The organism is Nocardia sp. XZ_19_369 (assembly GCF_015355715.1).
Taxonomy (GTDB): Bacteria; Actinomycetota; Actinomycetes; order Mycobacteriales; family Mycobacteriaceae; genus Nocardia.
Window position 1 is genome coordinate 1 of the sequence record NZ_JACVED010000002.1, and the last position, 57,671, is coordinate 57,671.

The window sequence follows — 57,671 nt, forward strand, 5'->3', positions numbered from 1 at the left end:
TGAACCGGGTGCGGCAGCAGGTCATCCAGCTGTTGTCGGGGTATCAGGGTAAGGAACCGGTCGAGTCCGGCTCTCGTGGTGAGGCGGGTACTCCGTCGACCTCGCTGGTGCTGGACCAGTTCGGCCGTAACCTGACCCAGGCCGCGCTGGAGGGCAAGCTCGACCCGGTGATCGGGCGCTCGAAGGAGATCGAGCGGGTGATGCAGGTGTTGAGCCGGCGCACCAAGAACAATCCGGTGCTGATCGGTGAACCGGGTGTCGGTAAGACCGCCGTCGTCGAGGGCCTGGCCCAGGCCATTGTCAATGGTGAGGTCCCGGAGACGCTGAAGGACAAGCAGCTCTACACCCTCGACCTGGGGTCGTTGGTGGCGGGTAGCCGTTACCGTGGTGATTTCGAAGAGCGGCTGAAGAAGGTCCTCAAGGAGATCAACACTCGCGGTGACATCATCTTGTTCATCGACGAGCTCCACACCCTGGTGGGTGCGGGTGCCGCCGAGGGCGCGATCGACGCGGCGTCGATTTTGAAGCCGAAGCTGGCTCGTGGTGAGTTGCAGACCATCGGCGCGACCACCCTGGATGAGTACCGCAAGTACATCGAGAAGGACGCCGCGTTGGAGCGCCGGTTCCAGCCGGTGCAGGTCGGTGAACCGACCGTTGAGCACACCATCAACATCCTCAAGGGTCTGCGTGACCGCTACGAAGCCCACCATCGGGTGTCGATCACCGATGGTGCGCTGGTGGCCGCGGCGACGTTGGCTGATCGCTATATCAATGACCGGTTCTTGCCGGACAAGGCGATCGACCTGATCGATGAGGCGGGTGCGCGGATGCGGATTCGTCGGATGACCGCTCCGCCGGATTTGCGTGAGTTCGATGACAAGATCGCTGATGCGCGCCGGGAGAAGGAAAGCGCGATCGACGCCCAAGACTTCGAGAAGGCGGCGCGGCTGCGGGACAAGGAGAAGCAGCTCGTCGCCAAGCGTGCTGAGCGGGAGAAGCAGTGGCGTTCCGGTGATCTGGATGTGGTCGCTGAGGTCGATGATGAGCAGATCGCGGAGGTGCTGGCCAACTGGACCGGTATCCCGGTGTTCAAGCTGACCGAGGAGGAGACCACCCGGCTGCTGCGGATGGAAGATGAGCTGCACAAGCGGATCATCGGCCAGGAGGACGCGGTCAAGGCCGTGTCCAAGGCGATCCGCCGTACTCGTGCGGGGTTGAAGGATCCCAAGCGTCCGTCGGGGTCGTTCATCTTCGCCGGACCCTCGGGTGTGGGTAAGACCGAGTTGGCGAAGTCGCTGGCGAACTTCTTGTTCGGTGATGATGACGCGCTGATCCAGATCGACATGGGCGAGTTCCATGACCGGTTCACCGCATCCAGGCTGTTCGGTGCCCCTCCCGGTTACGTCGGGTATGAAGAAGGCGGGCAGCTGACCGAGAAGGTGCGGCGTAAGCCGTTCTCGGTGGTGTTGTTCGACGAGATCGAGAAAGCGCATCAGGAGATCTACAACACCCTGCTGCAGGTCCTCGAAGACGGTCGCCTCACCGACGGCCAAGGCCGGACGGTGGACTTCAAGAACACGGTGCTGATCTTCACCTCCAACCTCGGCACCTCCGATATCTCCAAGGCGGTCGGGCTCGGGTTCACTCAGTCCAATATCCAGGGTTCGAACTACGAGCGGATGAAGCTCAAGGTCAACGACGAGCTCAAGAAGCATTTCCGGCCCGAGTTCCTCAACCGCATCGACGATGTCATCGTCTTCCACCAGCTGACCACCGATCAGATCGTGCAGATGGTGGATTTGATGATCGGCCGAGTCGGTGTCCAGTTGAAGAACAAGGACATGTCGATGGAGCTGTCCGAGCAAGGCAAAGCCCTGCTGGCCAAGCGTGGCTTCGACCCCGTGCTCGGTGCCCGGCCCCTGCGCCGGACCATCCAACGCGAGATCGAAGACCAACTCTCGGAGAAGATCCTCTTCGGCGAGATCGGCCCCGGCCAAACCGTCTACGTCGACGTCGAAGGCTGGGACGGTGTCGCGGATCCGGACGGTGCGGAAGCGGCGACCTTCGTATTCCGAGTCAAAAACCAGGAGAAGTCACTGACCTGATTCCGCCGGAAGCTGCCGCGCACCACGAAACGTGTTGCGCGGCTTCGGCATGCCATTTGCCGGCGCGAATTCAGCGGGATCGGAAATTAATCTTGATACTTCTCCTTTTGGTAGGGCTCGTATCATTGCCCAGATCAGTTCAAAAACATATAGTTAAAGACATCGTTCCAACTAGTTCCACAGACGCTGGAGGTGTCTGGATTGAGCGCCATCAAAGAGACGTACGAATCACTGAACTTAGAACCGAAGCCGATCCGCCCGCATATCCTCGCCGCCGCGACCGTGGCATTCGGTGAGGATTACTACGCGGCACGGAAGGAGACGATCAACCTCTCCGGCTTCGTCCAACTCAACAAGTGGCCGATGCCCGGGTTCGAGCATCGCGTCGACGAAAGGGGTTACGCGGAGTTCGAGACCGAGCTGATCTCGGCCCCTGAGGTCGGTATCAAGGGCTACAGCTACGAGCTGGACGACCGCATCCAGGTGCTGTCCAACCCGTTCCTGCCCAACACCGGCCACGTCCGCCAGATCACGCCCGGCAAGAACTTCCCCGCGGAGTTCAACATTCGCCGGTTCGGCATCCTGGAGTCCAGCACGCTGCGGCTGGCACACCGCAACGTGATCGACATCTACGGTGTCGTCGACCATATCCCGCCGTTCAAGAAGCCACTGACCGGCCCGTATCTCGGCAAGCCGCGCGGTGACGGTCCGTTCGACGTGATCGTGGGGCCCAACGTGGTCCGCGGTACCACCCTGCCCGAGGCGTGGTACCCCGCCAACGACGAGAACGAGCCGGTGGGCATCACGCCGAGCATGTTCTTCATGCCAAGCGCCGGGCCGTGCATCTCCATGCTGGTCGACCCGTCGATGATCATGCAGGTGTCGTTGGAGGGCCAAGCCAAACTGGAGGTGGGCGGCAAGGAGGTGACCGTCGACCTGGCCGGCGACTACAAGCACGCGGCGGGCACGGAGATCCTGCTGTTCGGACCGGAGAAGCACGACGAGGGCTCCGGTGTGCTCGCACAGATCTCGCGCGTCGCGATCTCCGGCCACTGTGCCGAGCTCGGCGGACGCGTGATGCTCAGAGTGAGTTTCCCGCGCGTGTCCGGTGGCACCCTCGGCGAAGGCAGCGAAGACAGCCTGAGCCGCATCCGCTACCCGAGCGAGCTGCACATCGACACCGAGTTCGAGCTGGTCACCCCCGAGGTGACGCTGTATGCGACGAACCCGGTGCACGTGTTCGGCAAGCTGGCGAGCATGGAGGCCACCGGGACCCAGCTGCAGATGAACGGCACGGATACCGCGCTGGTCACCACGGCGGACGAGGTCAAGGCCAGGCTGACGGGTCTCAATCTGGTCATGCGTGATTCGTTTGTCGGCGAGCACGCCGCCGTCAACGTGTAGGTGGGCTCTTCCGAGCGGTCGTCGCTTGACGTCGGCCGCTCGGGCGAGTTCCCTAGAGTTATCAATAGCGAAAGCTCGGCCCTGCTGGTCCCTCACCGCGCAGTGCGGGAGGGACCAGCACCCGCGACCGGAGGCAGGCATTGTGGATCCGCTGACCCTTCTCATGCATCAGGTGATGCTCTCCGACCGGCCGAGGATGAACGCTTACGATCAGGCGCTGGAGCAGGCCGTCGAGCCCGGCTCGATCGTGATCGACGTGGGCGCCGGAACTTTGGCGCTGTCGCTACTGGCGCTGAAACACGGTGCCGAACATGTGTACGCGATCGAGGCGGACCCGGATGTGGCGGCGGTGGCCGAACGAATCATCGCGATAAACGACCTGAAGGATCAGCTCACCCTCATCCAGGGTGACGCGCGCGCGGTCCGGTTACCGCGCAAGGCCGACGTCATCGTCTCGGAGATGATGGGCAATCTCGGCCCGGAAGAGAACATGATGCGGGTGCTGGACAGTGTCGCTCGCAAAAACCTGAAGCCGGACGGCCGGATCATCCCGCGCGAGCTGACCACCACGCTCGCAGCGATCGAATTCGATGACGAAGGCTGGGGGATGTGGGGGCAGGATTTTCACGGCTTCCGGCTGGACGCCGTGCAGGAATTCGCCCGGCCACACGCCCAATTGCACTTCTTCCAGCGGGAACCGCGACTGCTCAGCGATGCCGTGCCGATCTCGGACCGCGTGACCCTGCCCATCGCCCGGCCCGGAAACTTGCACGCCATCATGGGGTTCTTCACCGCCGACTTCGTCGATGGCATCTCCCTGTCGAATTTTCCTTCCTACCTTGGATGTAACTGGGCAGTGTGGATCTGGCCGCTGCGGCACACCCCGGTGACCGACGGCGACGCCGTCCGGGCGACGGTGCACAGACCGTCCGGCTCCGCGCAATCCCGGGTGGTCACCGACTGGCGGCTGGACTGCACCATCGCTCGGGGAGGGGAGGGGTAATGCCGATTTCTGTCGGAACGGTGCGTGACATCCCGGTGCGGGCGCTGAAGCTGTGCGGCCTGACCTGGTCGGGGGATCTGCTCTGGTTCTCCGAAGGTGTGCTCAATCAGATCATCGCGATCGACCCGGCGACGGGCGCCGTCCAACACCGAATCCCCTGCGCGGCAGTCCGTTCGGACCTCACCACGATGGGTGGCCATTTGATCCAGGTCGTCGGTGACGACCGTGTATTGCGCGTAATCGACCCGGCGACAGGCGATACGGTCACCGAGTTGCCCAATCCCCGTCCGGGCGAAGCGTTGTCCGGACTCGAGGCGGCCCAGCACGGGGTGTGGCTCGGCTACGAGAATCGAAAGTCGATCGACCTGCGCACAACCGACGGGCTCAAGCTGGTCGACACCATTCCCGTGCACGCACCACCCGCCGGCGTCACCGTCTCCGACGACTACCTCGCCTACGCCGACTACCACGGCGCCATGATCAATCTCGTCGACCTCGAGACGCGTCGCGAGGTCGCTTCGTACAACGTCGCCGGCAACCCGACCGGACTGACCTGGGACGGCAGCCGGATCTGGTACTGCGACCACACCACCTTGCAACTGCGCGCGATCATGGTGCCCGGCATCAGTGCCCAATAGCCGGTGACACTTTCGTCGCGTCCAGCTCGCGTTGAAGGTCGGAGGGCAGCAACGGGTTCCGGAGCAGGTTCAGATAGCGTTCGGCGACAGGCTGATTCGCCGGTTTCGCGTCCAGCCACGCGCCGACCAGCCGTGCTCCCTCGATGTAGGTGACCGTGTAGGCCCGCCACAGCGGGTCGGTCAGGAAGCTCACCATGTGCTGGGCTCGGTCGCGCGGGAGCAGCAGCCACCGCTGGAGATAGTCGGTGACGCCGTCGACATCGGCGCCGCGGTCGTGCAGCATGATCGCCGCGTCCTGGCGAGCGGGCAACAGCCGCTGAACCAGTGTCCGCACTCGCTCGACGAGCGCGCCGTCACTGGTTATCCCCTCTGCGGCAAGGATTCTCGCCGTCCATTCGCCCCACCCCGTGCCGAGAACGGCCACGTGCGCGAGTTCAGCCGTACCCTCCGAGATGAGGCACTGCGGAGTGTTCACCAGCGAGATGAGCTGTTCGGCGTGCCCCTGCTCACGCACGAGCCCGGCCTCCTTGAGGCAATGATCGGTGTGGTGGCCCGGATACGACTCGTGGGTCACGAGTATCGGCAGGGCCGCGATCGCCCGCCCGGCCTCGTCGTTGAGCGCGACCTCCGAGCGAAAGCCGCCCAGATACCGGTTGAAGGCGTTCCAGGGCTTGCCGTGCACCACCTCGTAATCGACGCGCTCGCCGGCCGGTAAGCCGAACAGCGGTTGTGCGAGCACGCGCAATTCGTCGGAGACAGCTTGCACGGCTCGCTGCAAGCGGTCCGGTGGAATGCGATTGCGCTCGTAGTAGGCGTCGAGCCGCTCCTGCAAGCCGCCGCTGCCTGGTAACAACTCGGCGATCGCCTTGTGCGCGTTCGCATAGCACTCGGGATCGCCGATGGTGATGTCGACGTCGAAGTACTGACGAATCTCGTCCAGGAAGGGTATGTCCTTGCCGGACAGTCGCTTTGCCACACATTCCAGCGCCGTGAGTTGCGCGGACAGATACCGCTGCCGCGCGTCGGGCAGACCCGAGTCGGCGAGTTCGGCTCGCAGCCCGGCCGCGTGCCGAGCCAACTCGGTGGGACTAGCCGGCGGTTCCTCGTCGACGCGAGCCGAGAGCCGGGGATCGCCGAACCAGCAGTCCACGAAACCGTCGATCAGTTTGCCCAGGCGCAGCCCCAACAGCAGATACTCGCGGACCACCGGCTCGTAGGGCGGCTGGTCGGGATCGGGGACGTTCATTCGCCGGTATCGAGCCAGAGGTTGGACAGGTCGAACCAGCGATCGATAGTGGGCATGGCGATCGCATTACGCACCCGGGCGCCGCGGATGTGCGGGATGGTCGGTGCGTGCACCAGGATCGGCACGATGGCCGCGTCCCGCATCACCTGCAGATCCACCGCATGCCACGCCGCGTGCGCGTCGGCCGGATCGGTCGCCGAGAGCGCCTGCTCGATCATGCGATCGACCTCGGGGTTGCTGTAGCACCCGTAGTTGCCGGTGCCGCGAACCTCGTTGGTCTGCAACATCGGTTGCAGGAAGGCGCGCCCGTTGTTGCCGAACCAATCCGGGGTCCACGCCGGGGTCGACATGTCCCAGGCGCCTGCCCGCGCATTGGCCGGATCCCGGAGGAAGGGGTAGAAGTCGGCGTGGCCCAGCGCGATCAAACGCAGTGTGATGCCGATCTTCGCGAGGTCGGTGGCCAGTGCGTCGGCGACCTCGGGGTTCGCGTCCACATCGCGATGCGCGACCGTCAACGTCAGGCCATCCGGATAGCCTGCGGCGGTGAGGAGTTCGCGCGCCTTCGCCGGATCACCTCGATCACCCGGTGTCGCATAGAGATCGAAGTCATCGTAGCCGTAATTGCCCGGCGGAATGGCGGAGTGGGCGGGCCACATCACCGTGCCGACGCTCAACTTGTCGAAGATGTCGACCATCGTCGTTTTATCGATCGCGTAGGAGATCGCCTGGCGCACTTCGGCTTTGCCCATGGCTCCGTCGGCGTTCGGGCTGACCGTGTTGAACACGACGTACGGGTTCAGCGCGTAGCCGAGGTTGTTACCCGGGTCGGTGGGATTTTCGTCGTAGGCTTCGGTGACCGGGGACGCCCAGGACAGATCCGCGTGTCCGGCTCTGATCCGCTGCCCGACCTGCTCCGGTGTCGCCTTCTCCATGATGACCTCGATACCGTCCAGATACTGATGCCGCACCGGGTCGGTGTCCTGGCGCCACACCGGATTTCGTGCCATGCGCAGTTCCGCGCCGTGGCGGTAGTGGGTCAGTCGGTAAGGGCCCAGCGACCGGACGTTTCGACGGAACTCGGGACTGTCGGGGACGAAGTCGTCGTATTCCGCGGGAGCCGGTGACGCGAACATCATCGAGATGATGTGGATGAAGTCGAGTGCGGGCCGGACCAACTCGAACACCAGGGTCCGATCGTCGACCGCGGTGATCCCCGGGATATCGCGGGAGTTCTGGAACCGCGCCAGCTCGGCCGGCGTCGGATTCCGTTGCGGCACAGCGGCGGCGTAGTCATCGCAGTATTCGGCTACGCCCTTGATGGTGCTGGTGTAGTAGTGGATCGCACCGGCTCGGAGCACGGGGTTGCACATGCGCTTGAACCCACGGACGAAGTCCGCTGCGGTCACCTCGCGCGGCGGGGTGGTGTCCCAAAGGACCCCTGGGCGCAGGCGGACGGTATAGGTCAGGTGGTCGCGACTGAGACCGCCGTTGTCGATCGTCGGGATCTCCAGTGCGACATCGGGTACCGGCGTCACCTGGTTCCAGTCGCGCAGGTGCGCCACCGGACGGTAGGTGAACAGCTGGCGGGTGAACAGTCTGATGATCTGCCCGGACAGCATGTAATAGGAGCTCGCCGGGTCGACATGGTCCATGCTTCCCGGTCCGTACAGGCGCAAGGTGCCGCCGTACCGTGGCTGATCACCGCTCATTGCTGACCTCCTCGTTCGGACCGTGCCGAAAGATCCTCTAGATCACTATATGTAATAGAAGTATACTTTGGGGCGGATCGGAAAGGCGGTGTGGCAGTGCGGGAAACAACGACTCGAACTGCTGGCTCGACCGAGCAGCAAGCGCCCCGGCGCGGCGGCACGCTCACCATGGTCGGGGCCGGCGACGTCGACTATCTCGACCCCGCGCTGGCGTATCACACGGCGACCCGCGGCATCGTCCGTGGTTACACGCGGCAGCTGGTCGGCTATGTCGCGAGCCGCAACCGCGCGGCGGCCGGAAAGATCGTCGCGGACCTGGCGACCGAGGTGCCGACCGTGGCGAACGGCCGGATCAGCGCGGACGGCACGCGGTACCGGTTCACCCTCGCCGACGGCCTGCGCTGGAACACCCCGTGGGGCATCCGCCCGCTGGTCGCCGGCGATGTCGTCCGCGGGATCAAGCGACTGGCCCATCCGCTCGCGAGCAGTCCCGGCCTGGCCTACTACCTGAGCACGATCGACGGCATGACCGAGTTCCGGGACGCGGTGGCGGACGCGCCGCGTGACACCCTCGCGGAAACCATGGAGCACACCGAGATTCGCGGTGTGCGCGTGCGCGGGGACCGGGAGATCTGGTTCACCACTCGGTATCCCACCTCCGACTTCTTGAACATGCTCGCCTTGCCGTTCGCCACGCCCGCACCGGTCGAGTATCTGGATTTCGTCCCCGGCAGCCACGAGTTCAACCGCGTCCTTGCCTCGAACGGTCCTTACCGGGTGGTGAATTACGTTCCGGGAGAACGGATCGTGCTCGAGCGCAACCCCGCATGGGAACCGAAGTCCGATCGCCTGCGGGCCGCCTATGTGGACTCCATCGTCGTTCGCGAGGGGATGTCCGAGCGTGCGGCCCACGATCTGGTTGCCACCGGCGCGGCCGACATGCTGTGGGACATCCAACCGCTCACCGAGGAGCTCCCGCCGCTCCTGCACAGCCATGACCCACGTCTGGAGGTGTACCCCGCCGGATTGTTCAGTCCCTATCTGGTGATCAACTTCGCCAGCCCCGTCATGGCCCGTCGGGAGGTTCGAGTCGCGCTGCAGTACGCAGTGGACAAGGCCGCGGTGTCGCGAGTATGGGGTGGTCCGAGGCTCAACGACATCGCCGACCAGATCCTGCCCCCGCTCTGCACCGCGCACCGGGAATATCGTCCGTACGGAACCGAAGGCGGCCGCGGCGATCCGGAGCTGGCCGAGAAACTGCTCGCCGACGTCGGCCACCCGGACGGGCTCACGCTGCGGTTGGTCTTCCGCGACCGCGACATCCACCCCGAGACGGCCGAGGTGGTCAAGGCGGCGCTGGCCCGGGCCGGTATCCGCGTCGAGCTGGTCGGCGTCTCGATCAACGAACTCTTCACGGACTACTTCGCCACCTCGGTCACCCAAAAGAGTTGGGATATCGCCCTTACCGGCTGGGAGCCGGACTGGTACGGCAACAACGCCAGAACCTATCTGCAACCGCTGTTCGACAGCCGGGGCGTGGTCGAGCACGGTGACTGGGGTTCGAACTTCGGCCGCTATCGCAATGCGAAGGTCAACGAGTTGCTCGGCGCCGCACTCACTTCGGCCGACGAAGCACGATCCGGCGAACTGTTCCGCCGGATGGAGGCCGAGGTGCTGAACGACGCCGCTGTGGTGCCCATTCTCTTCGCGCACCAGTACTGGTTCCACGCAACGACCGTGCGGAACTGGCTGCCTTATCCGGTGCTCAACGGCGATCTGACCAACCTGTGGCTCGACGGAAAGTGACCCCTCACATGCTCGAATGACCCACGACGACACCCATCCACCGTTACGGTGAATCCGAACCACTACCGAAAGAGTTATCGAATCCCTTCACCGAACAGGAGACACCATGGTTGCGCCGCAGCCGATCCAACCCCCGTCCGTTGACCTCGGCATGCTCATCCGCCGTTCGCCGCACGACGTCTTCGAGGCCCTGGCCGACCCCTCGATCACGTCCAAATTCTGGTACACGAAGAGCAGTGGCCGGATGGCAGAGGGTGCCGAACTCACCTGGGAATGGGAGATGTACGGCGTGGCGCGCACGATTCGGGTTCAGAAGTTCGATCCCGACAGCAGTATCCAATTCACTTGGGACAATTACAATCCCGACCAGCCGACCACCGTCGAGTTCTCGTTCACACCGTATGAGAACGACTCCACGTATCTGCATATCACCGAGAGCGGGTACGGCGGCGATCTGCAAGCCCAGATCGACGGCGTCCGGGATTCGACGGCCGGATTCGCCTACCTGGTAGCCAGTTTGAAAGCGGCCCTCGAACACGACGTCACCCTCCGGCTGGTGCTGGACGAGAATCCACCGAACCTGCGGCGGTAATTCGCAGGTGAGGTAGTACGGGTAGCGGGTGACGTCGTGATGCGGTCGCGGCCATGGTGCCGGGGCCATATCAACTCGGGGCCGGGCAGCCGACCACGATCAGCTATAAAGCAGCATTGATGTGCAGAAGGATGAGCACCATGGAATTCACCTACACGACACGCATTGCGACGACACCCGCGCAGCTCTGGGCAGCATTGACCGAACCGGAATTCACCCGCCGATATTGGTTCGGCGTCGGAATGCAATCCGATTGGCGAGTGGGGTCGCCGGTGAAATGGCAGAACATGCCGGAGGAGGAGTTCCAGGATCTGGGTCAGGTCGTGCTGGCAGCGGACCCGCCTCGGCTGCTTTCCTATAGTTGGCACCTTCTGCAGCCGGCGCACGCCCAACTCTTCGGCTGGACGGACGAGGAATTCGCGAAGTACGCCAAGGAACCGCGCACCAGGGTCACCTTCGAACTCGAACCCGACGGTGACGGCAAGGTCCGGTTGACGGTGACCCACGACGGCTTCGAGCCCGGCAGCGTCATGTATCGGGCGATCAGCGGCCAACTCGAAGGCAGCGGTGGCTGGCCAGGGCTGATGAACAATCTCAAGGCTCTGCTGGAAACCGGAACGGTTCTCGCCACCGTGCCGTCGGCCGCCCATACCGCGCGCGGCGACGAATAGCTCGCGCGGCCCGATTCAGAAAGTGGCGAACCGATGACCACTATTGCTCGACAGCCGGCGATTACTCCCGGCGGTATGCCGCTACTCGGCCACGGGCTCGAGATGAAGCGACGTCCAGGCGAATTGCTGCTCTCCTTGCAGTCCGGCGATCCGGTGACCATGATCCGGCTCGGCCGCAGGCCGATGTACGTGATCAACGACGCCGACCTGATGCGGCAGGTCATGCGCGCACCGGAGATATTCACCAGGGGCGGCCCGATCACCGAACGGTTCCGCGTGATGTTCGGTAACGGCCTCGGGATCTCGGACGGCGATTTCCATCGGCGCCAGCGCCGCCTGCTGCAGCCGGCCTTCCACCGTAAGCGGATCGTCCATTACTCGTCGCTGATCAGCGGATTGACGGTGGCGACGATGGAGGCCTGGTCCGAGGGCGAAACCCTTCGGGTCGAGCGGGAGATGGACGAACTCGCCCTGGCGAATGTGACCCAGGTGATCTTCGCGCCGGGTACCGCGCTGGACCAGCGTCGATTCATGGACGCCACCGGAGCCGTGCTCGGCGGACTCTTCCGGAAGATGACCGACACCACCGGCCTGCTGACGAAGCTGCCGACCGCGGCGAATCGCCGATATCGGGAGTCGGAGGCGTATCTGCGGCGGACCATTCACGAGACGATCCGGGCGGGCCGGGCCGACGGCGTCGACCGCGGCGATCTCTTGTCGATGATGCTGCTCGCCCGCGACGACGACGGCACGCCGAGCATGAGCGATCAGCAGATACACGACGAGGTGCTGACCTTCTTCATCGCGGGCAGCAACACCATCAGCAATACCCTGGCCTGGGCCTTCCACGAGATCGCCACTCATCCGGAGGTCGAGCAGCGACTGCACGAGGAAGTGGACCGGGTGCTCGCCGGTCGGGCCGCCGAATACGACGATGTCGCTCAGCTGGAATACACCCGCCGGGTGCTCACCGAAACGCTGCGCCTGCGCACCCAAGGCTTCTTCCAGACCAGGACGACGACGCGGGACACCGAACTCGGCGGCTACCGCATACCGGCCGACGAGGTGGTGCTCTACAGCTTCTACGCGCTCAACCACAATCCCGAAATCTTTGCCGGGCCGAAGGTATTCGATCCGGACCGCTGGTTGCCCGAGCGAGTGACCGGCGCCCAGCGCAACGCGTTCATGCCGTTCGGGGCCGGCGTCCACGGCTGTATCGGAGAGTCGTTCTCCTGGGCCGAGTTGATTATCGTGCTCGCGACGATCGCTGCGCGCTGGCGGCTGGTATCCGTGCCGGGCCATCAGCCCAAGCCGAAACCGGCCGTCACGATGCCGGTGGACGCACTGCCGATGACGGTGCACCGCAGGGGCGTCGGCTAGATCTAACGGAGAAGTCCGGCCGGAATGCTCATCCGGCCGGACTTCTCCGTAAAACCTAGCGGCTACAGCTCGCCGGCAATATGATTTCCCCGCGCGGCGGGGTCGTCACTCAAATAGAATTCTCGGGAAGCCGCGACGTATTCATCCGTGGTGACGTAACCGTCGCCGTCGGCGTCCAATAGCGCGAATACCTTGCTCGTCTCCTGCTCGGACATTCCGCCTTTGAGCTGAGCCGCCATCATTTCCGGCATGGAAATTCGCCCGTCCTGATCCTTGTCCGCGGCCGCGAACACCGCCATGCTGAACGGTATCGCCGACGATTCGACGAATTGCCGGAATTCCGGATGGTCGCCCCACGCCAGCCATTCGTCGACGGTTACTTTCTTTATCCCGTCGGCATCCACCGACCCGGGCATATCCCGGAACATTCGGTGGGCTTGTCGATGAATTCTGTTCCACTCCGCCGATCGCGGCGGGAGATCGTATGTGTCGCACCACATCTGGGCCAGCGCGGTGACATCCAGTTCGTCCATGACGCCGTCCTGGTCGACATCGTATGCGCCGAACAACTTTCGGAGTTTACTTATTCTCAGTGCACTGGTCATCGCGTTATCTCCGTGTATTCGAACCGGATGCTGGAGTGCTGCCGATACTCGATCAGCTACCAAATGCTATCATCTTATATATCTATCTGACTACAGGAGGCTGGAGTGACGATCCCAGAGTCCGGATATCACTGCGATGTAGTGATCGTCGGCGGTGGCGCGGCGGGCTTGAGCGCCGCTCTGATGCTCGCCCGTGCGCGCTACACGGTAGTTGTCGTCGACAGCGGCGAGCCGCGCAACGCCACCGCCACGCACATGCACGGGTTCCTGACTCGGGACGGCATGCCGCCGGCGGACTTACTGGTAGCGGGTCGCGCCGAGGTACGCCAGTACGGCGTCGAATTCGTCACCGGCGTGGCGACGGCGGTATCGGCGTCGGACAAGGGTGTCAAGGTGGAGGTCGACGATGCCGGCACCGTGCACGGACGCCGGCTGCTCGTCGCGACCGGTCTCACCGATGATCTGCCCGAGCTCCCCGGACTCGCCGAGCGTTGGGGACGGGACGTGCTGAACTGCCCCTTCTGCCACGGCTGGGAGGTACGCGATCAGATCATCGGCGTGCTGTCCACCACCCCGATGTCCATGCACCAGGCCATGCTGTTCCGGCAGTGGTCGGCGCAGCTTCGCTTCCTGCCGCACACCGGGCCGGCGTTGAGCGATACCGAGGTCGAGGAGCTCACCGCTCGCGATATCGCGATCATCCCCGGCGAGGTGGCGGCCTTGCAGGTCGCTAATGATCGCTTGACCGGTGTTCGGTTGAGTACCGGTGAGGTCGTCGAGTTGCAGGCGCTCGTGTGTGGGCCGCGATTCTCCGCGCGTGGCGACCTGCTCGCTCCGCTCGGGCTGACCCCGACGGCACACCCGAGCGGGATCGGCGACTACATCGCCACCGACGCCGCTGGCCGCACCGAGGTGCCGGGCGTCTGGGCCGCGGGAAACGTCGCCGATCCGGCCAAACAGCTGATCGGAGCCGCGGCGATGGGTGCCGAGGTCGCGGTCGCGATGATCGATGATCTGATCTCGGAGGAATTGCGCGGCGCCGTCGAAGCCCGGCGAGCGGCTTCCAGCTCGAGGTAGCAGCCCCGCGGTTAGCAGACCCAGCGGTTAACAGGCTCAGCGGTTAACAGGCTCAGCGCCGGCGGCTTCGGCCACCGGCGCTGAGCTGTCCTCATGGAGCCGGTGCGAACGCCCGCCGACGCTCGATAACGACGGAAACGAATGCGGTGGCCAGCGCGAGTAGCGCGATGATCACGCCGACCCAGATGACATCGGCGATGTCCGCGCGAGAAATAACAACGCCGCCGATCGCCGGGCCGATCGCGTTGCCGATATTGAAGGCGGACATGACAATTGCGACGGCCAGGGTCGGCGCCGCCACCGCGAAACCGATCACGCGCGAGCTGAGCGCGGCGGTCATCGAGAACGCGCACACGCCGAGGATGGTGATCGCGGCGGCCGCCGCGATCCCATGGTGCACGACGGCCCGCAGCACCAGCAGCATGACGATCATCGCCACCAGACTGCCGATGACGTTCTTCATGGCGTTCAACTGCGCCAGCCGGCCACCGAGCGTATTGCCGACGAACAAGCCGATACCGAACAGGAACAGCACGATCGGCACCTGATGCACGCTGATACCGCTGGCGTCGATGAGTAGCGGCTGGACGTAGGCGTACACGGTGAACAGGGCCGTCTCGAACAGCACGATGGTGGTGAGGGCGACGAAGACCCGAACCTGGACCAGCGACCGCAGTTCGCGGGCGACCAGCGTGCCCAGCCCGACCGCGGGGCCGTGGTCGCGCGGCAACCTGGGCACGAACAATGCGACGAGTACGGCGCCGATGGCGCTCATCACGCCGATCAGCACGAAGATGACCTGCCAGCTGAACAGCGCGCCGACCAGGCTGCCGAGCGGTACGCCCGCCACATTCGCCAGCGTCATGCCGCCGAGGATCACCGCGATCGCCTGCGGCATCCGCCCGGGCCCGGCGAGGGCGACGGCCATCACCTGCGCGACGGTCAGCGCGGTCGCGCAGGCCATGGCCGCGATCAACCGCATCGCGAACATGAGACCGAAGACCGGGATCACCGTCAGTAGATCAGCGACGCAGAAGACGGTCACGGCGACCAGGAGCACGGTCTTGCGGTCCCGTCCGAGGGTCAGCACGGCCATCAGGGGGGCGCCGATCAGCATGCCGATCGCGAAGGCCGTGATCAGCTGACCGACCTGGGGCACGGAGACCCCGAGTGAGCCGGCGATCTGATCGACCAGCCCGGACACGATGAATTCCGAAGTGCCCAGCGCGAATACGCTGGCGCCGAGGACGTACACGCCGATCGGTAGGCGTTTGGAGGTGCGGGGTTCGGCGGTGGTGTGATCTTCCTGCGTTGTCGTTTTGAGCAGCCGCCGTCGGATCTCGGACACGCTCGATCACACTCCTTTTCATATAGTTGTGCCGACGACCTCAGGCTTACGGCACACGATGAGGTAGTAACCGATCTTTTCGCGACAGAGTTCGAACATTGTCGTTATTCCGGATTCGAAGTTATGGATCCGATCTTTCCCGTAGGCCGCGATCAGATCGGTCCGTTGTTCCGCGAATCGCTTCAAGAACGCGTCATAGAACGGGCGCGCGTTATCGCTGCAATCGAGTTCCTCGATCACCTCGAATCCGGCCGCGACGGCCGGCGCCACGGCCGCAGCCATGGTGGTGGGTGGGTCCGGCACGGTGTTCGCCCGGAGTACTTCCCGTTGGGCCGCCGTCACGTCCGCGATCAGGGGATATTCCGAGTAGATGAATCGGCTGCCCGGCCGGAGCACTCGGAATATCTCGCCGAGCCATTTGTGCTTGTCCGGCGAGTTGGGCACCGAATCGAAGGCGATGGCGGCGTCGAACTCGTCGCTCGGAAAGGGGAGTGCGGCGGCGTCGGCCCAGGTGACGGCGATTTTGTCGGACAGGCCTGCGCGCGCGACGTTGTCGGTCGCCTCCTGGACTTCCCAGCCACTCACCGTGATACCGGTGACCGATATGCCGAGTCGCCCGGCCAGATGAATGGCCGGTTCGGCCACACCGCAACCCACATCGAGGAGATGCTGGCCGGGGTGCAGGGGTAGTCGTTCGGCGATCATCCGGGTGAGGCGGGTCATGGCTTCGAGGAATGGCGTGGCGTCCTGGTCGTCGTCCCAGTAGCCGAGGTGCAGGTTGCCCCCGACGACCTGCACCAGTTCGCCGACCCCGTCGTAGTACTCGCCGACCTCATCGGTTGTGTCGACTGGTTTCTCGGCCATGATGATCTCCGCGTCTCTTGCCGGACCGCTGTTCGATTGAGGCCGCAGGGTTCGGTCGACTTCCGCGAAGGAGGCCCAGCCCGCCGTGTGGTGCCTACGGATTGAATACTACCGTAACCTATAGTAAGTCGTGATCTATCGCAGTGGATTGCTGCAACGCGGTTGGCGAATTCGATAGGGGCACTGGGTGATCCGGTAGCGCAACGCTCTACATGGCGACCGGGGGCGGGCCTGTACTCTCGAGGACCCGTCGGATGCTCGGCCACGGCCTGCGGGGAAACAGGCAGGTGGCCTGCGAGTCTCGTGGCGCTGGTCGGCCCGGAGCTACTCCGCGTTGGCTTTGAGGACGTCCAACTGCATTTTCCAGCCGCCCTTGTTTTCCTCGGCCCGCTTCGCCCGCTCATCGTCGGGCAGGGGCAGTGCGGCAAAGCCGCTCTCGATCACCCGCACGCGGGTACCGCCGTCGCGCTCGGCGAGCCGGAACTCCACCAGTGTGGAGTTGCCGTCGCCGGGCATCGCGCCGGGGAAGGCGGACGCCCACCGATAGGAGACGTAGTCCTGCGGCTGTACCGTCTCGACGCGGACGGGGAACCGGCCGTACTTCGGATCCTCGATCACCTCGAAATCGCCCTCCCGCCTACGACTTTGCCCGGATCTGTCACCGTCGCCGACCCACCAGCCCGGATCGGTCACCAGCTCCCACACCCGTGCGACGGATGCGTTGATGTCCACCTCGTGCTCGATCTTGTCGGCTGTGATCATCGGGAATCTCCTCTCCGGGCGGCAATACTGTGTGCGGCAGGATGTTCGCTGTGGCGATGGAGTGCAGTCCTAAGGTAGCGCGTTCGGTGCTCTGCCGATGTCGAATCGGTCTCGACGGCAGATCTGTGCTCAATGTTCCAGCGTCGGAGGGCTTTTGCGATGCCGACCGACCCCGCACGGGCGAGAACCGAGAAGGTTGTTCGTATCCTCGTGATGTCGACGGAGAGAGCATGCTGCGCGGGGGCCGACGTCATGACGGGACGACAACCCCCGTGCGGGTCTCGGATCTCGTGGCCGGTGCGACCTCTTACAGATGGCCTGCCAATTGAGCCCCTGCGGCTTGGAGATTATCGCTGCCGAAGAATTCACGAAGCGCCGCGTCGTGCTCGTCGGTAGTGATGTACCCGTCGCCGTCGCCGTCGAGCGCTTGAAACATCTTCAAGGCGTCGACCTGGCTGACACCGGAGATCGACTGCAAGGTCATCCACTCGCTCAATGACACGTTGCCGTCACCGTCGACATCGCCGAGTTCGAAGGTGAGCTGAGCCAGTGGAATCGCGACCTCGTCGACGAAACGGGGATCTTCGTGTGCCGCGATCCATTCCTCGGTGTTGATTACCTTGTCGCCGTTGGCATCCGCGTGGCCCTGCAGGTCCTGCCACAGTCGGTTGGCTCGCTTGATGGTGCTCCGCCATTTGTCGGAGCCGGGTGGAATGTGGAATGCGTCGCACCATCGGTTGATCAAAGCGTCGATATCCGACTGATCGATCTTGCCGTCTCTGTCGGCGTCGTAACGCTCGAAGTGCTTCGCGAATTTCTGCTGCTGGGCTTTCGTGACCATGGGATTCCCTATCTCATCCAGTCTGCCAGTGTGCGGACCTCTACTATCCCTACTTTACTGCCGGGTCGGCGGCTCTTCAAGAGGTAATTATAGTTTAGTGAAGTTAGTTCGGTCGGCTGGCGGCATCGAAAGTGAAGCGCGAGCATGTCCGAACACCGCGAGGGAATGACCGCGGCCGTCGGCGGTGGCCGTCAGGGTGCGCGGAGGCAGGTGTACTCCGTGCATGCGCGGCACGAGGCTGCGGCAGAGCCCGCGTCGGAGACCTGCACCGGCAAGTCGGTACGTGGACGCGCGGCCGGCCGCTGCTGCGAGAGGTGAATAAATGCTGGGTGTTTGCGAGAGTCTTCCTACCATCGAGCGAGCATGAAAACGACCGAAAGCACTGCCGTCACCACTCCGATCGTCAGTTTCACGAATACTTCGACGAAGAATGCTTTCGTTGCTTCGCCGATGAGAAGTCGCGCCGGTAGACCTACGTCCGCGGCGCGCTCGATGGCCAACGATCTGATGGATTCGATTCGCCAGCCCAACGTCGACAACGCCACCGCCGACACGAATGCCGCGAGCGCGCACAGCGCCAGCGATCGCTGATTCGGCGGAGCGGGAACCGATCCGTAGGCCTCGGTGAACGCATTCGCCGCCAACGACAGCACCACGGCACTGGCCAGGTAGAAGGCGCCCGGGTGGACCGAGCCGAGGCTGGCGCTGATCTTACGAATCATCCAGCACCCTCGCCGATTCCGCCTCGAACAATTCCACTTCATGCGCCAGCTCGCCCAGCGTCACCACGTCGCACCTGGCCTTCGCGGCCGCCTCCAGTTCGATCAGTTTTTCGGCTCGCCGGGTCAATGCGGTGCGGCTGTTGGCCGTCGGGTCGCGGCGCTTGGTGCCGCTACCGCTGCGTAGTTGTTCCGAAAGTTGCTGTAGTCCATTGATGCGCCGCCGTAATTCGGTCTGCGCGGCGAGCGAAATGGAAGTGACCTCGTTTCGGGCCATTTCCCGTCGTTGCCGATCCGAGCCGGCGAGCAGGTCACTCACCGTGTCGATCAGATCGGTGGTCCCGTAGCCCTCCCGGTCGACGTCGCCTTTGATGACAATGTCGCCGACGCCGTACCGGAGCAGGATATTCTTGGCGATCGCGCCTTTCAAGCGAGAGCCCGTCACCACGGCGCGGGGCAAGTCGGGCCTGTTACGAAGGATGTAGGACAAGACTTCGTAACCGGAATAGTCGTCCTCGTCGGTGAGGTTGAGATCGATCAGTGCGCAGTCCACCTCGGGATGTTGCAGTTCATCGATCGCGGCATCGACCCTGGTCACGTGCCGTACCTCGTGGCCGCGAAGTACGCGCTGTACCGCCCGAGCAAATTTGAGATTGTCCTCGAGTAACAATACGATCGCCATCTACGCCCTCCTGCAGATAGGCAGAACAACCAGAAGCGTTGCGCCGGGCGCGCGTTCGACGTCAACGGTGATCTGGCCGCCCAGGTCTGTAACAATTTCTCGTGCTCGGGCCAAGCCGAGCCCACGACCTTCGCCTTTCTTCGAAAACCCTAGTTGGAAAACACCTGCGACATCCTCGGGCTTGATTCCGGGGCCTTCGTCCGACACGGCGATGGAGACGGACCTGCCGGACACCGTCGCGCTCACCTGTACGCGCCCCTTGCAGTCCATTGCCTCGATGGCGTTGTAGAGCAAATTCTCGAACAGTGCCGTGACATCGCCCTTGACGCCACGGACGAGCACGCCGGCTATGTCATCGAGATCGAGTTCGATGATGCTGTCCGGAAACTCCAGACCGAGCCGATTTCGCAGTGCGGTCAGCACGCCGCGCACGCTGATGCGGGCGACCTTCTGGGCGCGATGAAGTTCGGCAGGCGCGCGGGCAAGCTCGGTGCAGCCTTCGGTGATGTCGTCGATCCACTGCTCGAGTTCGCCATCCAGTTTCACGCCGCGCAGCTCTAGTTCCTCGCGTATCGCATGCACGTCACGCAGAATCGGATCCACCGCTTTGCGTATTCGATGGGCGAAGTCGCCGTTGAGTCGTAGTCGCGTAGCCTCCGCCCTCGATTCGGCAGCCTCCTCCCGCCGCCTGCGGACTTCGGCTGCGAGTCGTGCGCTCGCCAGCACGGCCGACGACAAGACGGGAAGCGCATCGCGCTCGAGCTGGGTGAACGTATGCGGGGCAGGCACCCGGATCAAATGCAGTCCGAGGAACACCCCTTCGGCATGCAGCGGAATCATGCCCACCGTGTCCAGCGGCCCTTGGTGTGTGTCGAAGAGCTGCTTGAGCAGTCGGTGTGGACGGGACCTGGAATCGTGGAGGATCGGCTTGGTGTTCGATCTGAACCATTCGAGGGCGCGGCCGATGTCCAAGCCGGGCGGAACTCGCCAGCCGGTGCTGCGAAATACTTCGCTGAACTGCTCGCCCCGGCCCGCGAGCCACACACTCGATTCGGCCTGCGCATTGATCGCTTGCCGAACGAGTTCCACGCCCAGTGCGAGAGCAGCGCGCTCGTCCTCGCCGGTGCCCGACAACGTCAGTGCGCCCACCAGCCGGCGCAGTTGCTCCGAGAGATCCTCTCGCGCTGCGCTTTCGCTGATATGGATCGCTTCTTCGCGTGTCCTGGTGAGCCACACCGCGTCCTCGAGGGAAACGTCGGTTACCTCGATGCCGGTCTCGGCGAGCAGATGTGAATTCGTGGACTTGTCGAAGAGTGGAAAACGAATCGTGAGCAGCAATCGCTGTGAGCCGGAGAGCACGACGTCGTCAACCAAGTTCCGAATCACGGTGCCGGTTCGTACGATATTATCGTGATCTGCTATCGCCTGGTCGCGTTCGAGCTTGTTCGTCAACAGGTTGACATAGCTCTCGCCGATGGCTTCGTCACTTGAATAGCCGTACAGACGCTCGGCGCCACGAGTCCACAGCCGGATGGCGTAGTTGGCTTCCGGACCCGCCGCCGCCCACATGGATACCGAGGGGTTGGCCGCCATCACGGTCAGGAGACGCGCGTCGTGCTCATCCACTTCTGCTGTCCTTCACATCCACTTTTCGACCGCGTCCGCTCAACCGGCCGGTGGGACGGTTGGTTCCGTCGAGGGTGGGTCGAGCCTGACGGTGGTCAGGTCGACCGTGAGACCGTGCGTGGGCAACATGGCGGCGGCGCGCACGCGGCGGCCCACCGATTCGCGGGTGGTGGGGACCTGGAACAGCAGCGGCACGATCGGGGCATCGGCCAGCGCGACGCGCTCGGCCTTGCGCCACGCGGCATCGGCCGATTCGCGGTCCTCGGCGGCGAGTGCTCGTTCGATCAGCGCGTCCACCTCGGGATTGTGGTAGCGGCCGAAGTTGGCGGGGGAGCCGGATTGCAGCAGCGGTTGCAGGAAGACGCGACCGTTGCTGTGCAGCCAGGCCGGCGACCACGAGGCGAGCGCGATATCCCATGCGCCGGACTCCGCCCGTGCCGGGTCGGCAAGCAGATCCAGACACTGCGATTCGGCCAGTTCGACTGACTCGACGGTGATTCCGGCCTCGGCCAGGTCGGCGGCGTATCGGTGGGCGACCAGGCGGGCGCGCTCGGTTGCCGGATGGATCGCGGTGATCCGCAGCTCGCCCGGATGGCCCGCGGCGGCCAGCATTGCCGCGCAGGTGGCGGGGTCGCCGCGATAGTCCGGCGTCGAGTAGGCGTGCAGGTCCTGGTGGCCGTCGTTGTTCGGCGGGACGACCGAGCCCGCGATGCGGATGATCGGATCGTCGCCCAGTGCGGCGATCTCCACCGCGATGGCGGACTTGTCGATCGCGTGGGCGATCGCCTGGCGCACCTGTACTTTTCGCAATGCGCCCGCGGCGTTGAGGCTGCGGGTGTTGAACACCAGGTAGGGGTCCAGCGCGAAACCGAGATGGTGTTCGACAGGCGTTGCGGGATCGGCGATTCGGGCGCCCCACGCCAGATCCGCACGGTCCGTTCGGATCCGGTGCGCCACCTCGCCGGCGGTGACCGGTTCGGAGATGACTTCGACGGCTTCGACTTGCTGACGCCGCACGGGGTCGGACTCCGCGCGCCACACCGGGTTTCGGGTCAGCCGTAGTTCCCGGCCGGGGGTGAAATCGATGGGCCGGTACGGGCCGTTCGACCGTATATTGCGGCACAGCTCGGCGCTGCCCGGCACGAACAGGTCATACTCGACCGGCGCGGGCGAGGCGCAGGGCATCGCCAGCATGTCGATGAAATCCAATGCGGGCCTGATCAATTCGAAGACGATGGTCTCATCGTCGAGCACCAGCAGACCCGGAATGTCATGGGAGTTCTGGTATTCGGCCAATTCGGGCCCGGTCGGCACGGCACCGGCGAACGCGGCGGCATAGTCGTCACAGAACTGCGCCATTCCCCTGATGGTGTCGGTGAAACAGGACAGCAACGCACTGCGGCGCAGTGGATTACCCATCCGCTTGAAGCCGCGCACCACGTCCTGGGTGGTGACCGGACGCTCAGGGTTGCTGTCCCAGTACGCGCCGGGCCGCAGATGGACCACGTAGCTCGTATGGCTCGCGCCCGTTCCGGCGTTGTACATGGAGGGAACCGCGGTCGCCAGATCGGGCGTCGGTGCCACGGTCTGCCAATTGCGCAGGTCGGTCTGCGTTCGATAGGTGAACAGCTGCCGGGCGAACAACCGCACGACCCGGTCGATCGGAAATCTCGGGCAGCACACCGGATCCAACTGGTCCAGCGCGCCGGGACCGTACAGGCGCAGGATCGTCGGATCGGTCATGACATCTCCGCGGCCAGCCGGGCCATGATGTCGACGGCCCGCGCGATCTCGTCGTGGTCGTTGAAGATGTGTGTCGTGATGCGCGACGCGTAGTGCTGGTGTGCCGATCCGGCGACGTCGAACTCGGTCCACCTGGTGAAGAGCCGGTACTCGCGCTGTAGCCGCATGGTGTACTCGTGCACCTTCTTCACGTTCCAGGCGTCTTCCGGTCGCTGGAACGGATGAAAGGCGATCAACGGCGACTGCAGCGTGGGATCCGCGGCGGGGGAGTACATCGCGTCCCGTCCGAAACGTTCGGCGATGAGGTCGCGCGCGTAGTCGGCGAGCAGCATGATCCGTCGCTCGATCCGAGCCCGGCCGATCTCGTCCCACATTTCGCACGCCGTGGCGAGCGCGGCCCCGCGGGCGATGCTGGCACTGCCCGCGCTCTGCACGTAGTCGGCGATGTTGTCGCTCTCGATGGAGGTGCGCGTCCGGGGTGGCGGGCTGCCCTTCATCGGATACCAGGTGGAGATGATCGGCCAGAACGTGGGCAGCGGCAGCGGATTGTGTTGCGGATGAACCTTATTGCGCATGTAGAGCAATCCGGTACCCAGCGGGCCGCACTGGAACTTGGACCCGGAGCAGGAGATGAAATCCGCGCCGATCGCCCGCATGTCGAGATCGAGCATGCCGGGTAGCAGTGCGCCGTCGATCACCGTGATCAGGCCGTGCCGGTGCGCGAGTTCGCACAGTGCGCGCATCGGCAGCTTGGTGCCGGTGAACAGTGTGATCCCCGCGAAGGCAAGCACTTTCGTGCGCGGGGTGATCGCCGCCTCGAACAGTTCGATGATCTGCTCGGCGTGCACGTCGTATCCGGTCGGCAGGGTGATCGTGGTGAGCTTGATGCCGAAACGGTTGCGCAGCAGGTTGAAATTGGACAGCACGGAGTAGCACTCGTGCGTGGTGGTGAGGACCTCGTCGCCGGCGTGCAGATCCAGACCGTGGATGACCCGCGCGACGCCCTCGGTCGCATTGTGGGTGATCACCATCTCGTCCGGATCGACCCCGTAGGCCTTGGCGATGGTGGCGCGGTGGTCCGAGTACATGCCCGGCGGATAGACATCGCCGAGACCGCCTGCCCACTGCCGGGTCACCCGGTCCACCGTCTCGAGCACGGCGTGTGGCATCGCGCCGACGGTGCCGGAGTTGAGGTGGATGGCGCCGGGATCCAGCGCGAACAGCCCACGGATCTCGGACCACTCCGCGGTGCGCAGGTTCGGCGATCGCTCGGCGATCATCGTCGCTGCTCGGTGCCCTGGGATGGGATCGACGGCGCCGTTCATGGGAACCTCTTCCACGATGGGCTCGACCAGGTTGAGCCGTTCACCTCCGTCGCCGGTCCGCCCGGTCGGCCGACCTTCGGCTGGCCATCGCCTCCGCGCGTGCCCGACGTTCAACTAGCTATATGTTACATAAGTTTTCTCCAGATTATGCTGCTCTTGGCTTTTGCTGGCCCTGGCCTCTGGAAGCCACTCGCGGCGCTGGGGGCTCCGTTTGCACTCAGTCGGCTGCGACTCCGCGTTCGACCTCGCCTAGATCGCTTCAAAAAGCTATGGTTGATCTCGTGGAGGGCTTTCGAAGCCGGAGTCGGCCTCGTGGCGCACCGTCAGCTCGATGCCTGACGGAGCCGAGCGCCGGCCCAGTGGTGCCGCGATGAGCGGCGACGAGGGTGTGTCGGCCTTCCTCGCGGCGCTGCCGAAGGTGGAGTTGCATGTGCACCTGCTGGGTTCGGCGGCGGTGGACACGGTTGCCGAATTGGCCGGAGCTCGACCGGATCTCGGGGTGCCCGCCGACCCGGCCGAACTACGCCGGTACTACCGATTCACCGACTTCGCGCATTTCATCGAGGTCTACACCGCGGTCAACAGGTTGGTCACCAGCGGTCCTGCGATGGTGCGGCTGGTGACCGGCCTAGGCGACCAGCTGGCGCTGGACAACGTGCGATATGCCGAGGTGACCGTTACTCCGCTGTCGCATCTGCGCATGGGTATCGCCGCCGCCGAACTCGCCGAGGCGCTGTCGATCGGTCGCCGTCTCGTTGCCGAACGTCATCGCATCCACCTGAATTGGATATTCGATGTGTCGGCGGACGACGGTATCGCCGGCGCCTTCGCCACGCTGGACTGGCTGCTGCGCTATGAGCCCGACGGAACGGTGGGGTTCGGGCTCGGCGGCCCGGAACTCGGTGCGCCGCGCCGGCTGTTCCGCCCCGCGTTCGAGAAGGCAAGGGCCAATGGGCTGCACGCTGTTCCGCATGCGGGGGAGACCTCCGACGCCGGTGAAATCTGGTCTGCCGCCCGTGATCTGGGCGCGGTGCGGATCGGGCACGGTATCCGTGCGGTGACCGAACCCGGTCTGCTCGCCTACCTGTCGGATCGCAACATCACCCTCGAGGTCTGCCCATCGTCGAATGTCCGCACCGGTGCCGTGCGCGCGTTCGACGAGCATCCGCTGCCCGCTTTACTCGCCGCAGGCGTCCCGGTCACGCTCGGCTCCGACGATCCCGCGATGTTCGGCACCTCGCTGACCCGTGAGTATCAGCTGTGCCACGACCGGCTCGGCCTCTCGGTTGCCGCGCTCGCCGACCTGGTGGCGGCGGGGGTCGACGCGGCCTTCTGTCCGGCGCACGTGGCCAGGGACATTCGCCGTGACCTCGCGCAGGCGCGTGAGCGGTTCGATCGACCGCAGAGAACAGGGAGATGAGGCCAATGCGAGCACGATTCGCGCTCACGCTGCGGGCGGTACGCGTCACCGGCACCGTCGTCGCGGTAGGCGTCCCCGCGCTGGTCGGTGGTTCGGTGCGCCGGTTGCGGTACGGCCCCGCTGCTGGTCGGCGGCATGTCTATCATCGGCTGGTCGCGCTGTTGATGCTGCTCGGGCCGACCTTCGTCAAGGCGGGACAGGTGCTCGGTACCCGCCGCGATCTGCTGCCGCCCGCGCTGTGTGACGAGCTGTCGCTGTTGCAGGATTCGGTCGCGCCCCTGAATGCGGCGCAGACCGCGGTGGCGTTGGCCGAGGCCTACGGCGCCGAGGTGGATGACGTGTTCGCCTCGGTCGATCCGCGACCGGTCGCGTCCGGCAGTGTGGCGTCGGTGTATCGGGCGCGGTTGCACTCGGGGCAGGATGTCGCGGTCAAACTGCGCAGGCCCGGTATCGAACGGACCATGTCCGAGGATCTCGCGCTGATCCGGGGCGGCGCGGGATTCGTCGCGCGGCTGCCGGTCTTTCGCGGCGTGCCGGTCGAGGAGGTCGTCGCGAATATGGCGGGCGCCATCCTCGGGCAGCTCGACTTCGAGCGGGAGGCCGACAATCTGCGGCGGCTGCGCAAGAACCTCGCCGAGGTGCCGCGGGTCTGGGTGCCGAAGGTCTATCCGGAGGCGTGTCGGCCGCGGTGCATCGTGATGGAGTTCATCCCGGACCTGGCGGTGGGCACGGCCGATAGTTGTTCGCCGGTCACCCGTCGGCGCTTCGCGGCGTCCGGGATGGCGGCGATGTATCAGATGCTGTTCGTAGACGGATTCGTGCACTGCGACATGCATCCCGGCAATCTCTACTTCACGCGCAGCGCCCAGGTCGTGGTGCTGGACGCGGGCTTCAGCGTCCAGCTCACCGACCGGCTGCGGCGCCTGTTCGCCGAGTTCTTCATGAACATGGCGATCGGACGCGGGCACCATGCCGCCGAGATCGTCATCCGGAGCGCGGCCAGGGTCGCTGAGGACGCCGATCTCGAGGGCTTCACGGTGCGGATGGCGGATCTCGTGGAGCGCAGCCACGGCCAGCCCGCCAGCGAGTTCAGCCTGATCGCCTTCGCCATGGAGATGTTCGACCTGCAGCGCCGCTTCGGGATTCACGCCGCGCCCGAGCTGATCTTCCCGCTGTTGTCCCTGTTGGTGATCGAGGGGACCATCCGGGAACTCGATCCGAACATGGATTTCCAGGAGGCGGCCAAGCCGCAGCTCATGCGCGGCCTGTTCGGTACCGACGGCGGGCGTCCTACGCTCGGTTGACCAGCACCGAGTCGAGCTCGACGGCGCGAAATGCGCGGGCGGGGAAGTCGCAGTACCAGAGGTGACGGCCGTCCCAGGTCATGCCGGTCGGGTGGCCGGGGACGCGGAACGAGCCGACCGCGGCACCGGTCTGCGCGTCCAGCGCTCGGACCATCGAGTCGTCGAAGTCGCCGTGCAGCACCATGCCATCGGCGTAGGTAAGGCCCGAGGGGGACTCGCCGCCCACCGGGTATTCGCGTTCGATCTCCATGGTCGCGTAGTTGCGCAGCTGTACCACGGTCGGGCCGCGCAGGCACATCCACAGCCCCTCCGGGCCGAATTCGATCCCGGTCAGCCTGCCACTGGAGGGCAGCACCGCCTTCTCGCCTGCGGATTCCCCGGTTTTCGGGTCGATGAGCAGGAGCCGTTTGGGCCGGCCCCCGACCTGGACCAACCGCGTGCCGTCGTAGCCGAGGTCGGCACGGACGCGGGCGCAGCCCCAGGAGCGAATGACCGTTCCGTCGGCCGGGTCGATGGCGAAGATCGTCCCCGCGTCCTGGTCGGAATGCCACAGCATCGAGCCGTCCCAGGTGAGCCCGCACAGGTAAGCGGTGGGCGCGGGCAGTGTTCTGGCGACGGGTGCTGATTCGCAGTAGGTCATCTCGGCCTCTCCTGACCTGGCGGCAATCTAACTTCAAGAATATATTGTGAACTAGAGGTGATGCTGATGGAAACCGATCTGGCCGATCTTGCGCAGGCGTACGTCGATCGCCACCGGCCCGCGAACGGATACCGGATCCCCGCACCGGCGTCATACACGCTCGACTGGGACGAGGACTACTGCCGTCGGGTAGCTGCGTACTTCGAGCAGGCCCCCCGACTGGCCTACGACGCATCCCTCGCTCAGCGCTACGACCGGTTCAAGCGGGAGAACCTTCAGCAGTACCAGGTGGTCGTCGATGCGGGAATCACGGTGCGGCCGTGGCTGGCTGCGGGCCAGCCCTACCGGCGCTCGGCCGAGCTGCGTGCGTCCGTGCGGAAAGCCGGTGAGCTGTACATATACCTGACGAGTTCCGGCCATGGTCCGGTGCTGGACAACGAGTTTCACCCGATGCTGGAACCGTCCGGCATCGTGGTCGACGGCGTAGCGCTCAGCCACAACGACGTGTTCCGGGTCGTGCACGACGTCTTCGGGCATGTGCTGTCCGGGCGCGGGTTCTCCGCTCGCGGCGAGTTCGAAGCCGCCTTCTGCCACATGGGGATGTACTCCGCCGACGTTCATCCGGTGCTGTTCGCCGAGCAGATCGCCCAGATCTGCTGGTTCTTCTTCGGCCCGCGCGCGCACGAGCGCCGGTACCCGCCGCAGAAGGTGTTCGAGTTCCCCGGTCACTATCTCGCCGAGTTCCGGAAACTGTTCAAACTCTAGGCAAAAGTAGCTTCATTTAGATATGGTGATCTTATGACTGATCTGGTGAGTAATGGGAAGATCAGCACTTCGACACTGGGGGAGTCGGTCCGGCAGGACTTTCCCATCCTGGCGCGGCGCTTCGGCCCGAATCCGTTGGTCTACCTGGACAATGCGGCGACCTCGCAGAAGCCGCGCGCCGTGCTCGACGCGCTCGTGAATTACTACTGCGACGTCAACAGCAATATCGGCCGGGGCTACTACCAGCTCAGCATGGCGGCCACCGATGCCTATGAAGCGGCACGCGACAACATTCGACGCGCGATCAACGCGGAGCACGCCGACGAAGTGATTTTCACCCCCGGCACGACCGCGGCCGTCAACCTCCTCGCCGATACCTTCGGCCGAGCCACCGTGACTGCCGGCGACCAGATCGTCGTCACCGGTATGGAGCACAACTCCAACATGCTGCCGTGGCGGAGGCTGTGCGAGACCACCGGCGCCGAACTCGTCGTCGTTCCGGTCGGCACCGAGGGGCGCGTAGCGATCGACCGGTTCGCCGCAGCGCTCGGACCTCGGGTCAAGCTCGCCGCCGTCGCGCACGTGTCCAACGTGCTGGGCACGGTCAACCCCGTTCGGGACATGATCGGCGAGGCGCATCGGCACGGCATTCCGGTGCTGGTCGACGGTGCTCAAGCGGTACCGCACCGGCCGGTGGATGTCCGCGACCTCGACGCCGACTTCTACTGCTTCTCCGGGCACAAGATCTACGGTCCGATGGGCATCGGCGTGCTGTACGGCAAGCGGGAGTTGCTGTCCCGGCTCGAGCCCTACCAAGTGGGTGGCGGCACCGTGAAAGGCGTGACCCTCGAAGAGCCCGTCGCCTACGTTCCGGTGCCGGCCCGGCTCGAGGCGGGCACGCCGCACATCGCCGGAGCGATCGGACTGGCCGCGGCGTTCGATTATGTGCAGCAGCTCGGGTGGGACGAAATCCAGCGTCACGACGACCTTCTGGTGTACGCCGCTATCGAAGCGCTGCACAGCATTCCGCGAGTTCGTATTCTCGGTGACCCGGCGGCCCAGCCGAGCGGGATCGTCTCGTTCGTCGTCGACGGCATCCACCCCTACGACGTCGGCGGCCACCTGGATCGGCACGGTGTGGCGGTGCGCAGCGGGGTGCACTGTGCCAACGTCTTCATCGATACCTTCGGCGAAGTCGGCACCGTTCGCCTGTCGTTCGCGGTGTACAACACCGAAGCCGAGATCGATCTGGTCCGGCGCGCACTGACGACCGTGCAGCCCGGTTTCTGGACCGCGGAGCATCCCACCGAACGGTTCCTGGCGACCGATCCGGCCACCCAGAACCAGCATTGACGGGACAGGTGTGCCATGACGACTGCCGAATTCGATCCGGTGAGCTTCAAACGGACGCAACGCGCCAACTGGAATGCGATCAGCGCAGGCTGGCTGTCCTGCTCGGACGACTTCGAAACAGGTGGCGCACCGGTGACCGCACGGTTGCTCGAACTCGGCGGCGTGCGGCCGGGTCATCGGGTGCTCGACGTCGGCACCGGCACCGGGGAACCGGCGCTGTCCGCCGCCGCCGTCGTCGGCGCGACCGGAGCGGTCACCGGGATCGACCTCGCCCCGGACATGATCAGCCGGGCCCGGGAGAAGGCTCGCGGGCTGGAAAATATCGAATTCGTCGTCGGTGACGTCGAATCGCTGTATTTCCCCGCCGCGTCGTTCGACGTCGTGCTCAGCCGGTGGGGCTTGATGTTCGCGGTCGATCACGTCGAGATGTTCCGGACACTGGCGCGGGTGCTGGCGCCTGGCGGCACGCTCGCCGCCGCCGTATGGGCCGCTCCCGGGTCGGCAGCGCCCATGATGTCCCTCGGCTTCCAGGTGATCGCAGGCCGGCTCGAACTACCACCCCCGCCACCGGGTGCGCCCGGGCCGTTCAGCATGGGCGACCCGGCGGAGGTCGGCGCCGAGTTGACGAAGGCCGGTTTCCGCGAGGTCGAGGTGACCGCGTTCCGGGTGCCGTTCGTGCTCGAATCCCCGGAGCGCTTCATCGAATTCAACAAGGTGGTCATTCCGCCCGGCCTGAAAATGCTGCTGCGGGAGCGATTCGGCAGTGCCGACGATCCGGCGACCTGGGCGGCAGTGGGCAAGGCCGCCGAGCCCTACCGCACGTCCGGCGGCAAGGTCGCCCTGCCGAGCGAGGCCTTGCTGCTGCGGGCCGTCGCGCCGATCGGCTGATCGTCATGCGCTTCGACACCAGACTCGTGCACAGCGGGCAGCGGCCGTCGCCCGGCACCGGTGACATCGTGCCGCCCATTCATGTCGCCACCACCTACGACCGCTTCGCGCAGGAGCCACTGCGTCACTTCTACTCGCGCGGCGAGAATCCGACCAGAGAAGCATTGGAAGAATGCCTGGCTTCGCTGGAGGACGCGCGCAGCTGCGCGGTCTTCTCCTCGGGGCAGGCGGCCGCGACCACGATGCTGTCCGTCCTGACGCCCGGCCAGCGAGTGGTCTCCTCCGATGACGTGTACGGCGGCACCTACGCGCTGTTCGGGACCTTGGGTCGATTCGGGATCCAGGTCGACTATGCGGATCTGACCGATCCGGCCGAGGTGCGCCGTGCGCTGGCGACCGACACCGCGATGGTGTGGGTGGAAACGCCGAGCAACCCGTTGCTGAAGATCACGGATGTGGCTGAAATCAGCCGGTTGGCCCATGCGCGGGGCGCGGTGGTGGTCGTCGACAACACGTTCGCGAGTCCGGCCCTGCAACGCCCTCTGGCGCTGGGTGCCGATGTAAGCCTTTACAGCACAACCAAATTCATCGCGGGCCACGCCGACGTGCTCGGTGGCGCGCTGGTGTGCGACGACGAGGCGTTGCATGCCGGATTCGTCGAACATCGGACGGTGACCGGCGGCGTACCCGGCGGTCTCGACTGCTATCTGGTGCATCGGGGCGTGAAGACGCTGTCCTTGCGCGTGACTCGCCAGACCGTCACCGCACGCTCGATCGCCGAGGAGCTGTGCGAACACCCTGCTGTCACCGAAGTTTGCTATCCCGGTCTGCCGTCGCATCCCCAGTATCGCCTGGCCGGCCGGCAGATGTCGGGACCGGGCTCGATCATCAGCTTCCGCTACCGCAGCGATCCCGAGAAACTGATGGCGCGAACGCAGCTGTTCGCCTGCGCGGTGAGCCTCGGCGGCGTGCGATCGCTGATCGAGTGCCCGGCTTTGATGACGCACCGGCCGATACCCCGTGCGGTCCGGCACGCGGCCGGCATCACCGACGACCTGATCCGGCTCTCGATCGGGATCGAGGATCCGGCCGATCTGCTCGAAGATCTGACGACTGCGCTGGAAGGTGACTCATGACGAATTCTGCTGCTACCCAAGGATTCCAGCTGCTCGACGGTGGCAACGCGAGTGAGCTACAACGCGCCGGTTTGCCGGTGCGCCCGCCGTGGTGGACCTCCGCGGCCCTGCTCACGGACGCCAATCGGCGGGTGCTGCAGTCGGTGCACGAGTCGTATCTCGCCGCAGGCGCCCAGGTCATCACGGCGAACACCTTCCGGGCAAACCTGCGTGCCCTGAGCCGGACCAAGCTCGATGACGCGGGCCGGGCATGGATTGTGCACGCCGCCGTGGGCGTGGCCCAGGCCGCCCGGAAACAGGCCGGCGTGCTCGATGCGCGGATCGCCGGCTCGATCGGACCTGTCGAAGACTGCTATCGACCGGATCTGGTGCCGTCCGACGCGGAACTGCGCGAAGAGCACGGCTGGTTGGTGCGCGAGCTTTCGCGGGCCGGGGTGGACCTGTTCCTGATCGAGACGATGAATACCATTCGAGAAGCCAGGATCGCGCTGGCGCAGGTGCTTGCCGCGGGCGGGCGGGCCTGGGTGTCGTTCGTCTGTGCCGATGACGCGACGCTGCTGTCCGGGGAGCCGCTGACCGGTGCGGTGCACGCGGTGTCCCGCGACGGTGCCGAGGCCGTTCTCATCAACTGCACCTCGCCGCACGGAACGGAAGTTGCGCTGAAAGCGCTGTGCCGCGGCCGGTCGGGGTTGATCGGTGCCTATCCGAATATCGAGGACCGGGCCGGCTTGCCCGCCTACGAACATGTCGATCGTGCGGTGCCGTCCGGGCTTGCCCCCGACGAGTTCGCGGAGCTGGTCGGCCGGTGGCGCGCCGACTACGGCTTGGACATCATCGGCGGGTGTTGCGGCACCTCTCCCGACCACCTGGCGGCAGCGAAACGGTTGTTGAGTACGGCAGTCGCGACGTGAGGCTCTGGCTCGAGATCTGGGCCGGATGCGTAGTTGCCCGCTGCGTGGCGTAGCGCAGATTACTATATATTAAGATATTCTTACCGCGGAGATGTGCTGTGGGCTGTCGGGCGACGGTCGTCCGGCATGTCCACGGCTAGGGCCGAGCGGCTCGGATGGACTCCGGCCGCGTCGGCTGCTTTCCCCTCGGCCCCCAGCGCCGAAGCGTTATTTCCGGATGGCATGAGTTCCAGCGGAGCAGGCTGCGGCCGGTCCTGTGTCACCGGTGCCGCGCCGTTAGCTCGGAAGGTACTGACTGCCGGGTAGGTTGGCCGCAGCTACCGGAGGGGAACATTTACCGTAGTATCAATGTCACTAGTAAGTTGTAGTGACCTAACATCCGAGGTGCTCACATGGGAACGAAGCGCTACGCGCAGATGTGTGCAGTCGCGGCTGCGCTCGACCTCGTCGGTGAGCGCTGGACCCTGCTGATCATCCGCGATCTGATGACCGGTCCGAAGCGGTACAACCAGCTGCTCGAAGAGACGCTGGTCGGCATCGGACCGAACCTGCTCGCGGCGCGGCTGCAGATGCTTACCGAACACGGAGTAATCCAGCGTGAGTCCGTCTCCGGTGACGGCCGTGGTGTGCAATATCGGCTCACGGCCAGCGGTGAAGCGCTCCGACCGGTGATCATCGGGTTGGCGTCGTGGGGTTTGTCGCACATCTCCTCGTACGAGCAGGACGGACTCGTCCGCTCCGAGTGGGGGCGCTTGGCGCTCGAGGCGATGATCACCGTCGGGCCGCCGCCCGACGTCGACGAGTCGTACGAGTTCCGGATCGGCGACGAAGTGTTCCATGTGCTGTGTGAGAACCGCACCGCTCGCGTTGTCGACGGATCTCCGGACGACCCCGCGCTCGTTGTCACCGCCGACCCGGAGACGTTCATCCGGATCGGCACCGAGCAGCTCGGCATCCTCGACGCGATGCTGTCGGGCAACCTGACGGTCAGCGGTGATTCGACTTCGTTGTCGCGCTGCCTCCGACTGCTCGACCTCGAGCTCAACTCGACGGCGCAGGCCGCTTCCGAGGCGCACGCCGACGTCAGCTGATTCGACCATGATTCAGTCGCCGCGGCGGCCGGCGAGCACACGCACGTCGTTGCCCAGGTGGTCGGGTTCGGCGTAGGGCTCGAGTGCGCGACGCAGACTCTCCGGTACCCGGGTCGGCTCGACCCGAGTTCCGTTGCCGCGCATACAGGCAACTCGTTGCCGACCCCGCGCCACCAGGTGTTCGGTCCCGGTCCGGTCGTCGATCTCGAGGTAGGCGAAGGCGAATTCGATCTGCGTCTGGGTGAGGTCGACCAGGGTCATCCGGATGGTGAGGCGTTGGAACGCCGTCAGTTCGGCGAAGTACTCACACTCGCATTTGATGGTGAAAAGCTTGAGGTCCCGGTTGATTTCATCGAGCACATCGGGCGCGTGCTCCACCAGGAACATCTCCCGGCAGCGGCCCTGCCAGCGGAAGTAGTTCACGAAGTAGACGTTGCCGACCAGGTTGGTTTCCTCGAAGCCGACGATGTGGGAAATCTCGTAAGAGCGCACGGATCAACCTTTCTCGGTCACCGAGAACACCACCGGCTGCTGCGGTGTCGGTGATGCCAGGGTGGTGCTGAAGGACCAGACGATGTCGGTACCGTGCCGCAGGGCCAGCCAGCCGTCGGCCGCGGCACGGTTGTCCAGGATGAGTCGTGGCCTGGTGACCGTGCCGCCGAGTTTCGTCACCGCTTCGCGTGCGCTCCACACCCGGGTCGCGGCGGTGGCGAACGACTCGCCGGTGGCCCGGCAGCACATCTGCGCGAGCGCGACACCCGAATTGCCCAGCAGGCCGGTCCATTGCGCCTGCGTGCGCTCCTGGACCGGTTCGATGTCACAGCCGACCGGGCGTGCGGCGACCACGGCGACGGTGAGACCGGCACCGTGCGAGAAGCTCGCGTGCCCGTCCGGTATCTCCGGCCGCCCGTCGGGTCGATGCCGGATCACCACCGTGCGCCCGAGCGCGGCGGCCAGCGCGCGTCGGGTGGCTTCGCGGCGGCCCGACATCCGTGGGTTGGTGTCGTCGCCCGCGACCGGTAGCTGCGCCCGTTCGCGCACGATCGCCAACTGAATCGGCGAAGGGAGCAGGCTATCGAGCCGCCGTTGTAGGTATGGACCGAGCAACTCCGGTACCCACCCGGACGGTGACGCGATCGGTGCGACCGCGGAGAGTTCGAGTGCCTCCCAGATCGCGACGACCGCGCCGTTCTCGTCGCGCACGATGACGTCGTATATGTAGGTCGATTGCTCGTGGGACCGTTCGCGCGCGGCCAAAACGACCGTCCGGACGTCGGGCGCTATCGGCAGGGACAGCACGCGTGCGACTTTCGACGGCAGCAGTGTCGAGTCGGGCACGCAGACCTGGATGGCGTGCATGAATGCGTCGCGGGCCGCCGGGTCGTCCAGCACCAGCGATTGCGGCAACATCGGGGAGAACCAGCGCTGGTCGCCGACGCGAATTCGGGCGACGCATTGTCTTGCGGCCAGCTGATGATAGTCCTCGACCGACCGAAAAATCGGTCCGTGGAACATGATTCGGTCGTAGAAGTCGGTGTCGACCGCCATGCCGAGTCCGGACGTCGTCGTGGCGGCAGTGTGCGCGAATTCGGCCAGTCGCCGGAGTGGTTCGGTCGCCGTCGATATGGCGGGAGCCGCGCCGTCGGCCGCCATGTCGTCGTGTCGGCAGACGCCGCGGAAATGGTCGACCTGAAATGCCGTGGTGTTCGACCGGATAGCCACCCGGACGGTGTCGCCCGTTCTCAGGGCAGCGACGCGGATCGTCGTGACACCCTCCGGCGCCGCGATGATCGGCCGGAGGAATTCGAGATCGTGCAACTGCACCGGGCGCTGTGCGCCGAACAGCGCGGTGGCGGCCTGCGCCATGGCCTCCATTCCCATCACGGCGGGGAACAATGCGTCGCGGGAGAATTGGTGATCGGCGAGATAGGGGTCGGTCGCCGTCGAAATGTCGGCGTCGGCGAGCAATTCGATTCCGGGGACATGCAGGCGCGGCCGCTCCAGAAACCGCAGCAGCGGAAGTTCGACCTCGTCGAATCGGATCGTCGGCAAGCCGCCGGTTCTACCGATCGCGACCACACTGGTCGGGCAGGCCGGGGTGCGGAGCAGGTCCAGCATGAGCTCGACACCCACGTCGGTGGGAATCGGCTCGATGCCGTCGCGGACAAGGGAATCCAGCACGCCGAGCCGTTCGCCCATCCCGGTGCCGGCCCAGACCGACCATTCGATGGTGAGGCACCGGCAGGTCGGCTGTTCGCCGGCGAGGGTGTCGATGGCGGAGCGCAGCCAGTCGTTGGCGATGGCGTAATGCGCTTCGCCGCGCAGCCCGGCCCGGCCGATGATGCTGCCGAAGCCGACGACCAGGCGCAGCTCGGCAGGCCGGAGCGCTCCGAGTAGGTTCCGTAGGCCGTCGACCTTGGGTGCGATGGTTCGCGCCACGTGGTCACTGGTCAATGATCCGATCGCCGCGGGGGTGTTGATGCCGGCGCCGTGCAGGATGCCGGTGATCGCACCGAGGTCGCGACGGATGGTGGCGATCGTGTCGGCGATCTGGTGTGGGTCGGTCACGTCGGCGGTGAAATAGTGTGCGGCGATACCGGATTCGCGGAGCCGGGTCATGTTCGTGGCGATATCGGGATCGTCGGCGGGGCTTCGGGCGATGAGTGCAAGCGCGCATCCGGTCTGCTTCGCCAGCGCGACAGCGCATTCGATGGTGATGCCACGAACCCCACCGGTGACCGCGACCACATCACTCGCGCCGAGCGGCAGATCGGCCTCGCCCAGCGGCAGCTCGCGAAGTATCGGTTCGGTCCGGTTGCCTGCCTTGTCGTAGTGGACTTCTCGGAAGGTGGTGGTCGCGGCGATATCGGCGCACGCCAGCCGTGCGGCGTGCTCGGGCGCCAGGCCAGCGGCTAGATGGACGACAGTCGTCCGGACTGCGGGGGCCTCCAGATGCACCGTCTTGGCCAGCGCGGCCGCGTCTCGGCCGTCGTCGACGACGACCAAGCGAGACCCGGTGTCGATCGCTGATCGAGCCGCGGAAAGCATACGGTCGATGGCGATTTCGGCCGATTCGGCCGCACCGAGCCGCAGCAGCACACCGTCGCCGAGGCGGGCGGTGTCGAGCCGGTGCTGGATGGCCGCGGTGAACCGATCGTCCTGCGGCGCGAACACCCGCCACCGCCCCGGCTCGGCACGGTCGGTGACCTGCGGCACGGAGGCGGCGACAAGGTCGATGGTGAACGGCCGCACCCAGATATCGACGCCGGTCAGCTCGTCGGCCGGCTTCGCCGGTGCGTCGTTGCGCGCCGTGTGCGCGAGGTCGTCGATCGCCTCGGCGAGCTGCGCGATCGTCGCGGTGGCGACGTTGGTGGTCGGTTCCGGTATCTCGGCGCCCAGCAGTGCGAGCGCATCCGCGACCAGCTGGGTGATGGTGATGCTGCTCAGATGCAGATCGTCGAGCGGGTGGATCTCGGGGGTGATTTCCTCGATGGGGAGTTCGACGCGCTCGGCGATCAGTCGCTGCAACGTCGGCAAGGATGAGGTGTCGTCCGCCCAGGCCGGGTCGGGTTGATCGGCCACCGCCGGCTGAGCTACCCCGTGCGCGATGGACTGCGTCGGGGGGAGGAACGAGTCGTTCGGTGCTTGCTCGCAAGGGCTTTCGATGAAAACGAACTGCTTGTCGAGCGAGATCGTCCGATTGAAGCGTTCCGCGGCGAATCCGTCCAGGTCGGGACGGGCGCCGAGGACGTAGCAGGCGGCGAGGGTGCGCAGGATCCCGGTGACGGAGTCGCCGTCGGTTTCCATTGCGACAGTGGGAATTCCAGGGCAAACATCAGCGGCCAGCGCCGACAGCGTCGAACCCGGGCCGACCTCGACGAGCAGATCGCAGGTCTGCGCGAGCTGCGACAACGCGGCGGCGAACTGGACCGGTGCGTGCACCTGGCGCTCCAGCAGGTCGGCTACGGCACAGCCGGGCTCCAGCGGGCCCGCGGTGACGGTCGAGAACAAACCGGCCCGTTTGACCTTGCCGAGGTCGATCTCATCGAGGTAGCGGCGGAACGCGTGGGCGGCGGGCGCGACCAGCGGCGAGTGGAACGCATGCGAAACCGGCAGTGTCCGGCAGCGCATTTCGGCTGCACGCGCGCTCACCAGCACCGCGTCGACGGCGTTGGTCGGCCCGGCGACCACTGTGTGTTTCGGGCTGTTGTATCCGGCGATCACCACGGGGCTGCCGTTCAGCAGGGTCGCGACCTGGTCAGCGCCCGCGAAGATCGTCGCCATGGTGCCGGGCTCGGCCGCGGCAGCGGTCTGCATAGCCCTGCCGCGGAACGCCACGGTGCGCACGAGCTCGGTTTCGTCGAACACACCCGCCCAGTAGAGCGCGGTCAATTCTCCCAGGCTGTGCCCGACGCAGCCGACGACGTTCATGCCGACGGAATCGAGCAGTCGCAAGCCGGCGAGCGAGGCCGTCACGATGCGCGGCTGCGCCTGCTCGGTGGCCGCACCTTCGGCGTGCACGCCCACCTGCTGGTACAGGTCGGCGATCACGGCGAAGCGGCGAGCGGGTGCGCCGCCGTCGCCGTGCCCGGGTGCGCCCTGCCCGGGAAACATCAGTCCGATGCGCGGAGCGGATCCGATACCCGCACTGAGGAATTGGCCGGAGCCCGGAGCGAACCGGTGCCGTTCACCGGCGGCGAGGACGTCGGCCAGTTCGGTCAACCGGTCCGCGGCCTGTCGCTGGCCGGTGGCGACCACCGCGGCTTTGATCGGTAGCCGGGCATCGATCCGGATCAGCTCGGTGGCGAGATCGCCGAGCTCAGCGAACGAACAACGCGCGGCGAGTGCGGCGACCGTGCGCAGCTCGGCTGCCAGCTCGAGGGGTGTCGCCGCGGACAATACGAACAGTTCCGCATCCTGCGCGCTGCGTGCCAGGCGGGTACTGGTCGCCCGTGACAGCGTGCGCGGTGGCTGCCGGCTCTCCAGCACGACATGGGCGTTGCTGCCGCCGAAACCCAGCGACGAGACGCCGGCCCGCCGGGGAGCCACGGTGTTCGGGTCGTGCGCGGCAATGGCCGCTTCGCCGGTGTCCGGCCATTCGAATGCGCTGTCGGGCAGCCGAAGTCGATTCTCGACGTCGCTGAGGACCGGATGGGGCCGGTCGGTACCGGTGATCGGCGGAATGGTGCCGTGGTGCACGGCGAGGGTGGTCTTGATCAGCGCCGCAATGCCGGCCGCCGCCTTCGTATGACCGATGTTGCCCTTGATCGATCCGATCGCCACCGGTGGCCTGCCCGCACTCCGCGCCGCGACCGCCGTATTGAACACCTCGAGCTCGGTTCGGTCACCGACCACGGTGCCCGCGCCGTGGCCTTCGAGATAGTCGACGGTGTCCACCCCGAACCCCGCCATCCGGTACGCGCGTTCGATGGCGCGTAGGTGGCCGTTGTGTTCGGGCCGGGTGATGCCACCACGACCGTCCGAAGAGATACCCCAGCCTGCGATCGTCGCGTATATCCGTGCGCCACGGGCGATCGCGTCCTCCTCGCGCAGCAGCACGAGGATTCCGCAGCCCTCACCCGGCCAGAAGCCGTTCGAACGCTGGTCGTACACACGCATTTCCGAGGTCGACAGGGCGCCGGTTTTCGCGAAGCCGACCAGTTCGAACGGGTCGATGGATATGTCGACACCACCGACGACCGCCGCGTCGAGGTGACCGGCGAGCATGGCGTCACCGGCCTGTGCGATCGACAAGAGCGACGACGAGCAGGCGCCGTCGACGGTGAAACCGCCACCGCCGAAATCGAAGTGGTTGCAGATGCGCCCGGCGATCGTGTTCGCCAGGCCGCCGGCCAGGCTGTCCTCGGTGATCGGTGGGAACGGCGCCTTGTAGTCCGCCTCGTACTCGTCGAGAAAGACGGCGATCTGCGCCGCGGGCCAGCCTTTGCGGTGCAGTGCGCCGGCCAGGGTGCGACGCACATAGGGCCACCGCAGGCGCATGCCCGAAGCGCGGGTCATATCGCCGGTCAGCGTGTTACCGAGGATGACGCCGGTGCGCTTGCGGTCCAGGCCTTCGCCTGCGGGAAACCCGGCGTCATCGAGCGCCGCCGCCGCGGTGTCCAAGGCGAGCCAGTGCACGACGTCGGTGGACCGAAAGGTGTTGGCGGCGACGCGATGTCTGGCCCGATTGAAGGTCCAGCCTTCGATAACCGCCGCATGGGTCGCGTAATGGCGGTCCGCCGCCGCGGGATCACTCGCGTAGTAGTCGGCCGCGTTCAGCCTGGCGGAGGGGATCGGCCGGAACGCGCGCCTGCGGGCCAGGACGTTGTCCCACAGCTGGGCTGGAGTCGCGGCGTCGGGAAATCGGCACGCCATACCGACGATCGCTAGTCGAACCATCGGTCATGCTCGCTGAATAGTGGGGCCGGGGGACAGCACGGGCACCTGCTCGGTGCTCCGGCGTTCAGCGGCACGGGCTTTGGCAGTCTTCGTCCAGTGGGCAACCCAGGCATAGCTGCCCCGGATCGCGCAGACGATCGTGACGGCGAAGAACAAGGTGTAGACGACGTTGAAGACCATCAGCAGTCCGTACACGGTGGCGGCCGATGCGCCGAACATGAATTGGGCTCGGGCCGGGAACGGCGTCGTGCCGGGGTCGGTGATCATGTAGTTGGTGAACAGGATGAATGCGGTACCGGTCATCGTGCCGAGCGCGGCGACCAGGGCGACGTCGAACAGTTCGTGCCGGACGATGGCCTGGATCACAAACCCACCGAGCCAGCCGACGATCAGCGGCACCCGGCGGACCAGGGTTGCGTTGATCACCGAGCCCGCGACGAGCAGGACGAGCGGGACCGCTATCCGGAACATCGTGTTGATGTTCTCGCCGAACTCGTAGGGCGGCGCGATGCTGATCCAGGTGCTGAAGCACAGCAGCGCCACCGTGATCCCGAAGTTGGACGGGTTCATGAAATGGCGCATCCGCCCGGCGAACGGGGCTTGGAACACGTACTTGCTGGTGATCGCCACCGCTACGGCGAACAGGACCGGCCAGAATTGATTGTTGGCGTAGAGCAGCATGTTCACCGCCAAGGCGGTGATGTGGGCCGGTAGGAGGAACTCGTACACACCGCGGGCGCCGCGACCCAGGAAACGCGGTGACGTGTTGCGCGCCCACGCGGTGATCATCTCGAAAGCCAGGTCGATCACGTAGGCCGACACGAGCGCCAGAATCGGCCACAGGGGTGGCTGTTCGAAGCCGAGGATGGTGTAGCCGATGATATTGAGCACGGTGAGGGAGAGGGCGAAATTCCGTAGGGCCAGGTATCGCACATCTTTTTTGGCCGGTTCGGTGGTCGGAGGGGCACCGTTGGTGGTGGGCGGTGCGATTGTGGTCGCACCATTGCCGCCGGGTGGTGTGGACGGCTGATCGCGGAGGCTGTGTTTACGGTTGAGCAGAGTCATGGTTTCGTGATCCCCTCGGCGATCTCGGTGGCCGTGTCGGTCAGCATCAGTGCGTGCGTGCCGGGCGCGAGCTGGAGTGTCTGGTGATGACGGGCACCGGCGGTGTCGAGCCATTCGATATCGGCCGCGACCGGGGTGCTGGCGGCGCCGAGCCCGAAGTGCACGTCGAAGCTGCGTTTGCCGCTGTGACCGCTGCCGCCGTCGAGTTGGCTGCGCGTGGTCCGGCCGTCGGCGGTGCGCACCGTGACGACCGCGTTGTAGGCAGGCTGTCCGGCGACGGTCGCGGCCGTACCGGTGGCCGGCTGCGCCGGTCGATACAGCCGCAAGGTCAACGAGTTGCCAAGGTCCGGTGATTGATTCGCGAAGAACGCGGGCGGCCCCCACTGCCGAGCGACCGCGAAATCGAGGGTGCCGGTGCCGGTGGTGTCGCCGATGGCGACCCCGCGCGTCGGTATCGGCGAGTTGGTGCCGACCTGATCGGTGATGTCGACGTACTTGCCGTTGCCACCCTTGGCGAACAGCGCCATCGGGTGCTCGCCCGCGATGTCATCGCCGGGGGCGACGCGCGGCCACATTCCAGGGTCGTGCAGCACGACGTCGTTGGTGGTCGCAAGCTCCTGTAGCCAAGCCCATCGGTTACCGCCGTCGCCCTGAACGAACCCGGAGGTCTGCAGCACGTCGAGGGTTCCGGAGTTGCGCAGATCGGCGGCTTTCATGTCCCATCCCCAGCCCGTCCAGGCGAGCCCGAGCTGTTGGGCCTGTTGCGAGAACGGCGCGCGTCCGGCAGCGAGTTCGCGACGCATGTCGTCGGGCGTGCTCGTGTTGTTGCGCCAGACGAAGTTGCTTTCCTGGATGCCCCACGGGGTGGTGATATTGCTGACCAGCATGTCGAATTTTCCGCGATCGTACATATCGACGAAATCGACGCCCATACCTTTGAACGAGTCGTGGCCGAGCACAAACGATTTCGGGTCGGTCCAGGTCCGGTTGCCCGTTGCCGTGCTGAATCGGATAGTGCCCGGCGTCGACTGGTTGTACAGCAGATGATCGCGGCCGAAGTCGTTGCCGACATAGAGCTCGGGCAGCAGATCGCCGGTCAGGTCACCCGATCCGAGCGACAGCGTCCAGCCGGTGCTCTCGCCGAACGGGATCGCGCCCTTCTGCTCGACGTATTCCGGGCGTCCGGCGGCGTCGTTGCCGTTCCACCGGAATACTCGCTCGCCCGCGGCGTTCTTCGCATTCGACATCGAGTCGTTCATGACGACGTCGGGGCGCCCGTTCGGGTCGAGGACGCCGGAGTTCGGGAAATAGTTTCCGAAGACGATGTCCGGGTGGCCGTCACCGTCGAAGTCGGCGATCGACACGGCATTGGTGTTCCACTGTTCGCCGTGGTACTGATCGCGCGTGGTCCCCGACGGGATCACCTCGGTCGGTAGGTATTTCGGCGCCGGATCGGCGGCATCGGCCTGGTGCAGGAACATGATCGGTGTTCGTCCCCAGTAGTAGACGAGCAGATCCATTCCGCCGTCGCCGTTGAAATCGCCGGGGGCGCAACCCATCGGCGCCATCGTCGAATCCATCGTGATCGGGTCCGGCCGGAGCACGAATGGGGTGAAGCGGTCGGCCTGAGGTGCGGTCGGGGTGTAGGTCACGATCACCGAGTCGGTTCGGGTGTCGACGATGCACATGCCGTCGGAGCGACCTTGTCCGACCAGGTCGTTGACGGCAATCGAGGCACCGACCGAGGAGATCCACGAGCGAATGCGCTGATATGCCGGGTTCACCTCGCGCACGGATTTCATCGTCAGCTGGTCGTATCCGGGCGGCATGGCGATCGCCATGGATTCGAGTTTGTAGTCCTGTGCCACGGTGTCCGGGTCGTCGGTGGCGACCTGTGCTTGCGCGACCAGGAAGGCGGATGCCAGCAGCACCACCGCGGCGATCGCCGGCGCCAGGGCTCTTATACGAGCGTTCATGATTCGGCCTTTGCGGTTGTTTCCGTGGCTGCGGAAGCGGTCGGGTCGGGAGGCTCGTCGGTCAGGCACTGTTGTCGGATCCGTTGTCGCCAGACCTCGTAACCGGCCAGGCCGTCGATCGTCGGCTCCGCGGGCCGGGTCTCGATCGCGATCCTGGAGGCGTCATCGACGGGCCTGCCGGTGAAAACTCTTACGGCGGTCTCGGTATTCGGCTGCACGATGTGGGCGCGGGCACGGGCTTCGGCGGCAAAGGTCGCGCCCTGGCCGATCTCTTCGCGATAGGCCGAGGCCTGCTCGCGCAACGTGGCGAGTTCGTCGGGGGTGGCACCGCCCGCGTAGGTCGCCGCCAGGCCGAGGCCGGCGAACAAGTCCGGCCGCCGATCCGCCGGGAACGCGTCGATCATCGTGCATGCGGCCACCGGATCGGCGCCGGCGACGAACCACATCGCGCGCCCGATCCCCTGATCGATCGCGTGCGGCACGTAGTTCGGGTGCAGGACCGACACGACGGGCGGGTTCGGGTCCACATACTGTTGTTTCACGTAGCGATCGGTATGGAAATAGGCCTGGTGAAACCCGTAGCCGTCCAAGGCGAGCCAGATCAGCACCGGATCGGTCGCCCCGGTCAGCGCCGCTCGGTGCAGTGGCCGCGGCAGTCTGGCCAATGCCCAGCCCACGCCGACGTAGATCATGTAGAGATGCTCGTCGGCTGCGGTGATGAAGTCGGCAACGTGACGGCGGCTGCCGATGGGCAACGCGTCGCGAATCGCCATCGCCATCGCCGCGCCCTCGAAAGCGAAACCCCTTCGGTCGCTTTCTATTTCGTACAGCAGCGCCGCGGTTTCGGCTGCTGTGGCACGCTCGGCGCCGACACCGAATCCTTCGATGAACGTCGCGCCGGGTTTCTCCAGGCAAGCGGCGGCGTGTGGATTGCGGGCCGGGAAACCGCGAACCTGCAACGAGGCCTGCCGCGCGTCCGGCGTCAAGATCTTCCGGCGGAGCCCACCCAGAGCGAAGATCATCCGAAGCCCTCCTTCGCAGAACCTGTACTCAAGGTTCCCATCCGGTCGCGTCTGGGGCTTCTCCCTCGTTGCTCAATCTATAAAACGGAAGTATTCTACCGACCAGTTGCATAACATGAATCATGGTGGCGAACTGAGCCACCGTCGGGCACTCCGTTCGCCTGCCTCGCTGCATCGGGGCCATGAGGCTTGCGTCGGGGCTACGGGTTAAGGGGGTACTCGGAAGTAATGCAACCGCCACTGCGGATTCGACGGCTGCGCTTGCCGAGCGTTCATCCCGCAGTTGAGGGGCCACCGGCATTTTCGTAATGGCGCGCGGCCTTTGCGGCGACACCTGAATGGTTCGACCTCGGTGCCAGAGGCGGCCGGTCAGTTCCACCATCAGCGGCAGCGGCCATATTTCCTCGCACTAGCAAAGGCGCTATTTCGTAGCATCCCGCAGTCGAACGGCTGCGGTAGGCTCACTTCTGCTGTCACCGGCTCAGGCATCCTGGATTGTTATGAGTTTGGGAGAGTTCGTGTCCGACCATATTGCTGACAGCATCAAGTACATGTGGGAAAACTGCGGGCAACAGGTTACCTTGGATGACCTCGCCGACGTCGCACAATGCAGTAAGTTTTACTTCATCAGACGGTTTCGCGCCGAAACCGGCTGGTCACCCGCCCGTTTCCTCGCCGCAATCCGTCTGGCGCGAAGCAAGAAGTTATTGGCCTCCACGACTATGCGAGTGTCCGACATCTCGTACGCCGTCGGGTACCTCAGCTACGGCACATTCACGTCGCGGTTCACCGAAGCGGTCGGACTCAGTCCGTCCCAGTATCGTCGGTACGTCCGCGGCGAGCAGGTTCCGTTGAAATGGTCCGAGCAGCATGAATGCGGCCGAGAACCCAGCATGCCGTTATTGTGCGGCAAACTGTCCGACCCGGAGGGGTCGACAGTGAGTCGAAGGTACATGAGTATTTTCCCCGCAGCCAACCCGTTGACATCGGCCGCCGCGTTGCTGATTGTCGCAAACCAGGGCGCGTTCAGTTTGAGCTGTGTACCGCCCGGAAAATGGATTGCTCGCGCGATCGCGGTCTCGACCGTTCGCGACGACAGAAATCGTCGAATAACCCGAGATGTCCGCACCGGAATCTGTGAGTTCCGACTACGGAAAAACGATAGGCTCGAAATCGGTATCACCTTGACCGAGCGTACGATTCGGACCGCGCCCTTTTTGCTGGCACTGCCGCAGCTGTGAATATCGGGACTTTACCGATTTGATTTCAGCAAGATCGTGAGCTCGCGACCGTTCGGCCCGGTCGGCACCGCCTCGATCGGCGCAGCCATGCCGACAGGCTATGACCACCGGCGTATCGCGCCGCTTTCGGTTCCTCGGCCGTGCGCTGCCACGCCACCCCGCAGCTGTTACTCGTCGTGCCACGGCTGTTTTGGTACGCGGGTTCCGCTTCCATTTCGTCCGCTGTCCGTGCGGTAAAGAACGGAGATATGTGTGTGTAGCCAAAGACATTTCGACTCATCGATCGAGCAACCCGACGACGGACCTCGACCGGCGCCTATTCGGCGGCGCACCCGCGCCTTCTGGTTCGGGCTCGCCGCAACAACTTTCGGCACCGCGCTGCACTTTCCGATGTACTGGGAGTCCAGGCACATGGGTTATCACATGGCCGACATGCCCATGGATACATCGATGATCGCAGGAATGGTGTTGATCGTCGTCGGCCTCGTCGTCACCACCTACGGCCTCGTTCCTGTTGGGGCACAGCGTGATCAGGTGGCAAACCTGCGGGTGCGCGCACTCGACGACGCCCCGATCAATCGCGTGCACGTGATTCTGCTGCTCGTGATGGCCGCGGCGATCACCATCGATGTCATGAAGCCGACCACGCTTGCGTTCGTCGTGCCCGGCGTCGCCAAGGAATACGGCCTGAAAACCGCGACCAATCCTGGCGGCGGCCTACCGGCTGCACTGCTGCCGCTCGCGGGTATCACCGGCACGGTGATCGGCTCGTTCCTCTGGGGTTGGCTCAGCGACAAAATCGGCCGCAAGGCGGCCATCCTGCTGGCCGGTGTGTTCTTCGTGGCCACTTCGGTGTGCGGTGCGATGCCGAGTTTCGAGCTCAATCTGCTGATGTGCCTGATCATGGGCATGAGCGCGGGCGGCATGCTGCCGATCGCGTTCACCCTGCTCGCCGAGACGATTCCGGCCCGGCATCGCGGCTGGCTGATGGTGCTGATCGGCGGTGACATCGCGGGCGCCTACATCATCACCAGTTGGCTCTCGGCCACCGTCGGCGACAGTTACGGCTGGCGGGTGATGTGGCTGATCGGGTTCCCGACCGGCCTGCTGACCATCCTGCTCACCCGATGGATCCCCGAGTCACCGCGCTTCCTGCTGGCACTCGGCCGCCGCCGGGAGGCCGAGCAGGTGCTGCGTGTCTACAACGCATCCATCACCGAGGTCGAAAACTCCGAACTGACAGTCGAATCCGGTGTCAAGGGGGGATACCGCCGTCTCGTGCAGGTGCCGTTCGGCGGGATCACCACTGTGCTGGTGCTGGTCGGTCTCGGCGTCGGCCTGGTCGTCTACGGCTTCCAGCTCTGGCTGCCGACCAACCTGCGCCAACTCGGCTACAGCGGCGTCTCGGCCGATCAGATCCTGCGCGACTCCGCGCTGATCGGCTTCCCCCTCAATTTCCTGGTCGCCTACTGCTATCACCGCTCGTCGAAATGGACGATGGTGATACTCAGTGCGCTGCTTGCGGTTTCACTGTTCGGGTTCGTCGCGCTCGGAGATCGCATAGCCGACAACAAGATTCTGCTGTACGCGCTACTCATCCCGCCGATCTGGGGAGCGAGCTCGGTGGTGGCGGTACTCGTCGCCTATGGCGCCGAGGTGTATCCGACGCGAATACGTTCCCGTGGCACCGGTTTGGCGGCCGGCATGAGCAAGGCGGGCGGCATCATCGTGCTCGCGCTCGTGGTGCTCGCCGTTGCGGCACCGTCGATTTCGATGACCGCGCTCATCAGTGCCGTCCCGATGACCATCGCGGCCGCGGCGGGTGTCGCCTTCCTGGTCGAGACGCGTCGGCGCTCGCTGGAGGAGATCACCGCCGAGGAACTACGGGCTATCGCCTGATGCGCGCTACGGGTAGACGTGCAGCCAGCCGATCGTCAGCAGCCATATCGCGATGCCGCAGAGCGCGACATAGACGATCAGCCAGGGGAGTGCCGAGAGGTGCCTTCTCATTCTGTCTCCCGTCCCGACGGCGAGCCAGTGCTGCTGCAACGAGTCTGTCAGCTCGTCCACGCGTGCCACTGCGGTGCCCTGGTGAACCAGATAGGTTGCGGCGCCGACGGATTGGACCTCTGCCGAGCGCAGAAGGTCGCGATGCGGATCAGAATAGCAAGGGAGAACCGAGCTCACTCCGGATTCGACTTGCCCGGGTGCCGGCGCCTGAACGCCGTGCTGATCGAGATCGCCGAGCCGAACGCGAACCTCCGCGGTCACATACGGGTCCGCTGAGCCGACCATGCACGTTGCGCGGCAGGGGTTCGCATCGGAGAGTGGTGGTTGGCGCGCAAGAGTGACCGGGTGGCCGAAGATGCCGCCGCACTGTGGTTTCGAATCCAGGAGGAAGCGTGTGACAGCCTCGGCTCGGCTACACATCAGCAATGAATTCCCGGCGATGCTGGAACGGATCGACGCGCTCGGCGAGTCCATCGAAGCGAACGCGGCGGCGGCCGACACACTCGGCAGGCTCACCGCGGACACCGCGAAGTCGTTGCTGGGCACGGGGATCATCCGGGCGGGTCTGCCGGAGAACCTCGGCGGTTACGAATTCTCCCCGCGTCAGTTGATTCACACGATCGAGCGGCTCAGCTACCACGACGCCTCGGCCGGCTGGACGATGATGGCGCTGCAGATGATGACCGGCACCACGGCGGCCTATCTCGGTGCCGTCGCGGCCGCCGATCTGTTCCCCGATGTCGCGAGCGGTGAGCACGCCTTGCTGTCCGGCCATGGCACCCGGCCCGGCCGCGCTGTCCCGGTGGACGGCGGCTACCTGGTCAGTGGGGAATGGCAGTTCGCCTCCGGTATGGCACTGGCCACACACATCCACAGTGCGATCCAGGTCGAGGGTACCGGTGAGGCCCGGATACTGGCGATGCCCAAGTCGCAGGTGACTCTCGTCGACAACTGGGACGTGCTCGGCCTCCGGGCGACCAGCAGCATCGACTATCACTGCACCGATGTGTATGTCCCGCAAACGCACACGTATCGCGCGACCACAATGGACCCCGCCAACGGCGGCGCGATCTACCGCATCGGCATAGTGAACATGTCCGCGATCGTGCACACCGGCTGGGCACTCGGTGTCGGCCGTCGGCTACTCGACGAATTGAAGCTCTACGCTGCGCAGAAGTCGGGTACGTTCCATGCCGCCGTCGACACCGCGCAATTCCACGCCGACTATGCGACCGCCGAAGCCGAGCTGCGCGCGGCCCGCGCGTGGGTGCGGCAAGCCTGGCAGGAAAATGAAGACACGCTTGCCGCAGGTGAATTGCTGAGTACCGAGCAGGAGACGCTGATCCGGCTGGTACTCAACCACACGACGTGGACCGTGCACGACATCGGCCAGACGGTGCACCGATGGGCAGCGACAACCGCGATCCGGCGCGGGCCGATCGAACGGTTTCTCCGCGATCTCAACACCGGCACCCAGCACATCACCTCGGGCCCCATAGTCCTGCAGAATTGCGGAAAGTGGCTCAGCGGTGCCCAACCCGAAGCCCACTGGGAGTTCCTGGACCTGGTCGACTGATCACCCGGAGGAGCGGCGCATGGCCATCATGTTGTTGGGAACCTTCGACACCAAGGGGGAGGAGTACGCGTACGTTCGTGACTTGATAGTCGAGTGCGGCAGGGAGGTCGTGCTGGTCGACACCGGTGTCTTGGGGACCTCGTCCCTCGTCGCCGACGTGGACTCGTCAGCGGTCGCTGCCGCGGCGGGCGCCGATCTGGCAGGGCTCAGGCATCGGCGGGACCGTGGGGTCGCCCTGGAGGTGATGGCGGCCGGCGCCGCTACCATCGCCGAGCATTTGCACGCGCAGGGTCGGCTCAGTGGTGTGCTCGCGCTCGGTGGCAGCGGAGGTTCCTCGATTGCCGCGACGGTCATGCAAGCGTTACCTGTCGGCCTGCCGAAGCTGCTGGTCTCGACAATGGCCGGCAGGGACGTCTCGCCGTATGTCGGGACGACCGACATGACGCTGATGTACAGCGTCGTCGACGTGGCGGGGATCAATTCGATTTCGCGTCAGGTGCTGGGCAACGCTGCGGCCGCGATCGCGGGGATGGCCGGCGCATACGAGAGTAGACGATCGAAACATGCTGGGGCACAGGACAAGCCGCTCGTCGCCGCCACCATGTTCGGCGTCACCACCCCCGCCGTGGATACCGCTCGACGCCGGTTGGTGGAACTGGGGTACGAGGTGCTGGTATTCCACGCCACCGGCTCCGGCGGTCGCACCATGGAGAATCTGGCCGCTGACGGGCACTTCGCCGGTGTCCTGGACCTCACCACCACGGAGCTCGCCGACGAGGTCGTCGGCGGGGTGTTGTCCGCCGGGCCTGATCGGCTCACCGCGGCGGCAAAGGCGGGCATTCCGCAGGTCGTCAGCCTCGGTGCGTTGGACATGGTGAACTTCGGGCCGAAGGACACCGTGCCGGCGCGGTTCCGCGAGCGACACTTGCTCGTCCACAACGAGACAGTCACGTTGATGCGTACGAGTGCCGTCGAAGCGGCCCGGATCGGTACCGTGCTCGGCCGGAAGCTGGCAACGGCAACCGGGCCCACCGCGTTGTTCGTCCCCCGCGGTGGACTGTCTGCGGTCGATGTCGACGGCGGGCCATTCTGGGACCCTGCGGCGGACGCGGCGTGCATCGACGCGGTACTCGACGCGGTGGCCGGAACCGACGTCGAGGTGATCGACAGCGACCAGGACATCAACAGCACGGCGTTCGCGACGGCGGCCGCCGAGCATCTGCACCGACTCATCAGGAGCGCATCGTGAATCGTGAACAAGCTCTCGCCGGATTCCGCAGCCAGCTCGATGCCGGTCAGCCACTGATCGGTGCGGGCGCGGGCACCGGACTGTCGGCCAAGTCCGCGGAGACGGGGGGAGCCGACCTCATCATCATCTACAACTCGGGGCGGTTCAGGATGGCCGGTCGTGGCTCCCTCGCCGGCCTGATGCCCTATGGCGATGCCAACGCCATAGTGATGGAGATGGCCGCCGAGGTTCTCCCGATCGTCAAGCAGACCGCTGTCCTCGCCGGTGTCTGCGGCACCGATCCGTTCCGGCAGATGCCGCGGTTTCTCGATGAGATCCGCGCCATCGGGTTCACCGGTGTCCAGAACTTTCCCACCGTCGGCCTGATCGACGGAGTCTTCCGTGCGAATCTCGAGGAGACCGGTATGGGGTTCGATCTCGAAATCGAGCTGATCCAGTTGGCAGCCGAACGCGAGTTGCTCACTGCGCCATATGTATTCGATGTGGAGCAAGCTACGGCGATGGCGCAGGCGGGTGCGGATATCATCGTGCCGCACATGGGCTTGACGACGAAGGGCAGCATCGGCGCGACGACGGCGATCACCCTCGACGAGGCGGTGGTGCGGGTGCAGGAGATGCGTGACGCGGCCGCGGCGGTCGACCCTGGCATCCACGTGTTGTGTCACGGCGGCCCGATCGCCGAACCCGGCGACGTGCGCTATGTTCTCGAGCGCACCCACGGTGTCGCGGGATTCTTCGGTGCGTCATCGATGGAGCGGCTGCCCACCGAGCGCGCCATCTCCGACCAGCTTCGCGCCTTCAAGGAAATCCCCACCAGCCACCCGTGAGTCGCGCTATATCCGGGCAGCTCGACGAAGGAGAGTCTTATGTACCGCGATCCGAACACTGTTGCGACAATGGTTTTCGACTGGGGCTCGATCAAATGGCATGTCACGCCCGACATCATCAACGGTGCGTCGTCGACGCTCGGCGAGGTGGTGATCAACCCGAACAAAGGCCATGATCGCCACGACCATCCCGACTCCGATGAAATCCTCTATGTCGTGGACGGCGAGGGACGCCAAACCGTCGGTGACAGCGACGAATTCGCCATCAAGGCCGGCGACGCGGTATGGATCCCGCGCGGCACCCTGCACTCCACTTACAACACCGGATGGCGCCCACTCCGATTGGTGGCAACCTACACCCCCGGCGGCGCCGAGGCCGCCCTTCGTGGTCTGCCGGATTTCGTCGAACTGGCGCCGGGGGAGTTCCCGACGTGGGCACAGGACTCGTAACCGGTTCCGCGGGCCCTCAACTGAGTTCGGCCGACCGGTTCCCGAGCACTCGGTAGCGGAGGTGCGTGACATCGCGCGCGGTCAGCCGCCGGATCAGGTCGAGCTCGATGCGGTCGGGGCCCAGACCGTCGAACAACCGACGCCCTCCGCCGAGGAGGACCTGTACGAGATGGATTTCCATTTCATCGAGTAGCCCGGCCCGCAGCAGCGCTTGTGCCGCACCCGCGCCGTGCACCAGCACAGGACGACCGCCCGAAGCGGCTCGGGCCCGGGTGACACAGTCTTCGACGTCGGTGACGAACTGCGCGCTGCCTGGCGGCACGTCGTCGTCATCGATGCGGTGGGTCAGGACGAAGATCGGCACGCCGTCGTGATGGTCACCCTGCCAACGCCCGGCCAGCTCGAAGGTGCGCCGGCCGGAGATCACCGCACCGGTCGCCATGGCCTCGCCGAACACCTGCCCGCTCGGGCCATCCGACATCCGATCATCGAGCCAGTTGAACAGCCGCCCACCATCGCGACCGAGCTCCTGGCCCGCCCGATCGTCCGGGCCTGCGATGAAGCCGTCGAGCGACATCGACATGTAGAGGCGGATCGGTGGGGTGCGCTGCGGGATGTCTGGGTTCATGTGCATTGAGACCGTGTGGGTTCGACGAAATCATCGCTGTCGAACCCGGCACCTGAGTCCCGGATCGGTTCGCGCATTCAGGTCGAGGGGTGCGGGCGGGGAGCGAACGCCCGCTGAGGGAAGCGGCGTCGCGCGGCGACCGTGCCCATGGTTGCATGTGGGGGCGCAGGACGAGGTGGAGGATCATGGGATACGACTGCACATTGCATCTGGTTGACGAGGACGCGATTCGGGAGCAGTTCGTGCCCCGGTTGCTCGGGAGTTCCACCGAGCCGACGGCGTTGGATCGAGTGCATCCAGGTGCCGAGGACCTTTGGCGGCAGGTGCGGGAGCTGTTGCTGGGAGCGGACGCGCGGGCGGCGGCGGAGGCCGTGTCCGTTGCGGCGGTGATGTTCAGCGCTTCGATGCTGCCGTACCGGTACGAGCGAGGATTGGCGCTGAGTTTGGCGTTCGAGGCGGGGCGGGTGTTCCCGGACGCGGTGTTCGTGCCGAAGGGCGAGTACGCGTCGGACGGGCTGTTCACCGAAGTTGTTGCGGCGCATCCGCAACTCGGTGGGCAGTTCTCGTCGGGATGGTTCAGCGGGAACTATTCGACGGGTCTGTATGTGCCTGCCGAACATGTGGCGGAGGTGCTGGAGTGGGTGCAAGAGCAGCTCGTGCCATTGTCGAAAGGCGAGCGGCGGAAGTACCGGGGGATCGTGGCGACGCTGCGGGCGGCGGTCGACCGCAAGCTGGGGTATTGGGAGGCAACCGATCTCGCGGTGCCCGCGGCAGGTGAGTTCCCGGGTGATCCGGAGCTGATGTGGGCGCAGTATTTGGGCAACGACGGAACGCCAGCCGCCGCGGTGGAGACCGCGCCGCCTTCGCCGATCGCGAGCGTGCTCGATGACATCGTCGACGGATTCCTGCTGTCGCACAGCGACGGCAAGAATCCGCGGGTGGAGTTGTGGGATCTCGCGGTGTGGCCGCCGCGTTTGTCGTTGCAGCGCAACGAGTTCTGGGTAGCGGCAGCACAGGCGCCCACCGGTGGATGGCTCGCGATGTCGACCCACGACACGAAGGCGCGCCCGCGCGTGTTCGGGCCGATCCTGGTGGACGGGGCGGCGGATGCGCCAAAGGTTTTGCCGGCCAAGGGGCCGGGCGAGGCCGATCTCAACGCGCACGAGTGCTACTTCCTCGGCGCACGTCCCGTGGTGTTGCACGAGGTGAAGAGGCACCTGCTGCGATTCGGCGGCCTGAATGTCGGTGACCCACTGCCTGGTCCGCTGTGGCTCGCGGAATCCGGTGCGTGGGAGCAGGTTCCCGGCATTCCGGATGCCGCCGTGGTGAAGAGTGTGCTCGGCGACGCCGCGCTGCCGATGACCGGAGCCGCACGGCTGACGGATGGCAGCACCGTATTGATCTGGGACGGGCACGGTTACGAGCTCGATGCGACGGGCACCGGCTGCGTCCGCGCCTTCGAGATGGGCGCCGAGCGCTCGCACGTCGAGTTCACCTCGGCGCCCGCGGGGGACGACGGATTCTTTTATCTGTCCAATCGCGACCTGTACGAAATCCATCGCGGTGGTACCCCGATCCGGCATGTCGCGGCGTGGACGAATGTGATGGCCGTGCGTCCGGGACCGGACGGCGGTCTGCTGTTGAAGTTCGGTGAAAACGACGAGGGTGATGTCGGGGTCCTCTACTTCCCGGAAAACGGCACCTACATTTCGTTGCCGCCGGAGATGTTCGACGACAGGTCCAGCTACTCGGCCCTGTACTGGAGCGAGGCGGCCGATCGAATCGTGGTGGTCCGTAACGGGTTCGTCGCCGTTGCGGTGGAAAGTGTGCTGGCACAGCCGCGATCGGCGGTGCCGGAGTAGTTCCGATCCTGGGTTCCGGCAAATAACCTGTCGCGCGATTGGTAATTGTCGCGATGATCCGGCCGCGCTGATTCCGTGGTGGTTTCAGACTGGCCTTGACTCGAATTAACGAGACCTTACGCAACTCGACCGTTCCGTTACCTGTCCCTACCCTTCGGTACTGATCGGTAGGTGGATCAAGGTGGCTTCAACACTGATCAGAACGAGTACGGAGAATGGTGAGCACCTCCGTCTATTCGCCAAATCCGCAGTGGGAGAAGCAGTGTCGATGAACGCAGGGTCGAAGATGTGGAATGGATTGCGCGAGCTCGCCGGTCGGCGGTCCCGGGCCGTGCTCGGTGCGGTGTGCGTGGGGGTTGTCGTCGCGGGGAGTGCGATGGCAGGCCCCGCGACCGCCGAACCGGACGAGCCGGCGACGGGGACCGTCGAGTCGCAGAACTGGCGTTGGCCGGTGAACTTGCGGTCCGGTCCGAGCCTGCGGAGTTCGAAGGTCGGCCGGGTTCGGCACGGTGAGCGGGTGACGATCGTCTGCACGACCCGTGGCGACCGGGTGAAGGGTGCTTGGGGTGCGACCGATGTGTGGGACCGGCTCGACAGCGGTCGGTGGATCAGCGACGCCTTCGTCGACACCGGAACCGACGAGCCCGCGGCACCCGACTGCGCGGGCGGCGAACCCGAGCCGCAGAAACCGGACGTGCCAACAAAACCGGACGTGCCAACAAAACCGGACGTGCCAACGAAACCGGAGGAGCCCACCAGGCCGGACGAGCCGACAAAACCGTCCCCGGGCGAGGGGCAGGGCGCGACCGCGTGGGAGAAGCAGGTCCTCGACCTCACCAATGCCGAGCGCAGCAAGAAGGGTTGTCAGCCACTACGTCTGGACGAAAAGTTGACCCGCGCCGCGCGCCTGCACAACCAGGAGATGCGAGACCGCAGGTATTTCGACCACATCAGCCCCGACCCCGGTCACCGCTACCCCGAGCACCGCGCGAAGGCACAGGGTTATCAGTCAGAGGTCACCGAAATCATTGCCCTGGGGGCGAGTTCGCCCAAGGAGGCGATGCAGGGCTGGATGAGTAGCTCGGGCCACCGCGCGGAACTGCTCAACTGCTCCTGGAAGTCGGTCGGTGTCGGTGCGCTGCCCGGCACCGGGCGCGGAGGTTCCTTGCTCGACACGGGGCCGTGGTGGACCCAGATGTTCGGAGCACGTTGAGCACTGTTCGTGTGGGAGCGGCTGGGCTGGTGCACCGTCGCACCACAGGACCGGTCCGAGATGCTGTTCGGAACCACCATCTACTGCGGATGGAGAGGCAGCCCTTGTCTCGGACGGGTGACCCTCCGCGCCGTTGAGTCAGCCGGCAGCACAGGCACCGCGGTCTCCTCGGAGGGTTGGCGGCAGTCCGGTGTGGGTAAGAACCCAGCATCTGTCGTCATCTCATCCGGGGGGATTCGTGCTCGAGCCTGTCCGTCAACGCCCTGACACTTCAACTGCCGCTGCGACATTCGTGTTCGTGCACGGTCTGACGAGCAACAGCTTCTACTGGGCGCCGGTGGTCCGCGAACTGGCATTGCTCGGACATCGCAGTCTGCCGGTGGACCTGCCTGGACACGGGCTCGACGCATCGATACCCGTGTCATATCAGACGCGGGATGTTGGCGCATTCACCGCCGGACCGTCACCGATGGCCGCGATCACAGTGCAGGACAACGTCGCCCACGTCATCGACGTGGTGCGGCGTGTACGTCGGCATGGACCAGTCATCCTGGTAGGCCACAGTCTCGGCGGCATTACGATCGGCCTGGTCGGCAACGCCATACCCGAGGCCATTCATCGCATCGTCTACCTCTCCGCGTTCTGCCCGTCCACCCCGGAGGCTCCCAGCGCCATGGCGCTGAGCCAGACGCCCGAAGCCATGAAGGACGTCCCGACACCGAACTCGGACCATTCGCTGTTCCTGGGAATGGAGCCCGTCTCCCGCGGCGTCATCCGCTTCGATTTGCGGTCTGCCGACATCGAAGCCCTCGAGGATTTCCGGCTGACCAACATGCCCGGCGACTCTGGAACAGATGCTCACGGTGATCAACTTCGGTATGCAACCCGAGGACGGGGCACAAACCAGCTTCGCCGACGCCCGCGTCGAGGCCGACACCTGGGGACGGATACCCCGCAGCTATATCCGCCTCACCCGGGACAACGTCATCTCCGCAGCCCTGACCGCGAAAATGATCGACGACGCCGACCATCTCACACCGGATAATCCGTTCGACGTCCACAGCCTGCCGGCCGGACACATAGGTGTCGTGCTCCAAGCTCGCGAACTGGCGGCCCTTCTCGACCAGCTCGTCTGAACCGCGACGACAGCCGCCAGACCAGCACCTAGTTGCCGGTCGGCGGCCCAGGTAGGCGGCCAGCTGCGTGTAGACGTCGGCGTCGTCGAGTGCTGCGGCAAACCGGTCCGAATGGCCCTTCCCCGCCACGCGCATCCGGCGCGGCGAACTTCGGGAAAGCATCCGGCGCCCGCATAGCAAGTTCCGGGTCCAGATCCGTCCGGTAGCACGCGGCATCGGAAATGTTTCCGCAGCTGCGAGCCGCAGACAGCTCCCCGTGTCGTCGCTGGGTGCTCGCCGGATCGTCTACCTATCGACTGCCAACCTTGTGGTCAGCTCGGTGAGGAATTTGACGGATTTGCGCTTGTCGTCATCTGTCAGGTGGAGTTCGCCCTTGTCCGTCTGGGTTTCGGTATCTCGGATTTCGAGAACTGCGTTCCACTTGTTGATCCGGGTAGCAAACCGTACCGTGTTCGAAGGGTTCCCTTGATCTGTTCGCAGGTCGTACACCCATACCGCCTCGCCCAACTCTGGCGTCATAACGAATCCGCGGCGACCCCATGTTGGGTCCGCGTCGTCCGGTGCGTTTCGCACTGAGTAGCTTCCGATCGGGTTCTGGCCCTGGGCGAGCTCGCACACTCCGCCGTGCTTGAGGAGGGCGTCTGTAGAGATGTTTGGGATGGTTCGCGCGTCGACAGCGTGCAGCTCGGTTGTGAAGAATTTTTTCAGAACATCGCACAGTTCTCCCTGCGTTATCGGCGGTGGAGCCTGCGACGACGTGGGTGGGGCAACGGGCTGCGACGAGGAGCACCCGGCGGCCAAGGCCAGCGCAACAGTGGTGACCACGGCTAGCAAGCCAATCCTCACTGAGGCACCGTCCAATCCGATTTGTCGCCGTCTTTCGTAGACGCGTCGCCGATTGCTTCCCGAATTCCTTCGATTCCAGCCCCGTAGGAAGATTTAACACCACTGGGCCATTTGTTGTCAGGAAGGCCTTTTTGAATCGCCGTGATCTGCGATATCTTGTTACCTTCGATGATATTTGTCTTTGCGGAATCCCCCATGCTTTTTACCAGGCCGATGACGAGAGTCCGTGCAGCCTCAACCATCTTTACCAGCTCCTGCGCAACGGAAAGCGCGCCTGAGAACGATATGGAGAGAAGGCTCTTGACGCTGTTGAAAAAGCCGTCCTCAACCTTGGAGATCATCTCCTGCACTTTCGTGGCAATCTCACCGTAGAGAGTCAGTTCTGCCGCAGCAATAGATTCCAAGCTGGTTGCGATCTTCTCAAATTCTAGGGGTAAGTTGTCCAACGCGGGCTGTTGTCTGGTTGTGCGCATTTCTTCGTACCTGGTAGCCGCATCGCCCGACCACTCGGAGAGTT

Annotated in this window: 48 protein-coding genes and 1 pseudogene (1 of these 49 running past the window's edge); 27 read left to right on the forward strand and 22 right to left on the reverse strand. The window is 65.2% G+C overall.

The features are described from left to right. From IBX18_RS06280 to IBX18_RS06295, 4 genes are all read left to right on the forward strand, one after another. On the forward strand, positions 1 to 2,105 hold a 2,105-nt coding region (locus IBX18_RS06280; protein ID WP_194832787.1), incomplete at its 5' end, for an ATP-dependent Clp protease ATP-binding subunit. Between the two features lie 192 nt (positions 2,106 to 2,297). Beyond that, positions 2,298 to 3,509, forward strand: a complete 1,212-nt coding sequence (locus IBX18_RS06285) for a DUF6004 family protein (RefSeq protein WP_306796169.1) — start codon at positions 2,298 to 2,300, stop codon at positions 3,507 to 3,509. A gap of 196 nt (positions 3,510 to 3,705) precedes the next feature. Beyond that, positions 3,706 to 4,512, forward strand: a complete 807-nt coding sequence (locus IBX18_RS06290) for a 50S ribosomal protein L11 methyltransferase (RefSeq protein WP_228540564.1) — start codon at positions 3,706 to 3,708, stop codon at positions 4,510 to 4,512. Further along, on the forward strand, positions 4,512 to 5,150 hold the full coding sequence (locus IBX18_RS06295) for a hypothetical protein (RefSeq protein WP_194832789.1): 639 nt from the start codon (positions 4,512 to 4,514) through the stop codon (positions 5,148 to 5,150). The genes IBX18_RS06290 and IBX18_RS06295 overlap by 1 nt, the downstream gene beginning before the upstream one ends. On the opposite strand, the gene IBX18_RS06300 is transcribed toward IBX18_RS06295, so the two are convergent. Together IBX18_RS06300 and IBX18_RS06305 are read right to left on the reverse strand one after the other, a co-directional pair. Continuing rightward, a complete protein-coding gene (locus IBX18_RS06300) occupies positions 5,137 to 6,396 on the reverse strand; it encodes a DUF885 domain-containing protein (protein WP_194832790.1) in 1,260 nt (419 codons plus the stop codon). The genes IBX18_RS06295 and IBX18_RS06300 overlap by 14 nt on opposite strands. Then, positions 6,393 to 8,105 (reverse strand): ABC transporter substrate-binding protein, encoded by a 1,713-nt coding sequence (locus tag IBX18_RS06305; RefSeq protein ID WP_194832791.1) that lies wholly within the window; start codon positions 8,103 to 8,105, stop codon positions 6,393 to 6,395. Before IBX18_RS06305 ends, IBX18_RS06300 begins: the two co-directional genes overlap by 4 nt. A 96-nt stretch (positions 8,106 to 8,201) precedes the next feature. On the opposite strand from IBX18_RS06305, the gene IBX18_RS06310 reads away from it, so the two are divergent. The 4 genes from IBX18_RS06310 (at position 8,202) to IBX18_RS06325 (ending at position 12,554) form a co-directional block, all read left to right on the forward strand. Continuing rightward, positions 8,202 to 9,911, forward strand: coding sequence for an ABC transporter substrate-binding protein (locus tag IBX18_RS06310; protein ID WP_194832792.1), 1,710 nt, complete (start codon positions 8,202 to 8,204; stop codon positions 9,909 to 9,911). Positions 9,912 to 10,017: 106 nt separating this feature from the next. Beyond that, the gene (locus IBX18_RS06315; RefSeq protein WP_194832793.1) at positions 10,018 to 10,503 is read left to right on the forward strand and encodes an SRPBCC family protein; all 486 of its coding nucleotides are present in this window, start codon (positions 10,018 to 10,020) and stop codon (positions 10,501 to 10,503) included. Positions 10,504 to 10,634: 131 nt separating this feature from the next. Next, complete coding sequence (locus IBX18_RS06320; protein WP_194832794.1) at positions 10,635 to 11,174, forward strand: SRPBCC family protein; 540 nt, start codon at positions 10,635 to 10,637, stop codon at positions 11,172 to 11,174. 33 nt (positions 11,175 to 11,207) lie between these two features. Continuing rightward, the gene (locus IBX18_RS06325) at positions 11,208 to 12,554 is read left to right on the forward strand and encodes a cytochrome P450 (RefSeq protein WP_194832795.1); all 1,347 of its coding nucleotides are present in this window, start codon (positions 11,208 to 11,210) and stop codon (positions 12,552 to 12,554) included. Between the two features lie 62 nt (positions 12,555 to 12,616). On the opposite strand, the gene IBX18_RS06330 is transcribed toward IBX18_RS06325, so the two are convergent. Then, the gene (locus IBX18_RS06330) at positions 12,617 to 13,159 is read right to left on the reverse strand and encodes an EF-hand domain-containing protein (RefSeq protein WP_194832796.1); all 543 of its coding nucleotides are present in this window, start codon (positions 13,157 to 13,159) and stop codon (positions 12,617 to 12,619) included. Between the two features lie 105 nt (positions 13,160 to 13,264). Between IBX18_RS06330 and IBX18_RS06335 the strand changes: the two genes are divergently transcribed. Beyond that, positions 13,265 to 14,236: an NAD(P)/FAD-dependent oxidoreductase gene (locus IBX18_RS06335; protein WP_306796170.1), complete on the forward strand. Its 972-nt coding sequence runs from the start codon at positions 13,265 to 13,267 to the stop codon at positions 14,234 to 14,236. A gap of 91 nt (positions 14,237 to 14,327) precedes the next feature. Here the strand turns inward: IBX18_RS06335 and IBX18_RS06340 are convergent, their stop codons facing one another. From IBX18_RS06340 to IBX18_RS06380, 9 genes are all read right to left on the reverse strand, one after another. Continuing rightward, entirely contained in the window at positions 14,328 to 15,584 is a 1,257-nt protein-coding gene (locus tag IBX18_RS06340; RefSeq protein ID WP_194832797.1) for an MFS transporter, read from the reverse strand. An 18-nt stretch (positions 15,585 to 15,602) separates the two neighbouring features. Continuing rightward, on the reverse strand, positions 15,603 to 16,448 hold the full coding sequence (locus IBX18_RS06345) for a cyclopropane-fatty-acyl-phospholipid synthase family protein (RefSeq protein ID WP_194832798.1): 846 nt from the start codon (positions 16,446 to 16,448) through the stop codon (positions 15,603 to 15,605). A 324-nt stretch (positions 16,449 to 16,772) separates the two neighbouring features. Next, a complete protein-coding gene (locus IBX18_RS06350) occupies positions 16,773 to 17,210 on the reverse strand; it encodes an SRPBCC domain-containing protein (protein ID WP_194832799.1) in 438 nt (145 codons plus the stop codon). A gap of 307 nt (positions 17,211 to 17,517) precedes the next feature. After that, positions 17,518 to 18,051, reverse strand: a complete 534-nt coding sequence (locus tag IBX18_RS06355; protein WP_107657255.1) for an EF-hand domain-containing protein — start codon at positions 18,049 to 18,051, stop codon at positions 17,518 to 17,520. Positions 18,052 to 18,398: 347 nt separating this feature from the next. Continuing rightward, positions 18,399 to 18,773 carry a hypothetical protein gene (locus tag IBX18_RS06360; protein WP_194832800.1) on the reverse strand — a complete coding sequence of 125 codons (375 nt, stop codon included), beginning with the start codon at positions 18,771 to 18,773 and terminating at the stop codon, positions 18,399 to 18,401. Beyond that, positions 18,763 to 19,452, reverse strand: a complete 690-nt coding sequence (locus IBX18_RS06365) for a response regulator (protein WP_194832801.1) — start codon at positions 19,450 to 19,452, stop codon at positions 18,763 to 18,765. Before IBX18_RS06365 ends, IBX18_RS06360 begins: the two co-directional genes overlap by 11 nt. After that, the gene (locus IBX18_RS43035) at positions 19,453 to 21,078 is read right to left on the reverse strand and encodes a sensor histidine kinase (protein ID WP_194832802.1); all 1,626 of its coding nucleotides are present in this window, start codon (positions 21,076 to 21,078) and stop codon (positions 19,453 to 19,455) included. A 39-nt stretch (positions 21,079 to 21,117) separates the two neighbouring features. After that, complete coding sequence (locus IBX18_RS06375) at positions 21,118 to 22,821, reverse strand: ABC transporter substrate-binding protein (protein ID WP_194832803.1); 1,704 nt, start codon at positions 22,819 to 22,821, stop codon at positions 21,118 to 21,120. Then, positions 22,818 to 24,146: an aminotransferase class V-fold PLP-dependent enzyme gene (locus IBX18_RS06380; RefSeq protein WP_194832804.1), complete on the reverse strand. Its 1,329-nt coding sequence runs from the start codon at positions 24,144 to 24,146 to the stop codon at positions 22,818 to 22,820. Before IBX18_RS06380 ends, IBX18_RS06375 begins: the two co-directional genes overlap by 4 nt. Before the next feature lie 331 nt (positions 24,147 to 24,477). Here IBX18_RS06380 and add point away from each other — a divergent pair, with 331 nt between their 5' ends. Then, complete coding sequence (add, locus tag IBX18_RS06385) at positions 24,478 to 25,566, forward strand: adenosine deaminase (RefSeq protein ID WP_228540565.1); 1,089 nt, start codon at positions 24,478 to 24,480, stop codon at positions 25,564 to 25,566. Positions 25,567 to 25,571: 5 nt separating this feature from the next. Continuing rightward, positions 25,572 to 26,870, forward strand: a complete 1,299-nt coding sequence (locus tag IBX18_RS06390) for an AarF/ABC1/UbiB kinase family protein (RefSeq protein WP_194832805.1) — start codon at positions 25,572 to 25,574, stop codon at positions 26,868 to 26,870. On the opposite strand, the gene IBX18_RS06395 is transcribed toward IBX18_RS06390, so the two are convergent. After that, on the reverse strand, positions 26,857 to 27,510 hold the full coding sequence (locus IBX18_RS06395) for a PQQ-binding-like beta-propeller repeat protein (protein ID WP_194832806.1): 654 nt from the start codon (positions 27,508 to 27,510) through the stop codon (positions 26,857 to 26,859). The genes IBX18_RS06390 and IBX18_RS06395 overlap by 14 nt on opposite strands. A 66-nt stretch (positions 27,511 to 27,576) precedes the next feature. Here IBX18_RS06395 and IBX18_RS06400 point away from each other — a divergent pair, with 66 nt between their 5' ends. The 6 genes from IBX18_RS06400 to IBX18_RS06425 all read left to right on the forward strand — a co-directional run bounded on the left by IBX18_RS06400 (position 27,577) and on the right by IBX18_RS06425 (position 33,654). Continuing rightward, entirely contained in the window at positions 27,577 to 28,275 is a 699-nt protein-coding gene (locus IBX18_RS06400) for a crotonobetainyl-CoA--carnitine CoA-transferase (protein WP_228540566.1), read from the forward strand. Positions 28,276 to 28,308: 33 nt separating this feature from the next. Next, the gene (locus IBX18_RS06405) at positions 28,309 to 29,628 is read left to right on the forward strand and encodes an aminotransferase class V-fold PLP-dependent enzyme (protein WP_194832808.1); all 1,320 of its coding nucleotides are present in this window, start codon (positions 28,309 to 28,311) and stop codon (positions 29,626 to 29,628) included. 15 nt (positions 29,629 to 29,643) lie between these two features. Beyond that, positions 29,644 to 30,516, forward strand: a complete 873-nt coding sequence (locus IBX18_RS06410; protein WP_194832809.1) for a class I SAM-dependent methyltransferase — start codon at positions 29,644 to 29,646, stop codon at positions 30,514 to 30,516. Positions 30,517 to 30,521: 5 nt separating this feature from the next. Beyond that, entirely contained in the window at positions 30,522 to 31,652 is a 1,131-nt protein-coding gene (locus IBX18_RS06415) for a PLP-dependent aspartate aminotransferase family protein (protein ID WP_194832810.1), read from the forward strand. Then, positions 31,649 to 32,563: a homocysteine S-methyltransferase family protein gene (locus IBX18_RS06420; protein ID WP_194832811.1), complete on the forward strand. Its 915-nt coding sequence runs from the start codon at positions 31,649 to 31,651 to the stop codon at positions 32,561 to 32,563. The genes IBX18_RS06415 and IBX18_RS06420 overlap by 4 nt, the downstream gene beginning before the upstream one ends. Before the next feature lie 392 nt (positions 32,564 to 32,955). Next, on the forward strand, positions 32,956 to 33,654 hold the full coding sequence (locus IBX18_RS06425) for a winged helix-turn-helix transcriptional regulator (RefSeq protein WP_194832812.1): 699 nt from the start codon (positions 32,956 to 32,958) through the stop codon (positions 33,652 to 33,654). Between the two features lie 12 nt (positions 33,655 to 33,666). Here IBX18_RS06425 and IBX18_RS06430 read toward each other — a convergent pair whose 3' ends face one another. The 5 genes from IBX18_RS06430 to IBX18_RS06450 are packed head-to-tail and all read right to left on the reverse strand — an operon-like array spanning position 33,667 to position 44,116. Then, on the reverse strand, positions 33,667 to 34,146 hold the full coding sequence (locus IBX18_RS06430) for a thioesterase family protein (protein ID WP_194832813.1): 480 nt from the start codon (positions 34,144 to 34,146) through the stop codon (positions 33,667 to 33,669). 3 nt (positions 34,147 to 34,149) lie between these two features. Next, a complete protein-coding gene (locus IBX18_RS06435; RefSeq protein ID WP_194832814.1) occupies positions 34,150 to 40,053 on the reverse strand; it encodes an SDR family NAD(P)-dependent oxidoreductase in 5,904 nt (1,967 codons plus the stop codon). A 3-nt stretch (positions 40,054 to 40,056) separates the two neighbouring features. Next, a complete protein-coding gene (locus tag IBX18_RS06440) occupies positions 40,057 to 41,118 on the reverse strand; it encodes an enediyne biosynthesis protein (protein ID WP_194832815.1) in 1,062 nt (353 codons plus the stop codon). Continuing rightward, positions 41,115 to 43,094, reverse strand: coding sequence for a CRTAC1 family protein (locus IBX18_RS06445; RefSeq protein ID WP_228540567.1), 1,980 nt, complete (start codon positions 43,092 to 43,094; stop codon positions 41,115 to 41,117). Before IBX18_RS06445 ends, IBX18_RS06440 begins: the two co-directional genes overlap by 4 nt. Further along, the gene (locus tag IBX18_RS06450) at positions 43,091 to 44,116 is read right to left on the reverse strand and encodes a DUF1702 family protein (RefSeq protein ID WP_194832816.1); all 1,026 of its coding nucleotides are present in this window, start codon (positions 44,114 to 44,116) and stop codon (positions 43,091 to 43,093) included. The genes IBX18_RS06445 and IBX18_RS06450 overlap by 4 nt, the downstream gene beginning before the upstream one ends. Positions 44,117 to 44,616: 500 nt before the next feature. On the opposite strand from IBX18_RS06450, the gene IBX18_RS06455 reads away from it, so the two are divergent. Together IBX18_RS06455 and IBX18_RS06460 are read left to right on the forward strand one after the other, a co-directional pair. Further along, complete coding sequence (locus IBX18_RS06455; RefSeq protein WP_194832817.1) at positions 44,617 to 45,357, forward strand: helix-turn-helix domain-containing protein; 741 nt, start codon at positions 44,617 to 44,619, stop codon at positions 45,355 to 45,357. Positions 45,358 to 45,609: 252 nt separating this feature from the next. Continuing rightward, a complete protein-coding gene (locus IBX18_RS06460; protein WP_194832818.1) occupies positions 45,610 to 47,256 on the forward strand; it encodes an MFS transporter in 1,647 nt (548 codons plus the stop codon). A 6-nt stretch (positions 47,257 to 47,262) separates the two neighbouring features. Here IBX18_RS06460 and IBX18_RS06465 read toward each other — a convergent pair whose 3' ends face one another. Beyond that, positions 47,263 to 47,628: a hypothetical protein gene (locus IBX18_RS06465; protein WP_194832819.1), complete on the reverse strand. Its 366-nt coding sequence runs from the start codon at positions 47,626 to 47,628 to the stop codon at positions 47,263 to 47,265. A gap of 133 nt (positions 47,629 to 47,761) precedes the next feature. On the opposite strand from IBX18_RS06465, the gene IBX18_RS06470 reads away from it, so the two are divergent. From IBX18_RS06470 to IBX18_RS06485, 4 genes are read left to right on the forward strand one after another with little or no spacing between them, the layout of a single operon-like run. Further along, positions 47,762 to 48,943, forward strand: a complete 1,182-nt coding sequence (locus IBX18_RS06470) for an acyl-CoA dehydrogenase (protein WP_306796171.1) — start codon at positions 47,762 to 47,764, stop codon at positions 48,941 to 48,943. A 19-nt stretch (positions 48,944 to 48,962) separates the two neighbouring features. After that, on the forward strand, positions 48,963 to 50,192 hold the full coding sequence (locus tag IBX18_RS06475; RefSeq protein ID WP_194832821.1) for a Tm-1-like ATP-binding domain-containing protein: 1,230 nt from the start codon (positions 48,963 to 48,965) through the stop codon (positions 50,190 to 50,192). Further along, positions 50,189 to 51,019 carry a phosphoenolpyruvate hydrolase family protein gene (locus IBX18_RS06480; protein ID WP_194832822.1) on the forward strand — a complete coding sequence of 277 codons (831 nt, stop codon included), beginning with the start codon at positions 50,189 to 50,191 and terminating at the stop codon, positions 51,017 to 51,019. The genes IBX18_RS06475 and IBX18_RS06480 overlap by 4 nt, the downstream gene beginning before the upstream one ends. 39 nt (positions 51,020 to 51,058) lie before the next feature. Further along, positions 51,059 to 51,469 (forward strand): cupin domain-containing protein, encoded by a 411-nt coding sequence (locus IBX18_RS06485; RefSeq protein ID WP_194832823.1) that lies wholly within the window; start codon positions 51,059 to 51,061, stop codon positions 51,467 to 51,469. A 16-nt stretch (positions 51,470 to 51,485) separates the two neighbouring features. Here the strand turns inward: IBX18_RS06485 and IBX18_RS06490 are convergent, their stop codons facing one another. Then, complete coding sequence (locus IBX18_RS06490) at positions 51,486 to 52,097, reverse strand: dihydrofolate reductase family protein (RefSeq protein WP_194832824.1); 612 nt, start codon at positions 52,095 to 52,097, stop codon at positions 51,486 to 51,488. A gap of 185 nt (positions 52,098 to 52,282) precedes the next feature. On the opposite strand from IBX18_RS06490, the gene IBX18_RS06495 reads away from it, so the two are divergent. The 4 genes and pseudogenes from IBX18_RS06495 (at position 52,283) to IBX18_RS41940 (ending at position 56,308) form a co-directional block, all read left to right on the forward strand. Further along, complete coding sequence (locus IBX18_RS06495) at positions 52,283 to 53,959, forward strand: hypothetical protein (protein ID WP_194832825.1); 1,677 nt, start codon at positions 52,283 to 52,285, stop codon at positions 53,957 to 53,959. Between the two features lie 268 nt (positions 53,960 to 54,227). Beyond that, complete coding sequence (locus tag IBX18_RS06500; protein ID WP_194832826.1) at positions 54,228 to 55,172, forward strand: CAP domain-containing protein; 945 nt, start codon at positions 54,228 to 54,230, stop codon at positions 55,170 to 55,172. Between the two features lie 238 nt (positions 55,173 to 55,410). Further along, a pseudogene (locus IBX18_RS43375) lies at positions 55,411 to 55,905 on the forward strand (alpha/beta fold hydrolase); the annotation flags it as partial. A gap of 121 nt (positions 55,906 to 56,026) precedes the next feature. Continuing rightward, the gene (locus IBX18_RS41940; RefSeq protein WP_228540568.1) at positions 56,027 to 56,308 is read left to right on the forward strand and encodes a hypothetical protein; all 282 of its coding nucleotides are present in this window, start codon (positions 56,027 to 56,029) and stop codon (positions 56,306 to 56,308) included. Positions 56,309 to 56,593: 285 nt separating this feature from the next. On the opposite strand, the gene IBX18_RS06510 is transcribed toward IBX18_RS41940, so the two are convergent. Next, positions 56,594 to 57,133: a hypothetical protein gene (locus IBX18_RS06510; protein WP_194832828.1), complete on the reverse strand. Its 540-nt coding sequence runs from the start codon at positions 57,131 to 57,133 to the stop codon at positions 56,594 to 56,596. A gap of 17 nt (positions 57,134 to 57,150) precedes the next feature. Further along, positions 57,151 to 57,671, reverse strand: the 3' portion of a protein-coding gene (locus tag IBX18_RS06515) for a hypothetical protein (protein WP_194832829.1). The gene runs 373 nt beyond the window's last position; 521 of the gene's 894 nt are visible here — the last part of the coding sequence; the start codon falls outside the window, past its right edge — the gene reads right to left on this strand; it ends in the stop codon at positions 57,151 to 57,153.

Excerpts from the sequence above, each read along its gene's own strand:
- IBX18_RS06290 (WP_228540564.1), top strand. The coding sequence starts at position 3,706 with ATGAACGCTTACGATCAGGCGCTGGAGCAGGCCGTCGAGCCCGGCTCG.
- IBX18_RS06295 (WP_194832789.1), top strand. The coding sequence starts at position 4,512 with ATGCCGATTTCTGTCGGAACGGTGCGTGACATCCCGGTGCGGGCGCTG.
- IBX18_RS06300 (WP_194832790.1), bottom strand. The coding sequence starts at position 6,396 with ATGAACGTCCCCGATCCCGACCAGCCGCCCTACGAGCCGGTGGTCCGC.
- IBX18_RS06305 (WP_194832791.1), bottom strand. The coding sequence starts at position 8,105 with ATGAGCGGTGATCAGCCACGGTACGGCGGCACCTTGCGCCTGTACGGA.
- IBX18_RS06315 (WP_194832793.1), top strand. The coding sequence starts at position 10,018 with ATGGTTGCGCCGCAGCCGATCCAACCCCCGTCCGTTGACCTCGGCATG.
- IBX18_RS06320 (WP_194832794.1), top strand. The coding sequence starts at position 10,635 with ATGAGCACCATGGAATTCACCTACACGACACGCATTGCGACGACACCC.
- IBX18_RS06325 (WP_194832795.1), top strand. The coding sequence starts at position 11,208 with ATGACCACTATTGCTCGACAGCCGGCGATTACTCCCGGCGGTATGCCG.
- IBX18_RS06330 (WP_194832796.1), bottom strand. The coding sequence starts at position 13,159 with ATGACCAGTGCACTGAGAATAAGTAAACTCCGAAAGTTGTTCGGCGCA.
- IBX18_RS06345 (WP_194832798.1), bottom strand. The coding sequence starts at position 16,448 with ATGGCCGAGAAACCAGTCGACACAACCGATGAGGTCGGCGAGTACTAC.
- IBX18_RS06350 (WP_194832799.1), bottom strand. The coding sequence starts at position 17,210 with ATGATCACAGCCGACAAGATCGAGCACGAGGTGGACATCAACGCATCC.
- IBX18_RS06355 (WP_107657255.1), bottom strand. The coding sequence starts at position 18,051 with ATGGTCACGAAAGCCCAGCAGCAGAAATTCGCGAAGCACTTCGAGCGT.
- IBX18_RS06360 (WP_194832800.1), bottom strand. The coding sequence starts at position 18,773 with ATGATTCGTAAGATCAGCGCCAGCCTCGGCTCGGTCCACCCGGGCGCC.
- IBX18_RS06365 (WP_194832801.1), bottom strand. The coding sequence starts at position 19,452 with ATGGCGATCGTATTGTTACTCGAGGACAATCTCAAATTTGCTCGGGCG.
- IBX18_RS06375 (WP_194832803.1), bottom strand. The coding sequence starts at position 22,821 with ATGACCGATCCGACGATCCTGCGCCTGTACGGTCCCGGCGCGCTGGAC.
- IBX18_RS06380 (WP_194832804.1), bottom strand. The coding sequence starts at position 24,146 with ATGAACGGCGCCGTCGATCCCATCCCAGGGCACCGAGCAGCGACGATG.
- add (WP_228540565.1), top strand. The coding sequence starts at position 24,478 with ATGCCTGACGGAGCCGAGCGCCGGCCCAGTGGTGCCGCGATGAGCGGC.
- IBX18_RS06390 (WP_194832805.1), top strand. The coding sequence starts at position 25,572 with ATGCGAGCACGATTCGCGCTCACGCTGCGGGCGGTACGCGTCACCGGC.
- IBX18_RS06395 (WP_194832806.1), bottom strand. The coding sequence starts at position 27,510 with ATGACCTACTGCGAATCAGCACCCGTCGCCAGAACACTGCCCGCGCCC.
- IBX18_RS06400 (WP_228540566.1), top strand. The coding sequence starts at position 27,577 with ATGGAAACCGATCTGGCCGATCTTGCGCAGGCGTACGTCGATCGCCAC.
- IBX18_RS06405 (WP_194832808.1), top strand. The coding sequence starts at position 28,309 with ATGACTGATCTGGTGAGTAATGGGAAGATCAGCACTTCGACACTGGGG.
- IBX18_RS06410 (WP_194832809.1), top strand. The coding sequence starts at position 29,644 with ATGACGACTGCCGAATTCGATCCGGTGAGCTTCAAACGGACGCAACGC.
- IBX18_RS06415 (WP_194832810.1), top strand. The coding sequence starts at position 30,522 with ATGCGCTTCGACACCAGACTCGTGCACAGCGGGCAGCGGCCGTCGCCC.
- IBX18_RS06420 (WP_194832811.1), top strand. The coding sequence starts at position 31,649 with ATGACGAATTCTGCTGCTACCCAAGGATTCCAGCTGCTCGACGGTGGC.
- IBX18_RS06425 (WP_194832812.1), top strand. The coding sequence starts at position 32,956 with ATGGGAACGAAGCGCTACGCGCAGATGTGTGCAGTCGCGGCTGCGCTC.
- IBX18_RS06435 (WP_194832814.1), bottom strand. The coding sequence starts at position 40,053 with ATGGTTCGACTAGCGATCGTCGGTATGGCGTGCCGATTTCCCGACGCC.
- IBX18_RS06440 (WP_194832815.1), bottom strand. The coding sequence starts at position 41,118 with ATGACTCTGCTCAACCGTAAACACAGCCTCCGCGATCAGCCGTCCACA.
- IBX18_RS06445 (WP_228540567.1), bottom strand. The coding sequence starts at position 43,094 with ATGAACGCTCGTATAAGAGCCCTGGCGCCGGCGATCGCCGCGGTGGTG.
- IBX18_RS06450 (WP_194832816.1), bottom strand. The coding sequence starts at position 44,116 with ATGATCTTCGCTCTGGGTGGGCTCCGCCGGAAGATCTTGACGCCGGAC.
- IBX18_RS06455 (WP_194832817.1), top strand. The coding sequence starts at position 44,617 with ATGAGTTTGGGAGAGTTCGTGTCCGACCATATTGCTGACAGCATCAAG.
- IBX18_RS06475 (WP_194832821.1), top strand. The coding sequence starts at position 48,963 with ATGGCCATCATGTTGTTGGGAACCTTCGACACCAAGGGGGAGGAGTAC.
- IBX18_RS06485 (WP_194832823.1), top strand. The coding sequence starts at position 51,059 with ATGTACCGCGATCCGAACACTGTTGCGACAATGGTTTTCGACTGGGGC.
- IBX18_RS06490 (WP_194832824.1), bottom strand. The coding sequence starts at position 52,097 with ATGAACCCAGACATCCCGCAGCGCACCCCACCGATCCGCCTCTACATG.
- IBX18_RS06495 (WP_194832825.1), top strand. The coding sequence starts at position 52,283 with ATGGGATACGACTGCACATTGCATCTGGTTGACGAGGACGCGATTCGG.
- IBX18_RS06500 (WP_194832826.1), top strand. The coding sequence starts at position 54,228 with ATGAACGCAGGGTCGAAGATGTGGAATGGATTGCGCGAGCTCGCCGGT.
- IBX18_RS41940 (WP_228540568.1), top strand. The coding sequence starts at position 56,027 with ATGCTCACGGTGATCAACTTCGGTATGCAACCCGAGGACGGGGCACAA.